The sequence below is a fragment of the Peribacillus huizhouensis genome (genome assembly GCF_014138605.1).
GTDB lineage: Bacteria > Bacillota > Bacilli > Bacillales > DSM-1321 > Peribacillus > Peribacillus huizhouensis.
Genome location: NZ_JACJHX010000009.1, coordinates 115,343 through 173,013, shown reverse-complemented (window position 1 = coordinate 173,013; position 57,671 = coordinate 115,343). Strand labels below are relative to the sequence as shown.

General features: G+C 37.7%; 57 protein-coding genes and 1 other RNA gene (1 of these 58 cut by a window edge). 54 read left to right on the top strand and 4 right to left on the bottom strand.

Annotation, left to right across the window (positions count from 1 at the left end; translation table 11 throughout):
* The 24 genes from hbs to HNP81_RS14870 form a co-directional block, all read left to right on the top strand.
* A protein-coding gene (gene hbs / locus HNP81_RS14985; RefSeq protein WP_028391560.1) for a non-specific DNA-binding protein Hbs crosses the window boundary here: on the top strand, nucleotides 1–107 show its 3' end. 166 nt of this gene lie to the left of the window's left edge; the window shows 107 of its 273 coding nt (coding positions 167–273); the start codon falls outside the window, past its left edge; it ends in the stop codon at nucleotides 105–107.
* A gap of 289 nt (nucleotides 108–396) precedes the next feature.
* Entirely contained in the window at nucleotides 397–963 is a 567-nt protein-coding gene (gene folE, locus HNP81_RS14980; RefSeq protein WP_182503158.1) for a GTP cyclohydrolase I FolE, read from the top strand.
* 21 nt (nucleotides 964–984) lie between these two features.
* Nucleotides 985–1,218 carry a trp RNA-binding attenuation protein MtrB gene (gene mtrB, locus HNP81_RS14975; RefSeq protein ID WP_028391558.1) on the top strand — a complete coding sequence of 78 codons (234 nt, stop codon included), beginning with the start codon at nucleotides 985–987 and terminating at the stop codon, nucleotides 1,216–1,218.
* Nucleotides 1,219–1,767: 549 nt separating this feature from the next.
* Nucleotides 1,768–2,598: a heptaprenyl diphosphate synthase component 1 gene (locus HNP81_RS14970; RefSeq protein ID WP_182503157.1), complete on the top strand. Its 831-nt coding sequence runs from the start codon at nucleotides 1,768–1,770 to the stop codon at nucleotides 2,596–2,598.
* A gap of 2 nt (nucleotides 2,599–2,600) precedes the next feature.
* The gene (locus HNP81_RS14965; RefSeq protein WP_028391556.1) at nucleotides 2,601–3,305 is read left to right on the top strand and encodes a demethylmenaquinone methyltransferase; all 705 of its coding nucleotides are present in this window, start codon (nucleotides 2,601–2,603) and stop codon (nucleotides 3,303–3,305) included.
* 34 nt (nucleotides 3,306–3,339) lie between these two features.
* Nucleotides 3,340–4,302: a heptaprenyl diphosphate synthase component II gene (hepT, locus tag HNP81_RS14960; protein WP_028391555.1), complete on the top strand. Its 963-nt coding sequence runs from the start codon at nucleotides 3,340–3,342 to the stop codon at nucleotides 4,300–4,302.
* A 282-nt stretch (nucleotides 4,303–4,584) separates the two neighbouring features.
* Entirely contained in the window at nucleotides 4,585–5,031 is a 447-nt protein-coding gene (gene ndk, locus HNP81_RS14955) for a nucleoside-diphosphate kinase (protein WP_028391554.1), read from the top strand.
* 641 nt (nucleotides 5,032–5,672) lie between these two features.
* Nucleotides 5,673–6,446 (top strand): CheR family methyltransferase, encoded by a 774-nt coding sequence (locus tag HNP81_RS14950; RefSeq protein ID WP_182503156.1) that lies wholly within the window; start codon nucleotides 5,673–5,675, stop codon nucleotides 6,444–6,446.
* A gap of 691 nt (nucleotides 6,447–7,137) precedes the next feature.
* Nucleotides 7,138–8,310, top strand: a complete 1,173-nt coding sequence (aroC, locus tag HNP81_RS14945) for a chorismate synthase (protein ID WP_182503155.1) — start codon at nucleotides 7,138–7,140, stop codon at nucleotides 8,308–8,310.
* Nucleotides 8,310–9,392, top strand: a complete 1,083-nt coding sequence (aroB, locus tag HNP81_RS14940) for a 3-dehydroquinate synthase (protein ID WP_312859690.1) — start codon at nucleotides 8,310–8,312, stop codon at nucleotides 9,390–9,392. Before aroC ends, aroB begins: the two co-directional genes overlap by 1 nt.
* A 40-nt stretch (nucleotides 9,393–9,432) precedes the next feature.
* Nucleotides 9,433–9,795, top strand: a complete 363-nt coding sequence (gene aroH / locus HNP81_RS14935; RefSeq protein ID WP_028391550.1) for a chorismate mutase — start codon at nucleotides 9,433–9,435, stop codon at nucleotides 9,793–9,795.
* Nucleotides 9,796–9,853: 58 nt separating this feature from the next.
* Nucleotides 9,854–10,966 (top strand): histidinol-phosphate transaminase, encoded by a 1,113-nt coding sequence (gene hisC / locus HNP81_RS14930; RefSeq protein ID WP_028391549.1) that lies wholly within the window; start codon nucleotides 9,854–9,856, stop codon nucleotides 10,964–10,966.
* A 133-nt stretch (nucleotides 10,967–11,099) separates the two neighbouring features.
* On the top strand, nucleotides 11,100–12,203 hold the full coding sequence (locus tag HNP81_RS14925; protein ID WP_182503154.1) for a prephenate dehydrogenase: 1,104 nt from the start codon (nucleotides 11,100–11,102) through the stop codon (nucleotides 12,201–12,203).
* Between the two features lie 29 nt (nucleotides 12,204–12,232).
* Nucleotides 12,233–13,519 (top strand): 3-phosphoshikimate 1-carboxyvinyltransferase, encoded by a 1,287-nt coding sequence (gene aroA, locus HNP81_RS14920; protein WP_182503153.1) that lies wholly within the window; start codon nucleotides 12,233–12,235, stop codon nucleotides 13,517–13,519.
* Between the two features lie 470 nt (nucleotides 13,520–13,989).
* Nucleotides 13,990–14,862: a hypothetical protein gene (locus HNP81_RS14915; protein WP_182503152.1), complete on the top strand. Its 873-nt coding sequence runs from the start codon at nucleotides 13,990–13,992 to the stop codon at nucleotides 14,860–14,862.
* A 30-nt stretch (nucleotides 14,863–14,892) separates the two neighbouring features.
* Nucleotides 14,893–16,152, top strand: a complete 1,260-nt coding sequence (locus HNP81_RS14910; RefSeq protein WP_028391545.1) for a tetratricopeptide repeat protein — start codon at nucleotides 14,893–14,895, stop codon at nucleotides 16,150–16,152.
* Nucleotides 16,153–16,206: 54 nt separating this feature from the next.
* Entirely contained in the window at nucleotides 16,207–16,743 is a 537-nt protein-coding gene (locus tag HNP81_RS14905) for a ReoY family proteolytic degradation factor (protein WP_028391544.1), read from the top strand.
* Nucleotides 16,744–17,304: 561 nt separating this feature from the next.
* A complete protein-coding gene (locus HNP81_RS14900; protein WP_182503151.1) occupies nucleotides 17,305–17,757 on the top strand; it encodes a YpiF family protein in 453 nt (150 codons plus the stop codon).
* A gap of 160 nt (nucleotides 17,758–17,917) precedes the next feature.
* Entirely contained in the window at nucleotides 17,918–18,424 is a 507-nt protein-coding gene (locus HNP81_RS14895; RefSeq protein WP_028391542.1) for a QcrA and Rieske domain-containing protein, read from the top strand.
* Between the two features lie 3 nt (nucleotides 18,425–18,427).
* Nucleotides 18,428–19,102 (top strand): menaquinol-cytochrome c reductase cytochrome b subunit, encoded by a 675-nt coding sequence (qcrB, locus tag HNP81_RS14890; protein ID WP_028391541.1) that lies wholly within the window; start codon nucleotides 18,428–18,430, stop codon nucleotides 19,100–19,102.
* Between the two features lie 130 nt (nucleotides 19,103–19,232).
* Nucleotides 19,233–19,997 carry a menaquinol-cytochrome c reductase cytochrome b/c subunit gene (locus HNP81_RS14885; protein ID WP_028391540.1) on the top strand — a complete coding sequence of 255 codons (765 nt, stop codon included), beginning with the start codon at nucleotides 19,233–19,235 and terminating at the stop codon, nucleotides 19,995–19,997.
* Between the two features lie 484 nt (nucleotides 19,998–20,481).
* Nucleotides 20,482–21,072: a lipoprotein heptaprenylglyceryl N-acetyltransferase LhaT gene (lhaT, locus tag HNP81_RS14880; RefSeq protein ID WP_182503150.1), complete on the top strand. Its 591-nt coding sequence runs from the start codon at nucleotides 20,482–20,484 to the stop codon at nucleotides 21,070–21,072.
* A gap of 77 nt (nucleotides 21,073–21,149) precedes the next feature.
* Nucleotides 21,150–21,944, top strand: coding sequence for a sporulation protein YpjB (gene ypjB / locus HNP81_RS14875; protein WP_182503149.1), 795 nt, complete (start codon nucleotides 21,150–21,152; stop codon nucleotides 21,942–21,944).
* Nucleotides 21,945–21,998: 54 nt separating this feature from the next.
* Nucleotides 21,999–22,676 carry a zinc metallopeptidase gene (locus HNP81_RS14870; protein WP_182503148.1) on the top strand — a complete coding sequence of 226 codons (678 nt, stop codon included), beginning with the start codon at nucleotides 21,999–22,001 and terminating at the stop codon, nucleotides 22,674–22,676.
* Nucleotides 22,677–22,846: 170 nt separating this feature from the next.
* On the opposite strand, the gene HNP81_RS14865 is transcribed toward HNP81_RS14870, so the two are convergent.
* Nucleotides 22,847–23,719: a YitT family protein gene (locus tag HNP81_RS14865; protein WP_028391536.1), complete on the bottom strand. Its 873-nt coding sequence runs from the start codon at nucleotides 23,717–23,719 to the stop codon at nucleotides 22,847–22,849.
* 763 nt (nucleotides 23,720–24,482) lie between these two features.
* Here HNP81_RS14865 and HNP81_RS14860 point away from each other — a divergent pair.
* The 18 genes from HNP81_RS14860 to HNP81_RS14775 all read left to right on the top strand — a co-directional run bounded on the left by HNP81_RS14860 (nucleotide 24,483) and on the right by HNP81_RS14775 (nucleotide 41,657).
* Nucleotides 24,483–24,830, top strand: a complete 348-nt coding sequence (locus HNP81_RS14860) for a nucleotide pyrophosphohydrolase (protein WP_028391535.1) — start codon at nucleotides 24,483–24,485, stop codon at nucleotides 24,828–24,830.
* A 5-nt stretch (nucleotides 24,831–24,835) separates the two neighbouring features.
* On the top strand, nucleotides 24,836–25,636 hold the full coding sequence (gene dapB / locus HNP81_RS14855) for a 4-hydroxy-tetrahydrodipicolinate reductase (RefSeq protein ID WP_028391534.1): 801 nt from the start codon (nucleotides 24,836–24,838) through the stop codon (nucleotides 25,634–25,636).
* A gap of 18 nt (nucleotides 25,637–25,654) precedes the next feature.
* Complete coding sequence (mgsA, locus tag HNP81_RS14850) at nucleotides 25,655–26,062, top strand: methylglyoxal synthase (protein WP_028391533.1); 408 nt, start codon at nucleotides 25,655–25,657, stop codon at nucleotides 26,060–26,062.
* 1 nt (nucleotide 26,063) lies between these two features.
* A complete protein-coding gene (gene bshB1, locus HNP81_RS14845; protein WP_182503147.1) occupies nucleotides 26,064–26,768 on the top strand; it encodes a bacillithiol biosynthesis deacetylase BshB1 in 705 nt (234 codons plus the stop codon).
* A 1-nt stretch (nucleotide 26,769) separates the two neighbouring features.
* Nucleotides 26,770–27,897 carry an N-acetyl-alpha-D-glucosaminyl L-malate synthase BshA gene (gene bshA, locus HNP81_RS14840; RefSeq protein WP_182503146.1) on the top strand — a complete coding sequence of 376 codons (1,128 nt, stop codon included), beginning with the start codon at nucleotides 26,770–26,772 and terminating at the stop codon, nucleotides 27,895–27,897.
* A 15-nt stretch (nucleotides 27,898–27,912) separates the two neighbouring features.
* A complete protein-coding gene (locus HNP81_RS14835; RefSeq protein ID WP_182503145.1) occupies nucleotides 27,913–29,112 on the top strand; it encodes a CCA tRNA nucleotidyltransferase in 1,200 nt (399 codons plus the stop codon).
* The gene (locus HNP81_RS14830; RefSeq protein WP_312859689.1) at nucleotides 29,097–30,083 is read left to right on the top strand and encodes a biotin--[acetyl-CoA-carboxylase] ligase; all 987 of its coding nucleotides are present in this window, start codon (nucleotides 29,097–29,099) and stop codon (nucleotides 30,081–30,083) included. The genes HNP81_RS14835 and HNP81_RS14830 overlap by 16 nt, the downstream gene beginning before the upstream one ends.
* Before the next feature lie 308 nt (nucleotides 30,084–30,391).
* The gene (panB, locus tag HNP81_RS14825) at nucleotides 30,392–31,228 is read left to right on the top strand and encodes a 3-methyl-2-oxobutanoate hydroxymethyltransferase (RefSeq protein WP_028391528.1); all 837 of its coding nucleotides are present in this window, start codon (nucleotides 30,392–30,394) and stop codon (nucleotides 31,226–31,228) included.
* A complete protein-coding gene (gene panC, locus HNP81_RS14820) occupies nucleotides 31,225–32,076 on the top strand; it encodes a pantoate--beta-alanine ligase (RefSeq protein ID WP_182503143.1) in 852 nt (283 codons plus the stop codon). Before panB ends, panC begins: the two co-directional genes overlap by 4 nt.
* A gap of 266 nt (nucleotides 32,077–32,342) precedes the next feature.
* Entirely contained in the window at nucleotides 32,343–32,726 is a 384-nt protein-coding gene (gene panD / locus HNP81_RS14815; protein ID WP_028391526.1) for an aspartate 1-decarboxylase, read from the top strand.
* A 227-nt stretch (nucleotides 32,727–32,953) separates the two neighbouring features.
* Nucleotides 32,954–35,731 (top strand): ATP-dependent DNA helicase DinG, 3'-5' exoribonuclease type, encoded by a 2,778-nt coding sequence (locus HNP81_RS14810; RefSeq protein ID WP_028391525.1) that lies wholly within the window; start codon nucleotides 32,954–32,956, stop codon nucleotides 35,729–35,731.
* Nucleotides 35,732–36,012: 281 nt separating this feature from the next.
* On the top strand, nucleotides 36,013–36,183 hold the full coding sequence (locus HNP81_RS14805; protein ID WP_084552317.1) for a YpmA family protein: 171 nt from the start codon (nucleotides 36,013–36,015) through the stop codon (nucleotides 36,181–36,183).
* Between the two features lie 15 nt (nucleotides 36,184–36,198).
* Nucleotides 36,199–36,675: a cell wall elongation regulator TseB-like domain-containing protein gene (locus tag HNP81_RS14800; protein ID WP_028391524.1), complete on the top strand. Its 477-nt coding sequence runs from the start codon at nucleotides 36,199–36,201 to the stop codon at nucleotides 36,673–36,675.
* Between the two features lie 21 nt (nucleotides 36,676–36,696).
* Nucleotides 36,697–37,884: a pyridoxal phosphate-dependent aminotransferase gene (locus HNP81_RS14795; protein WP_182503142.1), complete on the top strand. Its 1,188-nt coding sequence runs from the start codon at nucleotides 36,697–36,699 to the stop codon at nucleotides 37,882–37,884.
* A gap of 249 nt (nucleotides 37,885–38,133) precedes the next feature.
* Complete coding sequence (gene asnS / locus HNP81_RS14790; RefSeq protein ID WP_182503141.1) at nucleotides 38,134–39,426, top strand: asparagine--tRNA ligase; 1,293 nt, start codon at nucleotides 38,134–38,136, stop codon at nucleotides 39,424–39,426.
* A 331-nt stretch (nucleotides 39,427–39,757) separates the two neighbouring features.
* Nucleotides 39,758–40,450 carry a DnaD domain-containing protein gene (locus tag HNP81_RS14785; RefSeq protein WP_028391521.1) on the top strand — a complete coding sequence of 231 codons (693 nt, stop codon included), beginning with the start codon at nucleotides 39,758–39,760 and terminating at the stop codon, nucleotides 40,448–40,450.
* A 32-nt stretch (nucleotides 40,451–40,482) separates the two neighbouring features.
* Nucleotides 40,483–41,139, top strand: a complete 657-nt coding sequence (gene nth, locus HNP81_RS14780; protein WP_028391520.1) for an endonuclease III — start codon at nucleotides 40,483–40,485, stop codon at nucleotides 41,137–41,139.
* Nucleotides 41,136–41,657 carry a YpoC family protein gene (locus HNP81_RS14775; RefSeq protein WP_182503140.1) on the top strand — a complete coding sequence of 174 codons (522 nt, stop codon included), beginning with the start codon at nucleotides 41,136–41,138 and terminating at the stop codon, nucleotides 41,655–41,657. The genes nth and HNP81_RS14775 overlap by 4 nt, the downstream gene beginning before the upstream one ends.
* Before the next feature lie 42 nt (nucleotides 41,658–41,699).
* Here the strand turns inward: HNP81_RS14775 and HNP81_RS14770 are convergent, their stop codons facing one another.
* Together HNP81_RS14770 and recU are read right to left on the bottom strand one after the other, a co-directional pair.
* Nucleotides 41,700–44,420 (bottom strand): PBP1A family penicillin-binding protein, encoded by a 2,721-nt coding sequence (locus tag HNP81_RS14770; protein WP_182503139.1) that lies wholly within the window; start codon nucleotides 44,418–44,420, stop codon nucleotides 41,700–41,702.
* A gap of 38 nt (nucleotides 44,421–44,458) precedes the next feature.
* Complete coding sequence (gene recU / locus HNP81_RS14765) at nucleotides 44,459–45,061, bottom strand: Holliday junction resolvase RecU (protein WP_028391519.1); 603 nt, start codon at nucleotides 45,059–45,061, stop codon at nucleotides 44,459–44,461.
* A 1,185-nt stretch (nucleotides 45,062–46,246) separates the two neighbouring features.
* Between recU and HNP81_RS14760 the strand changes: the two genes are divergently transcribed.
* The 3 genes from HNP81_RS14760 (at nucleotide 46,247) to HNP81_RS14750 (ending at nucleotide 47,864) form a co-directional block, all read left to right on the top strand.
* Entirely contained in the window at nucleotides 46,247–46,522 is a 276-nt protein-coding gene (locus HNP81_RS14760; RefSeq protein ID WP_028391518.1) for a hypothetical protein, read from the top strand.
* A gap of 334 nt (nucleotides 46,523–46,856) precedes the next feature.
* The gene (locus HNP81_RS14755; RefSeq protein ID WP_028391517.1) at nucleotides 46,857–47,225 is read left to right on the top strand and encodes a YppE family protein; all 369 of its coding nucleotides are present in this window, start codon (nucleotides 46,857–46,859) and stop codon (nucleotides 47,223–47,225) included.
* A 78-nt stretch (nucleotides 47,226–47,303) separates the two neighbouring features.
* Complete coding sequence (locus HNP81_RS14750; protein WP_051404932.1) at nucleotides 47,304–47,864, top strand: YppG family protein; 561 nt, start codon at nucleotides 47,304–47,306, stop codon at nucleotides 47,862–47,864.
* Nucleotides 47,865–47,951: 87 nt separating this feature from the next.
* Here HNP81_RS14750 and HNP81_RS14745 read toward each other — a convergent pair whose 3' ends face one another.
* On the bottom strand, nucleotides 47,952–48,413 hold the full coding sequence (locus tag HNP81_RS14745) for an Hsp20/alpha crystallin family protein (protein ID WP_182503138.1): 462 nt from the start codon (nucleotides 48,411–48,413) through the stop codon (nucleotides 47,952–47,954).
* Between the two features lie 849 nt (nucleotides 48,414–49,262).
* On the opposite strand from HNP81_RS14745, the gene HNP81_RS14740 reads away from it, so the two are divergent.
* The 9 genes from HNP81_RS14740 (at nucleotide 49,263) to HNP81_RS14700 (ending at nucleotide 57,504) form a co-directional block, all read left to right on the top strand.
* A complete protein-coding gene (locus HNP81_RS14740; RefSeq protein ID WP_182503137.1) occupies nucleotides 49,263–51,527 on the top strand; it encodes a DEAD/DEAH box helicase in 2,265 nt (754 codons plus the stop codon).
* 30 nt (nucleotides 51,528–51,557) lie between these two features.
* Nucleotides 51,558–52,838 carry a ribonuclease H-like domain-containing protein gene (locus HNP81_RS14735; RefSeq protein ID WP_281384509.1) on the top strand — a complete coding sequence of 427 codons (1,281 nt, stop codon included), beginning with the start codon at nucleotides 51,558–51,560 and terminating at the stop codon, nucleotides 52,836–52,838.
* A gap of 311 nt (nucleotides 52,839–53,149) precedes the next feature.
* Nucleotides 53,150–53,686 (top strand): CotD family spore coat protein, encoded by a 537-nt coding sequence (locus HNP81_RS24705; RefSeq protein ID WP_281384508.1) that lies wholly within the window; start codon nucleotides 53,150–53,152, stop codon nucleotides 53,684–53,686.
* Between the two features lie 123 nt (nucleotides 53,687–53,809).
* Entirely contained in the window at nucleotides 53,810–54,355 is a 546-nt protein-coding gene (locus HNP81_RS14725) for an SLOG family protein (RefSeq protein ID WP_028391512.1), read from the top strand.
* A gap of 82 nt (nucleotides 54,356–54,437) precedes the next feature.
* Nucleotides 54,438–54,749, top strand: coding sequence for a cell division regulator GpsB (gene gpsB, locus HNP81_RS14720; RefSeq protein WP_182503135.1), 312 nt, complete (start codon nucleotides 54,438–54,440; stop codon nucleotides 54,747–54,749).
* A gap of 165 nt (nucleotides 54,750–54,914) precedes the next feature.
* Nucleotides 54,915–55,306: RNase P RNA component class B (rnpB, locus tag HNP81_RS14715), an RNA gene on the top strand.
* Nucleotides 55,307–55,631: 325 nt separating this feature from the next.
* Nucleotides 55,632–55,769, top strand: a complete 138-nt coding sequence (locus tag HNP81_RS14710) for a hypothetical protein (protein ID WP_154664004.1) — start codon at nucleotides 55,632–55,634, stop codon at nucleotides 55,767–55,769.
* Between the two features lie 179 nt (nucleotides 55,770–55,948).
* Nucleotides 55,949–57,100, top strand: a complete 1,152-nt coding sequence (locus HNP81_RS14705) for a THUMP domain-containing class I SAM-dependent RNA methyltransferase (protein WP_028391510.1) — start codon at nucleotides 55,949–55,951, stop codon at nucleotides 57,098–57,100.
* A 203-nt stretch (nucleotides 57,101–57,303) separates the two neighbouring features.
* Nucleotides 57,304–57,504 carry a cold-shock protein gene (locus HNP81_RS14700; RefSeq protein ID WP_028391509.1) on the top strand — a complete coding sequence of 67 codons (201 nt, stop codon included), beginning with the start codon at nucleotides 57,304–57,306 and terminating at the stop codon, nucleotides 57,502–57,504.
* Nucleotides 57,505–57,671 lie beyond the last annotated feature (167 nt).

The window sequence follows — 57,671 nt, the reverse complement described above, 5'->3', positions numbered from 1 at the left end:
CTGCTCGTAAAGGGCGCAACCCACAAACTGGCGAAGAAATCGAAATCGCAGCAAGCAAAGTACCAGCGTTTAAACCTGGTAAAGCTCTTAAAGACGCTGTTAAGTAATTACATAACGGTATTTGAGCATAAGAAGAGAGGATGTCCCATAAGTAAAGGGTCAGACCCTGAAACTACTATACAGTTTACATAAAGTGTACGTAACACTATTAACTGTGTGGTGAGTTCTGGATCAGGCACTTTGGGACATCCTCTTTTGCCTATTTTTTTCCGAGTATGTTACAATTGAAGAAGTTGTGCTTATCTTAAGTTATCTTTTCACAAATTTAATAATACGAAAAATGAAATATAATGACATACATAGAATGGATATTACTGAATCTTTGGAGGAAAAGAAATGACAAAAGTGAACCATGCAAAAATTGAAGAAGCAGTAAGGATGATTTTAGAAGCGGTTGGTGAAGATCCTGAGCGAGAAGGATTGTTGGATACACCGAAACGTGTGGCAAGAATGTATGAAGAGATATTTGCAGGGCTAAACCAGGACCCAAAAGAGTATTTCGAAACGGTTTTTGGAGAAGATCATGAAGAGCTTGTTTTAGTGAAGGATATCCCATTTTATTCAGTATGTGAGCATCATCTTGTCCCCTTCTACGGTAAGGCACACGTAGCTTATATTCCGAAGAATGGAAAAGTGACCGGTTTGAGTAAACTAGCACGAGCAGTAGAAACGATTTCAAAACGTCCTCAGCTTCAAGAGCGAATTACTTCTACAATTGCAAGTTCAATTATGGAGAAATTGGACCCGCATGGTGTGATGGTTATTTTGGAGGCAGAGCATATGTGTATGACGATGCGCGGAGTGAAGAACCCTGGCGCCATGACAGTTACGTCTGCAGTAAGAGGTGTGTTTGCTGAAAACCACAGTACAAGAGCAGAGGTATTATCGTTTATTAAAAATTGATAAAATGAGGCAGGGAATAGTATGGACGAGAAAACGTTTAAAGATTACATTGTAATAAAAGCAATTGAAGATAGTGTTAATGTAATTGGATTAACGAGAGGATCAGATACGAAATTTCACCATTCTGAAAAGCTCGATGCAGGAGAAGTGATGATTGCTCAGTTTACTGAACATACTTCAGCGATAAAGATCAGAGGTCATGCGATGGTTTATACGCCATACGGCGAAATCGAGAGCGAATCGAAAAAAGGATAAAGCGAAACTTAAATCAGTGGGGACTTCATCCCCATTGATTGGTAGTCCCGTTCTATTGTCGCTAATACCTCCGCGCAGCTTAGGTAATGCTACACTAAGAACCTGATTCAAAGAGAACTCAGACTATGTATGCTGGGTCTTGGGCAACGTCTGTGAGATCCAGATCTTGTGGGCCTGGAACTATACCGTGGAAAACCACGAAGCTGAGTTACACGTATCTTACCAATCGGGCTTTTACGCCAAGTTTCACCATCTTCGTTTCTTCGACTCCTCTAAACCCTGAGGTGAGGTCTTGACTGCCCGTTAATGCGGGATAAATAAAGCTCGTTTACACATTACATGAAAGAGCTTCATTCTAAAACAGCTCGTATACTACGATAGCTTGATTTTAGAAATTTTATAAACTAAATTTACGAGTATTGTAATAAAAATAAGGCGTACAAGGATATTTCCGATTATTTTTATGTTATAATAATTTGTGTTTCTAAACCGAGTCAAAATTGGAATAGAACGTCAATATTATCTTACGGGATACAAGGGTGATCTCAATTGTTAAACATAGACGATCTTTTGATTGAACTGAAAGAATCTACCGAGTCAACAGCTTATCATCCGTACTTGCTTAAGTATCTTGATAAGCCTAATATCGATTTTGATAAAATACTCTTGCTTTGGGGAATGTTTAATGAGCTTGAGATTCAGAAACAAGAACGAAATACGTATATTTTGGCTACATTGCTTGTTCAAAGTGCTTTGGATACACATGAATTAGTAACGAATACAAATGAAAATGATAATAGCAAAAACGGCAGAATGCTTAAGGATCGTCAGTTAACAGTGCTTGCGGGTGACTATTATAGTGGTCTCTATTATCAATTGTTGGCTAATTCGAATAATATTCAATTAATCAGTATTATATCGAATGCCATTAAAGAAATAAATGAACATAAAATTATGCTTTATCAAAAAACGATTACTAATGAAGCTGAATTAATGAGAAGCATACAAGTCATTGAATCTTCTTTAATTGGTAAAGTTGCTGATTATTTAAATATGCCTTTTTGGAAAGAAATTTCAGGAGCGTTACTTTTGTTAAAAAGGCTTCATTCAGAGAAGTTGAACTATCTAGAGAGTGGTGAATCTATCGTAGTTAGAGCGATTCAGTCAATAGACACACACAATAATCCTCTACCTACCAATCCTGGTGGAGAATCAAAGCGGATCGTCGATATAATTGATCAGCATATTTTACAAGTGCATCAGTCTGTAGAACGAACAGTCCAGCTGTTTAGTTCCCTAAATAAATCAGTTAACGATCGAATTCATCATATTCTCGAAGAAACAGCCGCCCATACAAATACATTTGTGGAAGAAGGGTGAACATGGAACAAACTAAAGAACAAAAAGTTCACCATGTTTTTGAAAAAATATATGGGAACTATGACAAGATGAATTCTGTCATTAGTTTTAAACAACATATCAAGTGGCGTAAAGTTACGATGGATCATATGAATGTAAAACGAGGTTCTAAGGCATTGGATATATGCTGTGGAACTGCAGACTGGACCATTGCTTTGGCTGAGGAGACAGGTAGTGAAGGGGAAGTAATTGGTCTCGATTTTAGCAAAAATATGTTGAAAATCGGAGAAGAAAAAGTAAAAAATATCAAGCAAATTACACTTCTTCACGGAAATGCCATGGAGTTACCGTTTGAAGACAATACCTTTGACTATGTGACAATCGGTTTTGGCCTTCGTAATGTTCCTGATTATATGCAAGTACTAAGAGAAATGCATCGTGTTTTGAAACCTGGGGGAATGGCGGTTTGTCTTGAGACGTCACACCCGACAATGTTTGGATTCAAACAAGGCTTTAATTTTTATTTTCGTTTTATTATGCCAATGTTTGGGAAAATATTTGCAAAAAGCTTTAAAGAATATTCTTGGCTTCAAGACTCGGCCCGTGATTTTCCAGGAATGAAAGAGCTTGAAAGAATGTTTAGTCAGGCTGGTTTCGCTAAAGTGAGCTATAAAGCACATACTGGTGGAGTAGCTGCCACACATTTTGGCTACAAGCTTGAACAATAGAAAGGGTTAGTGACTACAAAGCTGGGTGGAATGTATGAAATTTAAAATGTTGTATTCTTTTTTGAATACGGATCTTCAATTAATTGAGAAAGAATTGGAAGCTGCTATCCAGGCGGATTCCCCTGTACTTAGACAAGCATCACTGCACTTACTTCAATCTGGAGGGAAACGCATTCGCCCAGTCTTTGTATTATTGGCTTCTAAATTTGGCAATTATGATATTCATGTTATTAAACATGTAGCAGTAGCTCTTGAGCTTATTCATACAGCATCGCTTGTCCATGATGATGTTGTAGATGATGCAGATTTACGAAGAGGTTCGGCTACAATAAAATCAAAATGGGATAATCGTGTCGCCATGTATACAGGCGACTACATTTTTGCACGTGCACTTGAAGTCATGTCTAATATAAATAATCCGTCTGCTCATCAAATCCTTGCTAAGACAATGGTTGAACTATGCTTAGGGGAAATTGAACAAATTAAAGATAAGTTTAATTTTGAACAAAATTGGCGAACTTATTTCAGACGAATTAAACGAAAAACGGCTTTATTAATTGCTTCAAGTTGTCAATTAGGTGCAATTGCTTCCAGTGCTGATAAAGAAGTGTGCCTGAAGCTTTATAAGTTCGGATACTATGTTGGTATGTCTTATCAAATCACAGATGATATTCTAGATTTCACTGGTTCTGAAGCAGAATTAGGCAAGCCTGCAGGTGGAGATCTTCGCCAGGGCAATATTACATTACCTGTACTAATTGCAAGGGAAGATCCAAAACTTAGAATGTTAATCGAAACGGTCCATGAATCTATTTCAAAAGAAGAAATGAATATCATTATTAAAGCGATAAAAGCTTCAGGTTCGATTGAAAAAGCAGCAGAAGTAAGCAATATGTATCTAAAAAAAGCATTTGCTGAGCTTGAAGGACTTCCTTCTAACCAGGCGAGAAAAACTTTATCCCAAATTGCGAAAAATATCGGCAAGCGGAAATTCTAATAATTACATATTAAGCTGGGGGAGGATGATTCCCATAGTGGATGATCTAACTCAGCTATTAAAAAAGACAAATACCTACTTCAATGAGCCTTCTCTTTTCTAATTGTACAGGAATTAGAAAAGAGAGAGTTATCTGTAACTCCGTACATCTTTTTTTAATAGGACTTATTTTTCTAAAAAAATGTATGCGTTTGCAAAAAATAGTTGCTATATTATTGGAAAAGTGATAATATTTCGATGGATAGACAGACAAACAGATGATACATAGTGGGAGTGGGAGAAATGGAACAAACATTTTTAATGGTTAAGCCAGATGGGGTACAACGCAGTTTAATTGGTGAAATTGTTAGCCGCTTTGAAAGAAAGGGTTTTCAACTAGTTGGTGCTAAACTGATGGTAGTCACTCAAGAGCTTGCCGAACAGCATTATGGCGAACATAAAGAGCGTCCTTTTTTTGGTGAACTTGTAGATTTCATTACTTCAGGTCCTGTCTTTGCAATGGTTTGGGAAGGTGAAAACGTCATTGCAGCAGCGCGTCAAATGATGGGTACGACAAATCCTAAAGATGCAGCAGTTGCGACAATCCGCGGTGATTTTGCAATGACGGTTGGTAAGAATATTATTCATGGTTCTGACTCATTAGAAAGTGCAGAACGTGAAGTAGCATTATTCTTCAAAGATGAAGAATTGGTAGCTAGCAATAAAGTAATCAATGAGTGGGTTTATTAATTCTTTGCAAAATAAGTATTCGAAAAGCCTAGATGATGAGTGTATTCACTCTTCATCTAGGCTTTTTAACTATTAGTTTGACTTACTGTAATCCCACTTTTAAATTTCACCAACTAGTCAGAGTAAAGTATTAGAGAACAACATGATGGCAGTGACCATTTAATTATTAGAATCAGGTTGAAAAGTACCATTCTTTTCCGATAAGAATAAGAGATTGTATAAAGTAAAACATCAAATAGTTGGGATTTTTCTTCATCCCCAGGCTGATTGTTAGTCCAGTTCTACTGTCGCTAAGATCTTCGCTTACGCTTCGATCAATCGACAGTAAGAACCTATACAATGAATCGCAGTCTAAGTACGCCGCGTCCTTTTAGTCTTTCGTCTGTGTGACCCATATCCTGTGGGCAACGTAGACGCCATCACATCCTGTGATAGTCCGACAGCATAAAAATGGAATACTGGGTGGCGTGGTTTGCCCCAGAGTATTACAGCTTATGACCTTAAGTAGGGCTAGGAGCCGCAACTAGATTAGGCAGATGTCCCCCACGCACTTCTTTGATTCCTCTAAGCCTTGATGTGGAGGTCTTACTGCCCGTTAATGCGGATAAAAAATATTTAAATGTTACGGGGAGTCGTTAATAATGGTACAGGAATACGAACAATTTATTTTAAAGGTAAGAAAACTAACTGGGATAGATTTATCTTTATATAAAGAAGCGCAAATGAAACGGCGTTTGACTTCCCTTTATGAAAAAAAGGGGTATCGTTCATTCGATGCATATTTTCAAGCAATACAACAAGACACAAAGCAACGAGAAGAGTTCCTTGATCGGATGACGATTAATGTATCGGAATTTTATCGCAACGCAAAGCGTTGGGAAGTGTTAGCAGAGAAAATTTTACCTCGGTTGCTTACTGCTAATCAAAAACTGAAAATATGGAGTGCCGCCTGTTCGACCGGAGAAGAACCATATACGATTGCAATGGTGCTATCTTCTTTTCTACCTCTACATCAGATAAAAATATATGCCACTGATATTGATGAAAACGTCCTTGCACGAGCGAAGCTTGGAATCTATCCGGAGCGTTCATTAAATGAAGTGCCTGCCGAGGTGAAAAAGAAATTTTTCATTAAAGAAGGAAATTTTTATCATATAGCGGATGAAATTAAGAAAACAGTTACATATAAAAAACACAATTTATTATCTGAACCATTCGACAAAAACTATGATTTAATTATCTGTCGAAACGTGTTAATTTACTTTACTGAAGAAGCTAAACATCTTCTATACACAAAGTTTAGTCAAGCATTAAAAACCGACGGTGTGTTCTTCGTTGGAAGTACAGAACAGATTTTTAACGCAAACCAATATGACTTTGAGGCGGAAGATACTTTCTTTTATAAGAAAATATAAAGTGAAATTTTATTCAGTGGGGGTTTTCTTCATCCCCCACTGATTGTTAGTCCCCTACTACTGTCGCTCAGATCTTCGCTTTCGCCTCGATCAAGCGGACAGTACGTACCCGGTTCACTGAATCACAGACTAAGTGCGCTGCGTCCTGCGGCAACGTCTGTGTGACCCAACATCCTGTGGGCCTCAACTATACCACTGAAGATCACAGCAGTAAGTTTCACTGTATCTCACCAATCGGGCTTCTACGGGCAGTTAACTCCCACCTACGCTTCTTCGATATCTCTAACCTTTGAGTTGGGGTCTCACTGCCCGTTTATGCGGGATAAAGTTACTGTTATTTTAAAATTATTTTGAACTATAATAAAAAAATGTATCTCTATTAATTATGAATAAGAGGTTGTTCATAAAAGGGCCTGATTTTAACATCGGCCATAATATTCTATTCATATAATTAATTTGTAGATGAGGGGATGATGCCTCATAAGTAAAGGGGCAGGTTCTTTTGGATACTCACTCAAAAGATTTTTTTAGAATTCATTTGGCCAGTAGAATAGGCTGAAAAAAGATAGAAAAATGATGATGAGAAAAACATCTTTATTTTTCTAGAAATCAAATTCCCATTTTTCATAAAATTGTGGTATATTGTTACTTAAATCAAAATCCTTTAACGGTTTAAATGGGGGCAGAGAAAATGAGATATTTAACAGCAGGCGAATCGCATGGTCCACAATTAACGACAATTATTGAAGGACTTCCAGCAGGAATGCCGATTACAGCCGAAGATATTAATAATGAATTAGCTCGTCGACAAAAAGGTCATGGTCGCGGCAGAAGAATGCAAATTGAAAAAGATGAAGCATTTATCGCATCTGGAATCAGACATGGCAATACACTTGGTTCTCCAGTAGCTCTAATTGTTGAAAATAATGATTGGAAGCATTGGACAAAAATTATGGGTAGCGAACCTATTTCTGCAGAAGAAGCGGATGAGGTCAAACGAAAAATTACAAGACCACGGCCAGGACATGCAGATTTAAATGGTGGGATTAAATATGGTCATAGAGATCTGCGGAATGTTCTCGAGCGATCATCAGCAAGAGAAACGACAGTCAGAGTGGCCGCGGGAGCAGTTGCCAAAAAACTTCTTTCTTTGCTAGGGATTGAAGTTGCCTCACATGTGCTTGAAATTGGTGGAATTAAAGCAAAACCAACTCCGTATTCTTCAGTCAAAGAATTACAGCAAATCACAGAAGAATCCCCAGTTCGCTGTTTGGATAAAGAAGTGGAACAAAGCATGATGGATGCTATTGATCAAGCTAAGAAAAATGGCGATTCTATTGGTGGAATAGTCGAAGTAATTGTCGAAGGAATGCCTGCAGGGGTTGGCAGCTACGTTCATTACGATCGTAAATTGGATGCTAAATTAGCTGGAGCAATCGTAAGCATTAATGCCTTTAAAGGTGCAGAAATCGGAATTGGCTTTGAAGCAGCTCACCTATTTGGCAGTCAGGTTCACGATGAGATCGCATGGGATTCAGAACATGGATATTATAGAAAAACAAATCGTTTAGGTGGTTTTGAAGGCGGAATGACAACCGGAATGCCGATTGTCGTACGTGGTGTTATGAAGCCAATACCAACATTATATAAACCATTAAAAAGTGTGGATATTGATACTAAACAAGAGTTTGAGGCAAGTGTTGAGCGTTCGGACAGCTGTGCAGTTCCGGCAGCTGCTGTAGTTGCAGAAGCTGCAGTCGCATGGGAATTAGCATGTGCAATTGTAGAGCAGTTCCCTTCGGATCGTTTTAGTCAATTATCTGAATATATCGAGCGATACCGACAAGAAGTAAAGGAGTTTTAATGATGGAATCGATTGACATCAAAACACCATCCAAGCAGTACCCTGTTTTTTTAGGAACACAAGTAATTGAGCAACTACCATTTTTTATAGAAAAAAATTATTCGGATATTACGAAAATATTGATTATCAGTGATGAAAAAGTAGCAAGCATTCATTTGCATACAGTGAAGGAATTGGTAGAAAAAACAGGAAAACAAGTATTGGAATATATTGTTCCTGAAGGAGAACATGCTAAGACATTTGATGTCTTTTATCAATGCCAAAGCTTTGCGCTTGCGAATGGGTTAAATAGAAAATCGATGATACTAGCGTTGGGTGGCGGAGCTGTCGGTGATGTTGCTGGATTCGTTGCAGCGACATTTATGAGAGGGATTCCGTTTATCCAACTTCCTACGACATTGCTTGCTCATGATAGCGCAGTTGGTGGCAAAGTTGCGATCAATCATCCTGAAGGAAAGAATATGATTGGTGCTTTTTATCAGCCGGAAGCTGTTTTTTATGAATTATCTTTTTTACATACGTTACCAGAGAAGGAAATTCGATCAGGTTTCGCAGAGGTCATTAAACACGCACTGATTCAAGATCTGGATTTTTACAAATGGCTAATTTCTGAAATTCAAGATTTAACGGCAATCACAGATGAACAATATCTTTATATGATCAAAAGAGGCATTGAAATTAAAGCATCGATTGTCCAAGAAGATGAGAAGGAAACTGGAGTACGAGCTTATTTGAATTTCGGGCATACATTAGGCCATGCTGTGGAAGGATTACTAGGTTACGGAAATTTCACGCATGGTGAAGCTGTTTTAATTGGCTGTGTGTACGCTTTGAAACTCAGTCAACACCGTGTGAGATTAGACTTTGATGTAGTCGAATTTACGGAATGGGTCCAATCATTAGGCTACAAAACCTTCATTCCTAAGCAGCTGGATCATGCATCATTAATTCAGAAAATGAAAAAAGATAAAAAAACGATTTCCGATACGATAACATTTGTATTGTTAAACGAGGTAGGATCTCCAGTATTAGTAGAAATCGAAGACGGCCACATTATGAAGCAGATTGAAGAGATGATATAAAGAATAAACAGAAAAATAAACAACTGAGGAGTGAACGACCATGATAAGAGGGGTTAGGGGAGCTACGACAGTTCTACACGATGAAGAAAAAGAAATTATAGTAGCAGTGGAAACACTTCTAACTGAAATGATTCAGAAAAATGAGATTCATCCTGAAAAAGTAGCGTCCGTTTTCGTATCGGTTACAAAGGAGTTGCAGTCAACTTTTCCGTCAAAAGCGCTTAGAAATATTGAAGGGTGGAAATACGTTCCAGTTGTTTGCATGCAGGAAATACCAGTTGAAGGATCGCTTCCATACTGTATTAGAATAATGTTGCATCTAAATACTGATAAATCGCAGCAAGAAATTGAGCACGTATACCATGGTGAAGCTATTGCATTACGTCCTGATTTAAAGAATTAATATGCTCATATAAACGGAGGCATAAGAATTTCTATATAAAAAAATGAGGTGTAAGATTATGAAATGGAATCAATCGGTATTATCATTAAAACCATATCAACCGGGAAAATCAACTGATGCAGTAAGAAGAGAATATGGTCTGGATGAAATTGTGAAGCTTGCTTCTAATGAAAATCCATTTGGTTGTTCCAAAAGAGTAAAACAAGTATTGTCGGAATTCGCTTCATCATTAGCAATATATCCGGATGGCTATGCGACTGCGCTTAGAGAAGCAGTGGCTAAACACACAGGCGTTAACGAAACACAGCTGATTTTCGGGAATGGTTCAGATGAAAATATTCAAATCATTTCAAGGAGTTTGTTAAGTGAAGGAAAGAATACAGTAATGGCAACACCTACATTCTCCCAATACAAGCATAACGCTGTCTTGGAACATGCTGAAATTCGTGAAATTCCTTTAATAAACGGGGATCACGATTTAGAAGGCATGCTTAGTGCAATTGACGAAAATACGGCAGTTGTATGGCTGTGTACACCAAATAACCCAACAGGTACATATATTGGTGAAAAGCAGCTTCGTGAATTCATTGAGAAAGTTCCTGGAGATGTTCTTGTTGTCTTGGATGAAGCATATGCAGAATATGTTGTGGCAGAAGATTATCCGAAGACGAATGCATGGCCAAGTATATACAAAAACTTAATCATTTTACGTACATTTTCAAAGGCGTACGGAATAGCGAGTATGAGGATTGGTTATGGTATAGCAGATGAAGATATCATACAGAAGTTAGATCCTGCAAGACAACCTTTCAACGCAAACACATTAGGTCAAGCCGCTGCAATTGCCGCTCTTTCTGATCAAGACTTTATTTTGCACTGTAGCAAAGAAAATCGCAAAGGTCTTGCTCAATATATAAGCTTTTGTGAATCCGAAAACTTATCTTTTTACCCACCACAAGGGAATTTCATATTAATTGATTTTAAAGTGGATGCTGACCTACTTTTCCAACATTTATTAGAGCGCGGTTTTATCGTACGTTCTGGAAAATTCCTTGGTTTCCCTACTTGTCTGAGAATTACAGTCGGCACGCAAGAACAAAATGAGGGTATGATTGCTGTTCTAAAAGAATTTACTGCCTCACAAGCAGCCGTTCTAGGCAAGAATAATTAAGCGAATAATTGACATGAATGAATAGAAAAGGTGGGCACTGTGCCATAACGAAAAGATGGTAAGGCTCACCTTTTTTATAACATGCTTTTTGAAATGGAAGATTGGATTTTAAAGAATGAAGCAGGTGGTATGAATGAACGGAAATGTATGTGTTATCGGGCTTGGTTTAATAGGTGGATCGCTTTCGATGGCAATTAAACATGAACATCCGGAAGTAAATATTATTGGTTATGACCGTGATGATAACAACGCTCATTTGGCAAAGATTTTGGGAATTATTGATGAAATGACCCCATCAATTGAAATGGGCGTACAAGAAGCTGACCTAATAATTCTCGCCGTTCCCGTCAATGAAACGGAGCGTATTATTGCTGAATTGGCAAATATGAATTTGAAACAGGACTGTATTGTGACCGATGCTGGTAGCACTAAAGGTTCGGTTACAAAAGCGGCAAAAAAACTGCTTGATATGGGAATTACATTTATTGGGGGACATCCGATGGCCGGTTCCCATAAAAGTGGTGCTGGAGCTGCCAAGCTTCAATTATTCGAGAATGCCTTTTATTTATTAACACCGACGGAGGAGATTCTTGATGCGGATATTAATAGGCTCAAGATCTGGTTAAAAGGTACAAAAGCAAACTTCTTACTAGTAACACCGGAAAACCACGATTTATTAACAGGAGTTATCAGTCATTTTCCACATATTATTGCTTCAGGGCTTGTCAAACAAGCAGAACATTACAGTGAGAGAAATCCGCTAGTTTCACGTTTAGCGGCAGGGGGATTCAGGGATATCACTAGAATCGCGTCAAGCAGTCCGGAAATGTGGCGGGATATTCTTCTTCATAATAAAACCGTATTAATTGAATTAATGGATAACTGGATCGATGAAATGGTTCAAGTGAAAGACTTGATCGCTGCTGCCGATCGTGTAGGAATTTATCAATTTTTCCAGGAAGCCAAAGAGTTTCGCGATGAGCTCCCTGTCCATGGAAAAGGGGCGATCCCCGCTTATTATGACTTATATATTGATGTTCCAGACTACCCAGGTGTAATTTCAGAAATTACAGGATATTTTGCGAAAGAAGAGATAAGTATTACCAATATTCGTATTCTCGAAACAAGGGGAGATATTTTTGGTGTCTTGGTCGTTAGCTTCCAAACAGATACTGACCGAACAAAAGCAGCTGCATGTATAAAAAAATATACTAGTTTTGATACGATTCTTGTCTAATGTCAAATAATTACAAAGGAGACCTATTGATGGATACACAAACTTTACAAACAAACATTGCTTCGCTTAAAGGAACCATTTCTATACCTGGGGATAAATCCATTTCACATCGCTCGATCATGTTTGGGGCTTTGGCCGAAGGGGTTACCAAAATTGAAAACTTTCTCCCTGGTGCCGATTGTATTAGTACGATCGATTGCTTTTCTAAATTAGGTGTTAGCATTCAACAGCATGGTGACAAAGTTGAAGTAACCGGTAAAGGTTTTTCAGGATTAAAAGCACCAAACGAAGTGCTTGATGTTGGTAATTCCGGTACAACGATTCGACTAATGCTAGGGATATTGGCAGGTCAGTCATTTCAGGCTGAGTTAATTGGCGATGATTCAATTGGGAAGCGGCCCATGACTCGAGTGGTGAATCCCTTGAAACAAATGGGGGCAGATATTGAAGGGAGAAATAATGGAGAATTTACGCCACTTTCAGTTAACGGTAGTAAACTTAAAGGAATTAGATATGAGCTACCAGTAGCAAGCGCCCAGGTGAAGTCTGCAATCCTTTTAGCTGGCCTTCAAGCAGATGGAACGACAATCATTGTTGAACCTGAAAAAACACGTGATCACACTGAAAGAATGATTGTTCAGTTTGGCGGTAAGGTGGAGAGAAAGGGAAATGAGATAAGCGTTGAAGGCGGTCAAAGATTTCAAGGCACTTCGATTTATGTTCCTGGCGATATATCTTCTGCAGCCTTTTTCATGGTGGCCGCTGCTATTACACCTAATAGTGAAGTGAAGCTATTAAACGTAGGCTTAAATCCTACCCGTACCGGAATTATTGATGTGCTAGAAAGAATGGGTGCAGATATCGAGATTGAACGTGTAAATGAAAATGGAGAGCCGTATGGTCATATCACAGTACGATCATCTAAGCTTAACGCTATTACGATTGAAGGTGATTTAATCCCACGTTTGATCGATGAAATTCCTGTTATTACACTGTTAGCGATTAATGCTGAAGGAACAACTGTAATTAAGGACGCGGCCGAATTAAAAGTAAAAGAAACGAACAGAATTGATACAGTTGCAGACGAGCTATCTCGACTTGGAGCTGAAATCAAGCCAACGGAAGACGGCTTAGTTATTAAAGGAGGTACACCTTTACATGGTGGTCAAGTTTCGAGTCATGGAGACCACCGCATTGGCATGATGCTCGCTATCGCAGGTTTAATTGCAAGTGAAGAAATAATCCTCACTGATTCAAAAGCGATTGAAGTTTCATATCCACAGTTTTTTGACCATTTATCAGCACTAATAAAGTAAAACTTCAATTAGTGTAGTGCTTTACATCCAGTGCTAATTGTTAGTCCAGTTCTAGTGTCGTAAATACCTCCGAGAAGCGTAGGTAAAGCGACACTATGAACAAGGGTTCAAAGAATACAGACTATGTACGCTGCGTCTTTCGTCTGTGTGACCGACAACCTGTGGGCGCAAACTTACCTTTGAAAACCAAAAAGGTGAATTTTACTGTACCTTTTTCAATCGGCTTTTATGGCAAGTTTCACTATCTATGCTTCTGCGATTCCTCTAAGGTTAAAGTTGGGGGCTTGACTGTCCGTTCATGCTGGACAAAATAAGTAATCGTGATGATTCAACCTAATAGGCCTTCAAAATGAAGAAGGTCATAAAATTGGGGTGAATCATCTTTTTTTAAACCCATCTTTATTTCAACGAACATAACTCTAGCCTCCTATTCATAAGCTGATCATAAGACAAGACTTGGGAGGGGTTGCATGTCGAATTATATCATGGATCATGTAAAGCTGTTTCAAAATGACGAAATATCCATCAAGTCTATTGTAGTGAAAGGAAATAAAGTAGATTCTATTCATAACTCCGTCAATCAATTGCGTATGATGAAACAAAATCTTGATAATTTTATAATGAGCCCTATTACAACGACAGTCTTTAATGAGTTAAATTTGCCCGCAAAACTTTCACTTTATGAACAGCATGTGTTAAAAGGAATTGGGGTGATTTTGATTCCTGTAACGATTGCCTATGAATATCGTCTCACTTCTCGTCTAGAAGAAATACGCAAACTTATGAAAGTCTCACCTCTTGATTATCTACTTGCAATCAAAGTTTCCCAAAAAATAGTATCCCCTAAGCTAATGCAACGTTGTAAAAAAGAACGGATCCCCGCTGTATTTGTAGAAATTACGGATTTAGATGAATTAACGAAGCTTCCGTGGAGCTGGATCCGTCAATATTCATTTCCATTCAATCCAACTTTTATCCCCATATTCAGATTAGAAACTGCAATTGAAAAAGCAAAAGAAATTTGGAGTAAAATTATGATCAATGCTAAACTTTCACATAGTAAAGAGTCGCTTATTGAAGGTGCTCCAATTGCAAACCAGACATTAAAAAAAATAGGTCTGTACCCGATTAAAGGATATTTACGTAATAATGGAGAATTAAGTTATAACCTATTCCACTCTTCGCACATTGCAAGTGACTTCAATGGAATTTCTGAAGGGGAATATGATAAACTGATTGTCACCATGTTAAAAGGAAAGGTTGTTAGGGCAGGGACAAGAATATCCCTTTCCGAGACAGAAGGATCTGAAATAAAAATCAAGATTCCTGGATTTTTAATTTGAAGAAATTGTTTGCAGGGGGAAATCTTAATTATGAACACAATTGAAAAAGTGCTCAGTAATCTAAAAAAAGGCGAATTAGAAGAAGCATTTCTACATATAAATCGAATAAAATCATCTGAAGCAATTGAAGAGATGCTCCTTTTAGCGGAGGAATTATTACAACTAGGTTTTATGGAGCAAGCAAAGGATTTATACGAACATTTACTTAAGCTGTTCCCTAATGAAGGAGAGCTACTCGTTACACTCGCTGAAATTCTCGTTGATATGGACCGAGAAGAAGAGGCATTCCTGCTGCTTGAAAAAATAAGCGAGTCAGATGACATGTATCCGAGTGCCCTGCTCCTTTTAGCGGATTTATATCAAATGCAGGGAATGGATGAGGTCAGTGAACAAAAGCTTAAACAAGCAAAGGAACTGCTACCGACAGAACCATTAATTGATTATGCTTTAGGAGAACTGTATTACCAGCAAGGGAAGGATCATGCTGCTATAGGGAAGTTCAAAGAGGTGCTTATGCAGCAGAAGGAAATTGGTGGGGTTAATATTAACCAGCGCCTAGCACAGTCTTTAAGTAATTTGGGTGAGTTTGAAGAAGCCATTCCTTTTTTTGAGAAGGCGTTGGAAGACAAACTCGAAATCAACACATTATTTGAATATGCATTAACTGCCTACCAAGCACAAATGTTCGAAACGGCAATTCAAAGATTTACTGAGCTCAAAGAATTAGACCCAGAGTATCATTCCCTATATTTGTATCTGGCCAAGTCTTATGAAAGTCTTGAACGTCTGGATGAAGCCTTAGAAACGGTAAGGGAGGGGATTCATAAGGATGAATTTAACAAAGAGCTGAATCTTTTCGGGGGTAAAATTGCATTGAAAAAAAATCTGACTGATGAGGCAGAATTGTTTTTCAGAGAAGCTCTTGCCATTGATCCGGGTTATTTAGAGGCCACACTTACATTAATTAAGTTGTTGATGCATGAAGAGAAGTATGAGGATATTATTGAAACAATTGAAAGCGTTAGGAAATATGGTGAGGATGATCCGCAATTTGAATGGATGCTTGCTGTGAGTCTACAAAAAAACGAACGTTATAATGAAGCATTAGCAAGTTTCAAAAAGTCGTATGAATTTTTTGCAAATAACCAAGATTTTTTAGAAGATTACGGATTCTTTTTAATTGAAGAAGGAGACAGAGCTACCTCTAGAGAAATATTTAATAAGCTTCTCGAGCTGGATCCGGCAAATGATGAATATGTGCTGATTTTGGATCGATTAGCTGAGGAATAAAATAGGTATAGGATGCTGATTGATACAATATCTGTACAGAGGAGGGAACTTATGGTGGCAGCCCCTGTATCTGTTAACGAAAAGAAAGACTTTATTCGCTGGTTCTTAAATCATTATCAGTTGAAGCGCAGGGAATGTGTATGGATTTTAAATTATTTAATGAGCCATGATCAATTAATGAAAAAGGTTCATTTTGTGGAAAGTGCTCAATATTGCCCACGAGGTTTAATTATGTCAACGCATTGTGTGGATGAGGCACCATTCCGATTTTATAAATCCAATATCATGACAACTGACGCAGAGAAGTCGTTTCATGATATTCGCCTGAATCGGGATGAAGATATCTATATCCAATTAAATTTTAAATCAGCTTACTCATCCTACCACTATGCTGCGGTTTTAGAAGAAAATCCATTTATGCCAAAAAGTACAGGAAGTAATGAGAGAGATAAACTCATGGCAGAGAGGTTTCTAGAAAATTCGTTGGCGACATTCCAGAAAGAGCGGATCTTGAAAGCGATCGATAAGGCACTAGACCAAAATGATAAAGAATCTTTTTATTCTTTAACAGAAGAACTGAATAAGCTGTAATGCGATGTTTCAATTAAGTTATGTTTATCATTAATTGTGTTTAGCTATTTAAAATAACTTTTCAAGTTAATTGAGGGACATGTGAAATCACTTTCCACACTAATTAGTTTAAATCCTTTTTAGCATCAATTATGTATAACATAGCCTTCAACTAAAAAGAAAGAAGTTCTCTAAAAAAAGGGCCTGACCTTACAATCTATATATCGTTTATTGTGTCAAGTACACGCTGATAGACGAGATATAGAAGTTGTGTGGTCTGGCCTTTTTAATATGGGACAGCCTATTTTTCTTTGAAAACGCTAAAAACTTTAAATTGGGATTGTGTAATATGATAATTACCAACTCCGGCTGATGTGAGATTTCGAGCATGCCATCATTTATAATTCGAGACAGTTTAAATATGCCAAGATAGGATTAGATGTTCTAAAGTCAAATTTATATCAAAATCTAATTAATGAATATTTTGTTAAAAAGAAGGATTACTGGTAATGATATATGAAACAAGACTTAATCATGATAAAATAATAAGGAGTTGATTGATAATTGTAAGGAGTGAGTAAGTTGAAATGGACTTTTAAAGAAACTGGGATGTATGAAGAGTCGAAGGAATATGTCGACAGTTTAATCATTCCTATGAATCCGATTACATTCGGAGCGCAGATGAAACAATTTTCATCCATGCATGAATTTATGACAATTTTAACGATGGAAGTAGAGAAGCAATTGAAAGGAAGACTTCTATTAATGCCAGCGTTAACATACTGGTCAGAAGGTCAAGAGAAAGCGGGTCTTATAGATATTTGGAAAGTAAAATTGGCGGAAGCGGAATTCAAACATATTTTTTGGATTACATCGGACAGTGAGTGGAAAAGATATGAAGATAAGCTTCCAGGTACACTTTTATGGATACCCGCAATTGGGCTCGAATATTTGGAAGAAGGTCAAGCAAGGCAGATGATGAATGATCAAGTGCGCCAAATTATTGATATGCTTACCCAAAGCTGGAATAAATAGCATTGGTTACATAGGTAATATACCACATTGTTGCCATCATTTAGGACCATCATATATTGACCTTGACGGAATATTGAGATATCATTGTAATGTCCTAGTTTTATAGTGTTGCTATTTATTGGTTAATTGGTTCAGAATAGTAATAGAGGGGGGGAAAAGCATGAGTAAGCGTAATGTTTCACGACGTCAATTCCTTAATTACACTCTTACAGGTGTAGGCGGTTTCATGGCTGCAGGAATATTAATGCCAATGGTTCGATTCGCGATTGATCCAGTGTTAAAAGCGAGTGCATCGGGGGGGTATGTAGCAACAAGTCAGAAAGTTTCGGAATTGACAGCGGAACCAATCCGAGTTGATTACACATTCGATCAAATCGATGGTTGGTATGAGTCTCAGGTGACGAATACGGCATGGGTATATAAAGCAGATGATGGTAAAATCGTTGCTTTATCACCTGTATGTAAGCATTTAGGATGTACTGTTGCCTGGAATACAGACAAAGAACATCCGGAACAATTTTTCTGCCCTTGTCACATGGGTAGATATACAAAAGACGGGGTAAACGTACCAGGTACTCCACCGATCAAACCGCTTGATGTTTATGAAACGCAGGAAAAAGACGGAATCCTTTATTTAGGGCTATTAAAACCGCATGAGGGGGCGTAATCATTGTTTAACAAGATTTATGATTGGGTTGACGAACGTTTAGACATTGCGCCCATTTGGCGGGATATTGCCGACCATGAGGTTCCTGAACACGTAAACCCTGCACACCATTTTTCAGCTTTTGTATATTGTTTTGGGGGATTAACTTTCTTCATTACTGTTATCCAAATTCTTTCAGGTATGTTCTTAACCATGTACTATGTACCTGATATTGTAAATGCATGGGAGTCTGTTTACTACTTACAAAATGAAGTGGCATTTGGACAAATTGTACGAGGAATGCATCACTGGGGAGCAAGTCTAGTTATCGTAATGATGTTTTTACATACTCTACGGGTCTTCTTTCAGGGAGCTTATAAAAAACCGCGTGAGCTTAACTGGGTTGTAGGAGTACTAATTTTCTTTGTCATGTTAGCTTTGGGCTTGACTGGTTATTTATTACCTTGGGATATGAAAGCGGTTTTTGCTACAAAAGTTACATTAACAATCGCCGACTCTGTTCCATTGATTGGTCCGGCTATTAAAACGTTAATTGCTGGAGATCCGACGATTATTGGTGCACAGACATTAACTCGTTTCTTTGCAATTCATGTTTTCTTCTTACCAGCTGCACTTTTGGGGTTAATCGCAGCTCACTTTATAATGATCAGAAAACAAGGAATTTCAGGTCCGTTGTAAGAAATCTGGAAGTACTATATCTAGTTGCTTTAACTGGACAAGCTTCTGATTCAAAGAAGTAGAAGGACATAGAAACATTTTATCCAGTAACCTAAATAATAACCTTTTCATAAAGGAGGGGGATTGTTCAATGCATCGTGGAAAAGGTATGAAATTCGTAGGTGATTCTCGAATCTCAGCGAATAGTAAACCGTTTATTCCGAAAGATTATTCGGAATATCCAGGTAAAACTGAAGCGTTTTGGCCGAATTTCTTATTAAAAGAATGGCTAGTTGGAGCAGTATTCCTTGTTGGGTTCCTTTGCTTGACAGCAGCACATCCATCGCCGCTTGAAAGAATTGCCGACCCAACAGATACTGCATATATTCCGCTTCCTGACTGGTATTTCTTATTTCTTTACCAGTTACTGAAGTATACGTATGCGTCAGGTCCGTATAATATTGTTGGATCAATCATTATTCCAACACTTGCATTTGGAGGACTATTGCTTGCACCGTTCCTTGATCGTGGTCCAGAGCGTCGTCCCATGAAACGTCCATTTGCAACTGGCTTCATGCTACTAGCAATCGCGGGAGTTGTCTTCTTGACTTGGCAATCTGTTTATTATCATGACTGGGATAAGCAAGCTCAACAAGGGAAGATTGTTGAAGGCGTGGCAATTGATAAAGAGGATGCTGGATACAAAGCCCTTGAGGCAAACACTTGTCTTTCATGCCATGGTGCTGAATTAACAGGTGGAGCAGGTCCGGCTCTTATCGATACAGGACATACTGCTGATGAAATTAAAGATATTGCCAAAAATGGTACTGGTGGAATGCCTGCTGGTATTTTTAAAGGTTCTGATGAAGAACTTGATGCTCTTGCTGAATTTCTTGTGAAATTATCAGCTAAATAATGTATGAAGAAAGAGGATATCCCATAAGTTAAGGGTAGGTCCAGCAACCATTACATACAGTTTAGTATAAGTGTAAGTAGCACAGTAAACTGTATGGTGGTAGCTCGGCCAGACCCTTATCAGGGACATCCTCTTTTTTCTATTTCATTTTTAATCTTATAATATTATCCCCCATATACGGAAGGTCAAGACCCCCACTTGAAGAAAGGTAAGTATAAATTACCTGTAAAACCAGATTTGTGAGATACTGTGAAACATACCATTGTGGTTTTTTAAGGTTGCGTTCACCGGATGTGGGTCACAATGACGGAAGACTAAAGGATACGCGTATTTAGTCTTTGTTTCATTGAAACTTATCCTCGTAATATCGCTTTATCTATGCGGAGTGAAAGTATTGGCGATACTTGAATGGGAATAACAATAAGTGAGGGCGAGGAGCACTTCACTGATTGAAGTTTTACTTTATTAAGAAAGAGGTACAAATATGAACATGTTCTATCCGTATTTGGCAAATAGAAAGTTTATCTTACTTTTACTAATCATTAATATATTCGGAACCATATATGGTTATTTATGGTATGGAAGTCAACTTGCGGTTACTCCAGTCATTTTTCTTCCTTTCGTTCCGGATAGTCCAACTGCTTCTTTGTTTTTTGTCTTCGTTTTACTCGCATTTTTACTGAAAAAAAACTGGGGACTTGTAGAAGCACTTGCGATTATGACGCTTTTTAAATATGGAATGTGGGCAGTGGTAATGAATATACTGACATTATTTACGACAGGAGAACTTGCTTGGCAAGGTTATATGCTAATAGCGTCTCATTTAGGAATGGCGATTCAAGGGATTTTGTATTCTCCATTTTATCGAATCAAGCCATGGCAGTTCATTATCGCAGCAATTTGGACTTTACATAATGATATTATTGATTATGTTTTTAATATGATGCCGGTTTATCGAGACTTGCTTGTATATATGCATGAAATAGGCTATTTTACTTTCTGGCTCAGTTTGATATCTATAAGTATTGCCTACTATTTTGGATATAGAGAAAAAAGATTTACGTTATCCCTTTGAAATTTTTATGAAACATTGGTCTACTCCAACTTTCCTTCTCATATTGATTAGTAGAGAAATAAGGAGGGACAAGGAGTATGGTGAAAAAAATCCTGGTGCTTGCACTACTGCTAATAATCACCGTTTCTTTTTATCAAGTTCGTGCTGAGCCTTCTGAAAGTATGAGGCAGTTGGATTCCATCTCCGACGAGGCACTCAGACTTGTGGAAATGAAACGATATCAAGAAACAGATAAAGTTCTTCAAAAATTTTCAGAACTTTATCTACTTTCATCTAAAGAAAAAGAAATCTTTAATATGGCTGAATTAAGAGTCGTTACCGTCGCTTATAATGATGCATTAGAGGTAGTTCAAACAATAGAAAAAACAGATTCTGAAAAAATAAATGCAGTAACAAAATTTCGCTTAGTGCTGGATGCTGTCAGTTCGAATAATCAGCCTTTATGGATGGCTTTAGAAGATCCAATCATGGATGCTTTTTATGAAGCCAAAGAAGCGGTCAAAATTGGTGATTCAGAACGATTTAATCAAAAGTTGAATGATTTGTTATTACATTACAATATCATCTATCCGAGTTTAAAAGTTTCGGTGCCTTCTGAGAAACTGCAACAGCTTGATGCTCGTGTAACTTATATGGATCAATATCGTCCAGCAATGTTAACTATGAAGACTAACGAACAAGAATGGGTTGCAATGGAACAAGATTTAAAGTCTTTATTTGATGAACCCAATGAGGATGAAGCAGATCCATCATTATGGTGGGTAATTATATCAACAGGAAGCATTATTATCTTGACATTATCTTATGTAGGCTGGAGAAAATACAAAGGAAATGAGAAGGCAGAAAAACCACGGAAAGATCACAATGTTTGACAGAGATGATTGCTACTTTTACAATTGAAATAATCAATCTTTTAGGAGGAAACAATGTTTTTACTTTACTTTGCGATTATCATCTTAGTCCCGTTATTTGCTCAAATGAAAGTAAAAAGTGCATACAAAAAATATTCTAAAGTATCTGCTTCATCTAGAATGTCGGGAGCAGAAGCTGCTAGAAGGATATTGGATTCAAATGGTTTGTATAACGTTACGGTAGAAGAAACTCGAGGGGTTCTTAGTGATCACTATGATCCACGTTCTAAAACAGTTCGACTATCCTCTGATAATTATCACGGTCATTCTGTGGCAGGAGTTGCCATTGCAGCTCATGAGGTTGGTCATGCCATTCAGGATCAGCAGAATTATTCACCGCTTCGTTTACGTCACACATTAGTACCAGTTGCCAATATTGGTTCGAATTTTTCATGGATTTTAATCATTATCGGAATGTTAGCAGGTTTGAGCAACTTCGTCTTACTAGGAATTCTTTTCATGGCAGCGGCTGTTGTATTCCAGATTGTAACACTCCCTGTAGAATATAATGCATCATCTCGTGCGATGGATCAAGTTGTTTCTCTTGGAGTTATCCGTAATGATGAGGAACGAGAAACGAAGAAAGTCTTAAATGCAGCTGCATTAACATATGTTGCAGCCGCCCTCGTAGCTGTACTTGAATTACTGCGACTAGTTCTAATATATACAGGAATGGCTAGAAATGATGAATAGAAAGTGGATATCACAAAAGGGTCAGACCTCGCACACTATACACAAGTATAGAGTAATTGCGGGGTCTGACCCTTTTGCAAAGGGACAGCACCTTTCTTAATTTATAAAATGCAATTATGTATGGTTGTATTATTAATACCCAATCATTGCATTAAAATGAATAATTTGAATTACCGATGGATTGGATTTTTATTCTCATCTAATGTAAATCCTTCGCCAAGTACATCGTGAACTTCGCTGACTGATACGAATGCATGTGGATCTACAGAAGTAATAATGTTCTTTAAACGAACAATTTCCGTTTTTCCAACGACACAATACAGTACTTCTCGATCTTCTTTTGTAAATGAACCATACCCCTTTAGGACGGTAATCCCCCGCTCCATTTCCAACATAATTTTTTCGGCAATTGCTTCATTATTGCTACTTATGATCATCGCGCCTCGAGCAGAATATGCGCCTTCCTGCATAAAGTCTATGACACGAGCAGCAATAAAGACTGCAACGAGAGTGTACATCGCTTCACGATATTCAAGATAGGTTAAAATGGATAGCAGGATAACAACTGCATCAAATAGAAACATCGTTCTGCCCATATTTTGCCCCCAATAGCGATTGGCAAGCCTTGCGATTATATCAACACCTCCAGTTGTTCCTCCATAACGAAAGATGATGCCAAGACCTACACCGATAAAAACACCGGCAAATAAAGCAACAAGCATTAAATCATTTCCGAGAGTTAGTTTAATTTCATTTCTTTCAAAAAACCAAAGCCAGAAGGATACGCCAACTGTGCCAATAATTGTATACAGAAACGTGGTTCGACCGAGAAATTTCCAGCCAATGAAAAATAATGGTACATTTAAAATTAGGTTTGTATAGGCTGGGTTAATATTGGCTAATTGATATATAATCAATGTAAGTCCTGTGAAACCGCCTTCAGCTAAGTTATTTTGCATATTAAAGTGTACGAGACCAAAACCAAAAATAGCCGCGCCTAATAGTATGAACAAAATATTTTTAAATCTCAAACCGTATATCAAGCGTTTGCCCTCCAATATCAATTATAATAAAGTGAACCCGATTCAATTAATCACAGACTAAGTACGCCAGGTCCTTTTAGTATTTCGTCTGTGTGACCCACATCCTGTGGGCGCAAACTATACCTCTGCGTAAGATAAGTTTTACTGTATCTCACCAATCGGGCTTATACGTCAAAAAGTGAGGCGACTGCTTTAAGGATCGTCTACTAAGATCGCTCACTTCCTGTGGGCAAGGTAGACGCCATCACATCCTGTGATAATCAATGAGCATAGACGGGATACGGCATGGCGTAGTTTGCCACAGAGTATTACAGCTTATGACCTTGAACAGGGCTAGGAGCCGCAACTAGAATAGGCAGTTATACCCCATCTACGATTCTTCGGTTCCTCTAAGCCTAAGGTAGGGGGACTGCCCGTAAATGAGGGTTAAAGTGAATCTTACTCAGAATATGCTTTGAATCCTCTTAAACTAGATTAGTTTGTTTAAGAGTGCTCTTTATTATATCGAATTCTTATGTTAGTTACAAACATTGGAAAATTATCGAAAATCTTGTCATATAAGTGACTTTTGGCTAACATGGATAGAGAATACTGATAAAGTTGTTAAAACTCCAAAAAATTTCAGCGTAAAAGAAAAATATTTTCTTTAGGCATTAGTAAGCACAGAAGATTTTGAACATGTCAAATTTGACGATTGTTTATGCAAGATACTACTGCCACTCTGAACTGAGATTGATGAGATTAGTTAGAAATAGGTGAGAAAATGGAACAGAAAAAAACAATGCTAGATCTTCAAAACGAAGTAGATCAATACATAAGTCAATTTAAGGAAGGCTATTTTAGCCCTTTAGCCATGTTAGCCAGATTGACAGAGGAACTTGGTGAGCTTTCTCGAGAGGTCAATCATTACTATGGTGAAAAGCCTAAGAAAACGACTGAAAAGGAAAATACTGTAGAAGAAGAAATAGGAGATCTCCTATTTGTCATCATTTGTTTTGCTAATTCATTGAACATTGATTTAGCAAAAGCTCATGATCTTGTCATGCATAAATTTAAAACGCGAGATAAAGACAGATGGACGAAAATTGACGAAGAGGAAAGAGGAGAATAATAGTTATGGAAACAACTCGAATCATTGTGGCAGGACCTCGTGGAAGAATGGGAAGTGAAGCAGTCAAGCTCGTTTTAGAAACAGCGGGCTTTGAATTGGTAGCAGTAATCGACCGAAAACATGATGGGGATAATTTAGGAAATCTTGATGGTTTCCAAGGGATAGATGTACCGATATTCTCAGATATTGAGCATTGTTTTTCCACAATCAAAGCAGATGTATTAATTGATCTAACTACTCCTGAGGTAGGTATGTTACATACAGTTGCCGCTTTAAACCATGGAATTCGTCCAGTAGTTGGAACGACTGGTTTTAGCACAGAAGATTTAGCGAAATTGGAAGAACTAACAGCAGAAAAAGGTCTAGGCTGTATTATTGCTCCGAACTTTGCTGTAGGTGCAGTATTAATGATGAAGTTTTCCCAAATGGCTGCGAAATACTTCTCAGATGTGGAAATTATTGAAATGCATCACGACCGCAAACTCGATGCTCCATCAGGTACAGGGGTAAAAACAGCAGAGATGATTAAAAGTGTTCGTGAACCAAAAATCCAAGGTCATCCTGAAGAGAAGGAAACGTTGAATGGAGCTCGGGGTGCAAACATAGATGGCATGCGTATCCATAGCGTCCGTTTGCCAGGATTGGTTGCTCATCAACAAGTGATGTTCGGTGAAAAAGGTCAAATGTTGACTATTCGCCATGATTCATTCGACCGAGTGTCTTTCATGTCGGGTGTAAAGCTTGCTGTTGAATCTGTTATGAAGTTAGATGTTCTTGTATATGGATTAGAGAATATTATCGAATAATTGAAGGGGAGAATACCGATGAGAATTGCATTAATTGCCCATGATAACAAGAAGGAAGATATGATACGCTTTACAACAGCATATAGAGACATTTTTGAGCAACATGAGTTATACGCTACTGGAACAACTGGTAGCAGAATTAACCAGGAAGTATCACTTCCTGTTCATTGCTTTAATTCGGGACCGCTTGGGGGAGATCAAGAAATCGGCGCACTCGTATCACGTAATGAAATGGATATGATAATCTTCTTTCGTGATCCGCTTACTTCTCAGCCTCATGAACCTGATGTGAATGCCTTAATTAGACTTTGTGATGTATATCAAGTGCCACTGGCAACGAATATGGGAACTGCAGAAGTAATTATTAGAGGGCTAAAAGACGGCTATTTAGACTGGAGAAAACTAGACGAAACAAAAGGTGAGTAAAATGGAAAACAATATAGATATATTAGCTTTTGGCGCCCATGCTGATGATGTTGAAATTGGCATGGGAGGTACGCTAGCTAAATTCGCAATGCTTGGAAAAAAGATTGTCATTTGCGATTTAACAAAAGCGGAATTGTCTTCAAATGGGACAGTAGAGTTACGTCAGCAAGAAGCGAAGAAAGCAGCGAAAATCCTCGGAGTTAAGCGAATTTCGCTAGACTTACCAGATCGAGGCTTACAGATGAAAGAAGAATACATACAAGAAATTACGAGTATGATTCGTAAATACCGACCTAGTTTGGTATTTGCGCCCTATTTAGAAGATCGTCATCCTGACCATGGCAATTGCGCACGACTAGTAGAAGAAGCCGCTTTTTCAGCAGGTATCAGAAAATATATGGAAGAAAAAGGTCAGTCTGCCCATAAGATTGCTTCTCTTTATTTTTATATGATTAATGGCTTTCATAAGCCGGATTTTGTCGTTGATGTAACTGCAACGATGGATACAAAGCTTGAAAGTTTACGGGCATATGCAAGTCAATTTCAACAAACGGATACAGCTTTTGAAACACCACTTGTAAATGGTTACATCGAAACGGTCGAGGCAAGAGAGCGTCTCTTTGGAAAAGAAGTAGGTGTTACGTATGCGGAAGGGTTTCTCTCGAAAAAACCATTATTACTTTCGGCAGACCTTATAGGAGGATAACATGAAGTTGAAAATTGGTATTACATGTTACCCAACGGTCGGTGGGTCTGGAGTCGTAGCTACTGAACTTGGGAAACTGCTAGCTGAGAAAGGGCATGAAATTCATTTTATTTCATCGAGTCTTCCTTTCCGGTTAAATAGAATGTATCACAATATTTATTATCATCAAGTTGAAGTGAATTCATATTCTGTTTTTCAATATCCACCATATGATTTAGCTTTGGCAAGTAAGATGGCAGAAGTCATCACTCGAGAAAAGTTAGATGTTTTACACGTCCATTATGCAATACCTCATGCCGTCTGTGCGATACTTGCTAAACAAATGGCGTGTCATGATGTAAAAATTGTTACAACATTGCATGGAACAGACATAACAGTCCTAGGGAATGATTCATCCTTAGCTGAGCTTATTAAATTCGGAATCGAAAAATCAGATGTAGTAACGGCCGTATCAGACTCATTATCACAACAAACGAAGGAATTATTAGCTCCAGATAAAGAAATAAGCACGGTTTACAACTTTATTGATGAACGAGTGTACCATAAAACAGATTCTTCTAATCTACGTCATGAATATGAAATAAAAGATGACGAAAAAGTAATAATACATGTGTCGAATTTTAGGGCAGTAAAACGGGTAAAAGATGTGATCCATGCATTTGCTCAAATTAGAAAACAGATTCCTTCTAAGCTCATGCTTGTAGGGGACGGTCCTGAAATGTCAGAAATCATCAAATTGATTAATTGTTTAGGACTAGAAAAAGATGTACTTTTGCTCGGTAAGCAGGATAATCTTAACGAGTTGTATTCGATTAGCGATCTCAACTTATTACTTTCAGAAAAAGAGAGCTTTGGTCTTGTTCTACTGGAAGGAATGGCTTGCGGGGTTCCTGCCATTGGAACGAATGTAGGGGGCATTCCTGAAGTAATCATAGATGGAGAGACAGGCTTTATCTGTCAGGTTGGTGATATTGAAGCGGTTGCGAAAAAGGCGGTTTTACTATTACAAGATGACAAGCTTCACAATCAATTTAGTAAAGCTGGAATAAAGGCAGTAGAAACGAAATTCCACTCCAATACGATCACTAAACAATATGAAGCGATATACACTAAACTGTTAAATCGGTAGGGGGTGACAATCAACTTGGATCAATTATTCACAGAGGCGCTGCCAATTATCACTGCGATTGAAGATGCAGGATATGAAGCTTATTTTGTAGGGGGATCTGTCCGTGATTCCCTAACAGGAAGAATGATTAATGATGTAGATATTGCAACATCGGCTACTCCCGAAGAAGTAAAAGCGATTTTCCCCAAAACGGTAGATGTAGGAATTGCACATGGGACGATTCTTGTCTTGCATGATTCAGGAAATTACGAAGTGACAACTTTTAGAACAGAAAGTGGGTATTCTGATTTCCGTCGACCTGATGAGGTAAACTTTGTTCGTTCATTACGAGAGGATTTACAACGGCGAGATTTTACAATGAATGCGATTGCGATGGACCGTAACGGAAAGTTAATCGACCCCTTTTATGGCAAAGAAGCGATTCAAAAAAAAGAAATCGTGACGGTCGGGAATCCTGATGAACGTTTTACCGAAGATGGACTTAGAATGATGAGAGCACTTCGATTTGTAAGTCAGCTTCGCTTTGAATTAAATCCTGATACATATGCTTCATTAAAGCGACATGTTCGGTTAATGGAACATATATCAGTGGAACGAATTCTTGGTGAATTTGAAAAGCTATTATTAGGAATGAATCGAAAGAAAAGTATGGAGTTGGTCATTGATTCTGCTTTGTATTACTATCTTCCAGGCTTTAAAACATATAAAAGCCAATTAGCGCAAGTTAAGGCATATGATATCGAGCAGCTTAATGCGAAAGAGGAATTATGGGGAATTCTCCTAGTTCTATTAGATATAGAAAACATTGAGTCTTTTTTAAGAAACTGGAAGATGCCAATGAAAAATATTCGTTTTATTCTATCTGTAGTCAGATTGGTAAAACAGGAGCCCTATTTTCTGCAAGATAAGCTCCTCCTTTTTAAAGAAGGCGAAAAGACGGCCATATCGGCGGCTTCTGTAAGAGCAGTCTTGGAAAATACCGATGTACAAGATGCGATACGTACTGTGAATGAAGCTTATAAAGACTTGAAAATTAAATCGATGTCTGAGCTTGCTTTGACAGGGCATGATTTGCTCGCATTTGCATCTGACCGAAAACCTGGACCATGGGTAAAGGAAGCGATGGACAGTACTTTGCAAGCGGTATTGATGGGAAAAGTGAAGAACGATAAAGCAGCAATAAAGGAGTGGCTAAGCACGTGCAATCTGATGTGAGGAAAAAAATAATTGATGCTTTCTCAAATGCATTTGGCAGCTTTGTTTCTGGTCAAGAAATTGCGGATTATGTCGGCTGTTCCCGGACAGCCGTTTGGAAGCATATTGAAGAATTAAGAAATGAAGGCTATGTAGTTGAAGCGATTCGGAATAAAGGTTATCGAATTATTTCAGCACCTGGAAATGTAACGAGCAACGAAATTCAAATCGGCTTACAAACAACTGCGTTTGGTCAAAACATTCACTATGAAGAGAGCGTAGATTCTACCCAAAAAATCGCTAATCGTCTTGCTAATGAGGATGCAGCCGAAGGAACGATCGTAATTGCTGAAGAACAAACATTGGGTAAAGGACGGTTATCCCGCAATTGGCATTCGCCGAAATTCACAGGAATCTGGATGAGTTTAATTCTAAGGCCAAATATCCCCTTCCATGAAGCTCCACAATTGACCCTACTTGCGGCAGTTGCTGTGGCTCAAGCAATCGAGGATGTTACCGATCTTACCCCAGAGATCAAGTGGCCGAATGATTTATTGATTAAAGGAAAAAAGGTAACAGGAATATTAACAGAACTTCAGGCGGAATCGGATCGAATTCATTCTGTAATTGTTGGTATGGGAATAAATGTTAATCAGAAGCTAAGTGATTTTCCTGAGGAACTACAGAATACTGCGACTTCATTGTTCATTGAATCAGGAAAAAATATCTCGCGATCAGCTTTAATTCAACAAATCCTTCTTAATATGGAAAAACTGTATCATACATATTTGCAACATGGATTTAATCCGGTAAAACTTCTATGGGAAAGCTACGCAGTGTCACTTGGGAAAGAACTAAAAGCGACAACTGTAAATGAAACGATTATCGGTAAAGCGCTCGGTATTACGGATAGTGGTGTTTTACTTTTAGAAGACAAATTGGGGAAAGTTCACCATATTTATTCAGCAGATGTTACGATTCCGTATAAATAGGGAGAAGCACGTTACTATAGAATATATTTAACAAAGTTGATATAATCCTAATGGGCAGTATCATTCGAACTGCACCTGCACGACCCAATTAATAAACTAAAATTTCTGCCTTGATCCAGTAATGGACGGGGACGGAGGGATGAATTTTCTGATGAATTTAAAGAGACGAACTTTTATATAGGGAAAAAGGCTATTTGAAAACTTGGCTGGGACAATGGGTCCTATTTCCTTTAAAGCTCGTCTCTTTTTTTGTTATATGCCTATCAAGAAAGATTTTTCATCTCCTCTAACATAAGGAGGATATTTGAATGAAACTTTCCGGACAGTTTTTGAAAATGAAAAAAAATGATGAGAAAATTGTTATGCTTACTGCGTATGATTATCCAAGCGCTAAGCTAGCAGAACTTGCTAATGTGGACATGATACTTGTCGGGGACTCCCTTGGCATGGTTGTTCTAGGTTATGAATCGACAATCCGAGTAACAGTTGATGATATGATTCACCATACAAAAGCAGTGAAACGCGGAGCACCTAATACGTTCGTTGTTACTGACATGCCATTCATGAGCTATCATCTTTCATTGGACGAAACACTTAAAACCGCTGCACGCATGATTCAAGAAGGTCGAGCTGATGCTTTAAAACTTGAAGGAGCTGGTCAAGTAGCTGATAAGATTGCTGCCTTAACAAAAGCTGGAGTTCCCGTTATTGCTCACTTAGGATTAACACCGCAGTCAGTAGGTGTGCTTGGAGGGTATAAGGTTCAAGGGAAAAGCGCAAATGATGCTGAGCAGCTATTAGATGAGGCAAAGCAATGTGAAGCTGCAGGTGCGATAGCTGTTGTACTTGAATGTGTGCCATACCAAGTAGCAGAAGTGATTACTGAAAACCTTAGCATTCCAACAATCGGTATTGGCGCAGGGAAAGCTGTAGACGGCCAAGTACTTGTCTATCATGATGTAGTGACTTATGGAGTCGATCGCGTCGCTAAATTTGTAAAAACATATGCAAATGCTAATGAATTAATAAGCGGAGCGCTATCACAATACGTGAGTGAAGTAAAAGAAAAGCAATTCCCAACATTAGAGCATAGCTTTACGATGAAAGAAGAAGAAGTAGCAGCGTTATACGGGGGTAAAGCATGAAAATCCTTACAATTGCAAAAGAGATACAGCAACAAATAGCAGTAGAAAAGAAGAATGGAAAAACGATAGGATATGTCCCGACAATGGGGTTTTTACATGAAGGTCACGTAAGTTTATTGGAAAAAGCACGCCAAGAAAATGACATTGTTGTATTGACGATTTTTGTAAACCCGCTTCAATTCGGACTAAATGAAGACTTTGACAGTTATCCACGGGATATCGAACATGATGAAAAAGTCGCACAATCGGCGTTAGTAGACTATTTATTTTATCCATCCATTGAAGAAATGTACCCGGATGAAGTATCCGTTAAAGTAACTGTTCAACAACGAACGGATGTTCTTTGTGGTAGGAAAAGACCTGGTCATTTTGACGGAGTAGCTACAGTCCTAACGAAGTTTTTCAATATTATTAACCCAGATAAAGTATATTTTGGCTTGAAAGATGCTCAGCAAGTAGCTGTGGTGGATGGGTTAATTACGGACTTTAATTTTGATATTGATATTGTACCGGTCGAAACGGTTCGTGAAGAAGACGGTTTGGCAAAAAGCTCGAGGAATGTTTATTTACTTGAAGAAGAGCGTGCCTGCGCCCATGAATTGTATAAAAGTTTAAACCTTGCACGAGAGGCAGCGCAACACGGCGTAGACAATCCAGAAAAATTAGTCTCGCTCATTTCTAATCATATTAAGAACTATACAACTGGCACGATCGACTATATTGAAGTATATTCTTATCCTGATTTAAAACCAATCGAAAAAGTGTCAGGAAGCGTCATTATTGCATTGGCTGTTCAGTTCTCAACAGCCAGATTAATTGACAATGTAACATTTTTGGTTCATAAATAAAGGCTCTTTTCGTAAAGATTGTTGTTTTTAGCAAGAAACCAATTCGAACAGATGTTGATTGTAGTGGAAGGTGCGAGACTCCTGCGGGAAAAGCGTGTTGAGGGAGACCCCGCAAGTGCAAAGCACTGAGGAGGCTTCCGAGACCGCCCGCGGAAAGCGAGTACCTGCAACGGAAATCAACCCGGGTTATTAGTGTAAAAATGATTGAAAAGCAACAAAGTATGTGAAAACAGCCTAAATAAACGAACTAACAAGGAGGAGCTTGTATGTTTCGAACAATGATGAATGGGAAGATTCATAGAGCCACTGTAACAGAAGCAAACTTAAACTATGTAGGTAGTGTAACAATAGATGAAGATATTCTGGATGCAGTTGGAATCCTTCCAAATGAGAAAGTAGCTATTGTTAATAATAATAATGGCGCAAGACTTGAAACGTATACAATTGCAGGTGAAAGAGGAAGCGGTGTTGTTTGTTTAAACGGAGCTGCAGCAAGACTCGTACAGCCTGGAGATATTGTCATTATTATTTCGTATATCATGATTGCAGAAGAATCTGTATACAGTCATAAGCCCAAAGTTGCTCTTATGAATGAAAATAACGAAATCATTGAAATGATTTCTCATGAACCAGAGGCAACAGTTTATTAAAAAAACAAGATTTCTGCAACCTAAAAATCTCACTTAATCCTATAAAGCTACTCATCAGTGAAAATGAAGTTCCACTTTAGGAACGACTATTTCTCTAAATGAGTGGCTTTTTCTTTAAATAACTTAGAACTACGTTCATTTTCCTTATTGGTTTAAATGTGGTATAAACAAGGAAGAACAACAAACGAACATACTTGTGTGAACGGGATTTAGAGGTGTTTTAAATAATGGCGCAACGCTATGTAGTAGTCGATTTAGAAACAACAGGAAATTCCCCTAAAAAAGGGGAGCGTATTATTCAATTTGCAGCAGTTGTGATAGAAGAAGATCAAATCATTGCTGAATATTCTACTTTTATTCATCCTGAACAGGAAATCTCGATATTTATCGAAGAGCTTACAGGTATTGATAATGATATGGTAAAAGATGCTCCTATATTTGAAGAAGTGGCTGAACATATTTCTGCTTTATTAAAGGATGCGGTCTTTGTAGCGCATAATGTATTATTTGATTTAAATTTTTTAAAAGAAGAATTAGAACGATGTGGAATGGAAGCTTTCTACGGCTCTACGATTGATACTGTCGAACTTGCTAAAATCATGAAACCAACCTCAGATGGTTATAAATTAAATCAGCTTGCCAAAGCAGAGAAGCTTGATCACTCTATGCCACATCGTGCTGATAGTGATGCATTTGTCACGGCCCAACTTTTTCTTGAACTAAAAAAGAAACTTTATAAGCTACCACTTCTTACCATGAAACATCTATACCGACTTTCATACTCTTTAAAAAGTGAAATTTCGGAGCTTATTCAAGAATGTATAGCAAAAAAACTTTCTCGACCAAGTGAGTATGATGCAACGATTGAAGCATTTCAAGGCTTAGCTTTTAAGAAAATGAGCACAAAACATGCTCAAGCTACGTGGAAAATGGCTTATCCAAGCGATAGACAAGAGAAATTGGAACTTATTCGTGAATCATTGCCCCATTTTGAAAGCAGAGAAGGCCAGCTTGAGATGATGGATAAGGTATATGATTCGTTTGAAAATGAAAACCATACGATTATTGAAGCTGGTACAGGTATTGGTAAGAGCTTGGCTTATTTACTACCGGCAGCCTATTTTTCTGTGAAGCAAGGAAAACCAGTGGTCATATCAACGTATACACTTCAACTTCAAGAGCAGCTACTTCAGTCAGAAGTGCCAAAATTAAAGAAGATGCTTCATTTTCCACTTTCAGTTGTTCTATTAAAAGGACGAAGCAACTACCTTAGTCTTGCAAAATTTGAGCGAGCAATCAGGGAAAAAGAAGACAATTATGAAACTGCACTTACGAAAATGCAAATATTAGTTTGGTTAACAGAAACGGATACTGGTGATAAGGATGAATTGAACTTAACAAGCGGAGGTGAGTTATTCTGGGAAAGGCTACAAAGTAATTCATTTACTAAAAAGGGGTTACAAAAGCCTTGGCAAGTAGTCGATTTTTATGAAAGAGCCAAAGCTGTTGCACTTAAAGCAGACATCATTATTACCAACCACGCGTTTTTAATGGCTGATTTAGTATCTTCTGATCCTTTAATTCCAAATGACGGTTTTTTAATACTTGATGAAGCGCATCACCTTGAACGGGCTGCAAGCAAGCATCTTGGACGAAGACTTGATTATGTTTCAGTAAAAACTCTTTTAAATCGTTTAGGCCATTCGGATCAAAAACAATTACTATTTCGGTTGGAAAAGATGCTCCTCCAATATTCTTTAGAAGCAACAACTAGACAATCGAATATAGATCGAACTTTGCTTGATTTTTTCTATGAATTTGACCAATTATTTTTTCAATTAGGGGCAATTGCAAATCAGCATGAAAGGTCTGGTAGTCCAAAGCGAATATCGATTTGTTTAAAAGATGAAAAATGGAAAAAAATCTCTATGGTTGCAGAAAGATTGGTTGATCAGCTACAAACGATTTTGTCAGGACTAACAGAAAGAATTTCGTTACTAACAAGCATTGAAACTTTAAGTAAAAATGCCCAATTTTATTTGAATGATTTTGAACTGATTTGTTATCAAATTAATGAACTTAAGAAGACTCTTACTGATTTCTTTATCACTCAAAATACCGATTTTATCTATTGGATGGACTATACAAAAGCAAATCCACAACAAGGAATCTCATTAGCTTCTCAGCCCATTACAGGAAGCAAATTGTTATGGTATACATTCTTTTCGAGACAAAAAAGCATCGTTATGACATCGGCAACACTTTCTGTAAAAAAGTCATTTCACTTTTTTATGAATCAGATCGGGATGCAGGATATACCAGTGAAAACGTTTAGCTACCCTTCACCATTCAGCTATCGTGAACAAGTGCGAGTACTTGTACCAAAGGATATTCCAGATATTCAGAGCGTATCAAAAGAAGAATTTGTCTTTCACGCAGCACAACATATTATTCATACTGCAGAAGCTGCCAAAGGGAGGATGATGATATTATTTACCTCTCATGAGATGTTAAGAGCTACCTATCATGTAATAAAAGAGCTTCAAGCGTTACAAGAGTTTACATTGTTTGGTCAAGGGATAACAAGTGGCAGTAAAACAAGGCTTCTAAAAAACTTTCAAAGCTTCGATAAAGCCATCCTATTTGGAACGACTAGTTTCTGGGAAGGGGTTGATGTGCCAGGAGAAGATCTGTCCTGTCTTGTTATTGTTAGACTGCCTTTTTCGCCCCCTGATGATCCGATAACGGAAGCAAGATGCAACATCATCAGAAATCAAGGCAAGAATCCATTTTCAGCCTATTCACTTCCTGAGGCAATTTTGAGATTTAGGCAAGGATTTGGCCGATTAATTCGAACAAGCACAGATAGAGGTGTGCTCGTTGTACTTGATCGAAGAATTATGACGACTATATATGGCGAAGCTTTCAGGCAAGCGATACCTCCAGTTGATTGGCTGCAAGTATCAAAAAATGAACTTGTCAAAGCGATTGAAGAATGGATTTAAGTTAACTGATTAAGTTAAGTTTAAATAAGATAAACACCGTGTTAAATCGTCTCGCCAGTTTGTGGAATAATCTGGTATCAACGGGTGAATAGACTCAAAAAATTTTGGTTATAGGGCTTATCTCTTAGTTTATTCCTGTAAATGAATTAATTCGAAGAATAGCAAAAAATTGATATGGAAATGTTCAACAAACTGGTATAATGTGAAAAGAAGTCAAACATATAAAACCTTGTTATCCCAAGGTTTTTATATAAAAATTATTGTTAAGGGGGTGCTTGGAAATGGAAAGCAAAATAGAAGTGATTTCAACTGTAAAACTTGCGCATTCCCCTGATTTGTATAAAATAGTTGATTCTTTAAACCGTAATCTAAAGGAAAGAAATCTTATGTTTGGGCTTGCGCTAGATTCAGAAGATCAGGAAAAAGCGATATTCACGATTTATCGTACATAGAAAGAGTGACTGTATTTGAAAAAGTGGCTGATTATTACTTCGGTTTTCGTACTTTGCTTCATTGTTCTTGTAGCGGGGGCTTATATTAAAGCGATGTCGCCAAGACAAGATGCATCTGATATCGCTTTTGCCAAGGCGAAGCAGGAAAGAGACCTAGTTACACTTGATGAATTTTATCTTTACCATGGACTTGAATCTTATTCTGTTGTTGTCGGAAAAAATGTGGCTGGTGAGAAACTAGTTGTTTGGATTCCTGAGAACAAAGATTTAGATATTGTAACAGCTCAATATAAAAATGGTAAGACAAAGAAAGAAATCATTCAGATTGCCAAGGAACATCTGAAATCTCATGAAATTATTTCAGTAAAACTCGGGATGGAAAACAATGTTCCACTCTGGGAAGTAACTTCTCTGGATGCTACAAAACATTATAATTATGAATATTATGAGTTTAAGTCAGGCGAAATGATTGATTACTATCGAGGTATTTAGACAGATAATGGAGGGTTTATTATGACAAAGTTAGCAAATCGCGTACAAGCATTAACACCATCATCTACATTAGCAATTACTGCTAAGGCAAAAGAGCTTAAAGCTCAAGGACAAGATGTTATTGGTCTTGGAGCAGGCGAACCAGACTTTAATACTCCGCAGCATATTATCGATGCAGCTTTTAAATCTATGAATGAAGGTCATACAAAATATACCCCTTCAGCCGGTTTGCCAAAGTTGAAAGAGGAAATTATTAACAAGCTTTCAAAAGATAATGGTCTCTTATATCAACCAAATGAAATTATTGTTGGCTCAGGTGCGAAACATGTGCTTTACACATTATTTCAAGCGATTTTGGATGAAGGGGATGAAGTGATTATCCCTATTCCATATTGGGTCAGCTACCCTGAACAAGTTAAATTAGCTGGCGGAACTCCAGTATATGTGAATGGTACAGAAGAACAGTCGTTCAAAATTACAAAAGAGCAGCTTAAAGAAGCGATTACAGATAAAACGAAAGCATTTCTTATCAATTCACCTAGCAACCCAACAGGTATGTTATATACAGAAGAAGAGTTGCGCGAGCTTGGGCAAGTTTGTTTAGATCATGATATATTAATTGTTTCAGATGAAATATATGAAAAACTTATTTATGATGGAGCGAAGCATGTTTCAATCGCATCTATATCAGAAGAATTGAAACAACAAACAATTGTCGTCAACGGTGTATCAAAATCTTATTCAATGACCGGTTGGAGAATTGGCTATGCAGCTGGAAATGCTGAGATTGTAAAAGCGATGACGAATTTAGCAAGTCACAGTACTTCAAATCCAACAACAACAGCTCAATATGGTGCAATCGCTGCTTTATCAGGACCGCAGGACAAAGTAGAAGAGATGCGAGTCGCATTTGAGGAGCGGTTGAATATCATTTACGATAAACTTACAGCTATTCCTGGAATCACTTGTTTGAAACCTCAAGGGGCATTTTACCTGTTCCCTAATGCAAAGAAAGCGGCAGACCTTACTGGTTTTGATAATGTAGATGCATTTGCTGGTGCCCTGCTTGAGGAAGCACTAGTAGCAGTTATCCCAGGATCGGGATTCGGAGCTGATGATTTTATTCGCTTATCTTATGCAACATCATTAGATCAATTGGAAAAAGCTGTTGAACGCATTCATTCATTCGTTTTATCAAAAATGGTCTGACTTGCTAACTTACACTGTTGAGTAACCAGATAAAATACATTTATTTGTATCGTGTTTGCCACTACAATGAAGTACATGTATAATGAAAATGTTATGCACGTATAATATTTTTTATAAGTTTTATTGTTTAGCGCTAGTAGTCTACCTCCTCTAAAGTATTGTGGTTCATGTTATCTAGAGAGATAATTGCTTTCGGGCTTAATGGGGTGGGTAGGTGCTTGCGCTTTATGATTTGGAGGGAAATGTATCGTGAAAATTACGATATCACAAGTAAGTGAATATGTAGATCAAGAAGTGACGATTGGCGGTTGGTTAGCTAATAAACGTTCAAGCGGAAAGATTGCATTTTTACAATTACGCGATGGATCAGGGTATATACAAGGTGTTGTTGTGAAAGAAGATGTTGGGGAAGAGATTTTTGCCCGTGCGAAATCGATTACACAAGAGTCTTCCTTATATGTTACAGGTATTGTACAAACAGATGAGCGTTCTCCATTTGGCTATGAGCTGCAAGTGAAGAATGTTGAAATCATTCATGAATCAGTGGACTACCCAATTACACCTAAATCACACGGAACAGACTTCTTGATGGATCACCGCCATTTATGGTTACGTTCGAAAAGACAGCATGCTGTTATGAAAATCCGTAACGAAATCATTCGTGCTACATATGAATTTTTTAATAATCAAGGTTTTGTTAAGATAGATCCACCAATTTTGACTGGAAGTGCTCCGGAAGGCACAACGGAATTATTTTCGACTAAATACTTTGATGAAGATGCATTTCTATCACAAAGTGGACAGTTATATATGGAAGCTTGCGCAATGGCGCTTGGAAAAGTATTCTCTTTCGGTCCAACATTTCGTGCTGAGAAGTCAAAAACTCGTCGTCACTTGATTGAGTTTTGGATGATTGAACCAGAAATGGCGTTTTACGATTTTGAAGACAGTTTAAAAGTACAAGAAGATTATGTTTCTTATATCGTTCAATCTGTATTGCAAAACTGTAAGTTGGAATTGAACACGCTAGGACGAGATGTCGAGAAGCTTGAAAAAATTAAAGCACCATTTCCAAGGATTACGTATGATGAAGCACTTAAATTCCTTCATAAACAAGGTTTTTCAGATATACAGTGGGGAGATGATTTTGGTGCGCCACATGAAACAGCAATTGCCGAAAGTTATGAAAAACCTGTTTTCATTACGCATTACCCAACTTCATTAAAACCATTTTATATGCAGCCAGACCCAGAGCGTGAAGAAGTTGTATTATGTGCCGATTTAATCGCGCCAGAAGGATATGGTGAAATTATTGGTGGATCAGAACGTATCCATGATTTCGAATTGCTTGAAAAACGAATTGAAGAACATAAATTAAGCAAAGATACGTATAATTGGTATCTCGAATTACGGAAATACGGTTCGGTTCCTCACTCTGGTTTCGGACTTGGGCTTGAGCGTACTGTAGCGTGGATCAGTGGAGTAGAGCATGTACGTGAAACGATTCCATTCCCACGTTTATTAAATAGACTATACCCATAATTACATGAGAATATCATAATAAGGGACTGACCTCGTCTTCTACAACGGTAGCAAAGTGTTGTGTACACTTCTAAACTTTATGTTGTGATTACGGGGACAGTCCCTTTTTTATCGTGCATTAACGGGTAGTAGGCCTAGCGACGCTAGTACGGAACTAACCATTTGAGAGAAGTCAGAAAAAAACCACTGATTAAAGTTTCGCTTTATAAGGCTATATAGAAAAAGCTTTTAAAATATATTTATTTTTATTTTTGGTAAGTATTTTCCAAAATGTTTTATAGTTAATGTCGAACCTTGTTTCATGTTATACTTATAATGAGGTGTCAAAGATATGAAAAATAACTTATATGCATGGTTTAAAGAAGGATCGATGACGATTCCTTCATTTTTATTTACTCATTATAAAAAGATAGGCTTAAATGAGCAAGATGTTATGCTACTGCTTCAACTTCAACATTTTATTGAAACGGGAAATGATTTTCCCGCGCCATCCCAGCTAGCAGAGCGAATGACTCTACAGGAAACAGAGTGTTTGTTTTTAATACAGCGATTAATTCAAAGAGGGTATATTAAATTAGAAGAAGATCAAGGACAAGCAATTGGAGATGAAAGGTATTCACTAGATCCATTGTATGAGAGATTAATTGATTGCTTCTTACAGGCTCAGAAACAAGAGAAAGCGGAGCAGGCATTAAATGAGGGAGAAAGCCTCTATACAGTATTTGAACAGGAATTTGGCCGGCCGTTGTCGCCGTATGAGTGTGAAACACTAGCACTATGGATGGACGATGATCATTCACCTTCAATCATAAAAGCGGCGTTGCGTGAAGCTGTTATCTCTGGTAAATTAAATTTTCGCTATGTTGATCGTATTTTATTTGAATGGAAGAAGAATGGCATTAAGACAATTGATCAGGCAAAGGATCGTGGTCAGCAATTCAGAATGCATCAAAAGCGAGAAAAGAAGCAGGTTACACAAACTCCAATTAAAGATGTGCCTTTTTATAATTGGTTGGAGCAATAGTTATAAATAGTTCTAGGTAAAAGGAGTCTATTATGCTGAATAAAACGCAGATTCGTTATTGTTTGGATACGATGGGTGAGATGTTTCCAGATGCACATTGTGAATTGAATCATTCTAATCCATTTGAACTCGTCATCGCGGTTGCACTGTCTGCTCAATGTACAGATGTTCTTGTAAACAAAGTCACAAAAACATTATTTCAAAAATACAAAACTCCTGAGGATTACATAAATGTTCCCATCGAGGAGCTTGAACAGGATATTCGCTCAATTGGATTGTACCGAAATAAAGCTAAAAACATCCAAAAGCTTTCCAAAATGCTGATTGAAGAATATGGTAAAGAAGTTCCGAGAGACCGGGATGAATTAACGAATTTGCCAGGTGTCGGTAGAAAGACGGCAAATGTTGTTGTTTCCGTTGCATATGGTATTCCGGCCATTGCGGTGGATACTCATGTTGAAAGAGTGAGTAAACGCCTTGGAATATGCAAGTGGAAAGACAGTGTTCTAGAGGTGGAAAAAACTTTAATGAACAAAGTTCCAAAAGAAGAATGGTCCGTTACCCATCATCGCATGATTTTCTTCGGTAGATACCATTGTAAAGCTCAAAATCCACAATGCCCTGTTTGTCCACTTCTTGATGTATGTCGCGAAGGGAAGAAGCGAATGAAAAGAGAAGCAGTTAGATGATTGTAAAATTACCACAAAAACTTTTACATGAAAAGTTCTTTTTTAGTGATATGATTGAAATCGATCATTCTAGCTTTGATAAATGGGATCCGAGTTTTAATCCAGCCCTTTTTGTGTATGATATGCTGTATTGGAGTGGGGGACAAGGATTTCAACCTTGGCAGCAGGGACACTTGACTATACCAGTTCTTTTTGAAAAATGGAAAGAGATAGCTAATACTTGCAAGATCATCATTGATGAGCGCAGGCAAAAAGATACTGAACTGTTCATGAAAAAGGGGATGGCTCTTTTTTTTCAAGCTTTGTTTTGGATCAATGAGCAACCTGTAGTGCTCTATAATTGGTATGAGTCTGTTGACAAGCTTTCATTAAAACCGATTAATGTTGTTGAAAGACTTTCGTTTGTCGAATTGCGTATGACTCATTATGCTTCTTTTATCCAACTATCAGAATTATTTCTTGAGGCCGAAAAACAATATTATAAAACGATAGCAATGAAAAAAAGATATCAAAAATAAGAAGAGGCATCCATATGGATGCCTCTTACTTTATTTGAGAAGTTAAGGATTGGTACCTTCAGCTGGTGGTACCGTGTTTTCGGCATCAATTGGAGGTTCTGGTGGTTCAGTAGTTCCGCTATTGCCGCCAGTGCCTCCAGTGCCGCCAGTGCCTCCAGTGCCGCCAGTGCTGTTTTCAGCACCATTACTGTTTCCATTACCTGGATTTTTATTGCCGTTATTATTCCCTTTGCCAGGATTGTTATTATCACTATTGTTACCATTACCAGGATTATTATTGTTTCCATTGTTATTGCCGTCATTGCTATTGTTATCATTTGAATTATCTTGCCCTTGTTCATTCTGTCCAGTGTCATCTGTCACATCAGGGTTATTTAAGTCAGGTTCAGGTGCGATCGGTTCTTCCTGAAGTGCAGTGACTTTAACACTGGCTGAAGCTGATGCACTTTTCTGGCCGTTAATAATCGCTGTGACAGTGAATATATAAGTTGAACCAGGGTTAGGTTGTTGGAGTGTTAATCCCATCGTACTCGAACGTGCGAGTACTTGAGAGGCGCCCCCATCAATCGATACTTTAACCTCAAATTCTGGTGTCTTACTACCTGTTTGAGGGTAGTTCCATTGAAGATTAATGGAATTGCTCGCTTCATCATAGCTTGCGTTTACTCCAATAGGAGCAGATGTCTTATCATATTGCTTGGTTACTTTTGTTGGTTCATGTCCTCTTATGAAATATTCATAAACAATCTGGTCTTTAGGTGTGTACTCACTTGCTTTTACAGCAGGGTTCGATCCTTTAAGAATGCCAATCTTTACAACGTTTTTCGGCTGTTTAAAGTCTTCTGTTTTACCTTTATGAACATGTTGCATTAATTCTTTAACCATCTTTTTCGGAATCGTTTGCGATTCTTTTCCAAGGTATTCGCTTTTTTTATCATATCCAATCCAAGCAGCGACCGTATACTTGGTCGTATAAGCTGTCATCCAACTGTCTGGAATCCCTTCAGAAGGGATGTTATATTTCTTCTTATCTGCAGCAGTGAAATTGGAGGAGCCGGTTTTACCAGCCATTTCTAGACCTGAGACTCTCGCTCGTTGTCCAGTTCCATGGCTTTTATCAATAACTCCTTTTAACATGTCAGAAATCATAAAGGCTGTTGATTCTTTCATAACAGCTTTTGATGTATATTTATTTTCAATAGTTGTCTTATCTCGTAAAACAATTTTTGTGACGGTATGTGGTTGATTATAAATTCCGCCGTTTCCAAAAGCACTATACGCGCCAGCAATTTGCATGGACGATACCGATTGTGTTCCGCCAATAGCACCAGACTCATAATTAGCTTTAGGGATCGGAATTCCTAATTCTTGCGCAAAAGCGTAACCTTCTTCAACGCCAACCTCTTGAAGTGCCTTAAGTGCTGGGATATTTAGGGATCGCTCTAAAGCCTCACGCATACTCACATCACCGCGATAACGACCACCTGCATTTTTAATTGGTGTACCATTTGAATATTCATATGGTTCATCGGTTAGTTGATGATAAGTAGACCAATTTAATTTGTCAATTGCAGGAGCATAATCCATGATCGGCTTAATCGTAGACCCTGGTGAACGCTTTGCTTCAGTTGCGTAGTTAAATACCCGTTTACCTTGAATATTTCTACCTCCACCGATTGCTCGTATTTCACCGTTTTGTGTATCAATCAGGGAAATTCCGGCTTGCAAGGATTTACTCGGATATTGGATGATCTTCTCGGTATTTAACATGTCATAAACATATTTTTGTGCATCTGTATCGATGGTTGTATAGATTTCGAGTCCATCTGTATACGGATTGTAATCGCCCATACTTTGAACTTCTTCAATTACTTGATCAATAAAAGCATCGTATGGTGTTGTATCAATTTTACTCGTATCCTGTGATTTTAACGTTTTAGTTACTGGAATGCTTTGGGCTGCTTTCATTTCTGCTTCGGTAATAAATCCGTGACGATTCATTAAGTGAAGCACTAAATTTCGTCTTTTTTCTGCCCGGTCTGGATGTTTAAAAGGATTATATCTGCTCGGACTTTGCGGTAGCCCAACAAGCATCGCTACTTCATCGAGTGTAAGATCTTTAAGCTCTTTTCCATAATAGGTATCTGCAGCAGTGGCAATTCCAAATGCATGGTTAGCATACCAAATCTTATTCACATACATTTCAAAAATTTCTTCTTTCGTATATCTTTGTTCAAGTTTAATGGCTAACCAAGCTTCTTGAACTTTACGCTTAATAGTCTTTTCATCGGTTAAAAATGTCCGCTTAACGACTTGTTGAGTTAAAGTACTAGCACCTTGTGAACCAAAGCCGTTGGTTACATTTCCGATCACAGCACTCCCTAGGCGGAGAAAATCGACTCCACCATGCTTAAAGAACCGGACATCTTCCGTTGCTAATACAGCATTTTTAATAACTTCAGGAATATCCGCATAAGCTACATATTCTCGCTTTTCAACGCCTTCCTCGGTAAGTAGTTTACCATCTTTATCATAAAATTTTGAGGAAAGGGGGTCTTTTAAGAGCGACTCGTCAATCTGTGGTGCATCGCTGATGAAATAGGCTACTGTTGCACCACCCGCAACGACTCCAATAATACAGAGCGTTACGAGAACAAGAAAAATCTTTTTAAATAACCCTCTTGGTTTTTTGTGACCCTTTCCTTTTTTATTAGAGTTCGCCTGCTTTCGGCGTTCCTCTCTTGTATTATATTTTTCAGCCAAAATAGCTTACCTGCCTTTCATAATGATCCAATTGGAAATTATCCTAAGATGGAATCTATTACTTTAATATAATCAATCCTTGGTTGAAAACCTAGTGGAATTCGTTTTGAAAAAGATTCCACTTCTTTTTTTGTAATTGATTTTCTTCCGCCTTCTTTCATACGGTTCCAGAATTTTGTTAAATGCCCTGACTCCATTAAGTAAATTTCATCAGTTGCAGAAAATCGGATGATGACAAAAGCGATCCCGCCTTGCTGATCGATGCTTTTCATATGCTGGATTTGGTGTTCGTGAAAATTATTTAGTGGAAACGAAGTTGGATTTTGTGTTTCCTTTGCTTCGAAATCTAAATGCTTACCCTTATACACACCATTATAATCTGTAGTAGACGCTTGCTTGAAATATGCTTCTTTTATTACTGCTGCACTTCGTTTTGGATAATGTACATCTACAATTTGAATAGGAGTAGGCTTCTTATGGACGACAGCTATACCATTTGCTACATAATATTCGTTCGAATCGTTTAAATCATCCTCCAACGTTTTCCCTCGATTACTGAAGCTGTTTTTTTTCATGGGACGTTGTATGGCTTCCGAGCTTTTAGAAACATATTTACGCCCATTGGGGTAATGAAAAGCCAAGTGAATCCCCCCTTATTTTCACTTATCATATAATAGCAAAAAAACAAGTGAAGTAGTGAATAAAATGATCTTTTTCTTTTCAATCTAACTATGTATTTTATCATATTTAGATTGAATTGGGTAATAGGATTGACATAGTACACGGATAAGTGTTGTTCTGTATTAATTTTTTGCATTTATATACTTTAAAACAGAAATCAGGAAAAGCAAATAAGGAAAATATCACAATAATAAAAAGTAGATAAGATTTCTAATAGTACCTTTTAATTCAATTCTACTATTTAAATAGCCAACAATAATCTTGAAAAAATGAGTTTTTCCCGCAATAACGGGCAGTAAGACCCCCACCTCAATGCTTAGGAGAATGGAAGAAGCGAAGGTGGGGGACTGCCCGTAAAAGCCTGATTGGTGAGATACAGTGAAACTTACCGTTATAGTCTTCAAAGGTTTAGTTGATGCCCACATTATGTGGGTCACTCAGACGTTGCCGCAGGTTCATAGTTTCACTTTATTCGACTAGTGAATGGGGCTAGTTCTTCCTCAACTAATACTAAGCAAGTGATGTGAATAGAACATTATTCTCCATATATTTCACTCTAAAGTTTAAAAGCAAGAGCCGTTATTACTCGAAATGTCACAATTTTGTCTGGAAATTAAGTAATTAATTTGAAGAAGATATTGAAGTTGTAAGTAAGCAACAATGGTTGGGTGAAGTTCGGCTGCTTATATTGATATAAAAAAAAGTAGCTGTCCCACACAAAAGAGTCAGCACCTATCACTTTATATCGTTCATAATGAGTGTTTTTTCATTATAAACCCTGAATTAGTGTTAGGATCAGCTCAGTTTGTGGGACAGCCGTTTTTTACAAGTATATTTGGCTTGTTTAAGTAGAAGGTCGATCAGGTCCAGTTAATTTCGGGTTACCAATTGCAGCTTTAGTACTAACGCTCTTTTCATTTTTCTTTTTTTGCTGTTCTTTACTCTCGTTTGTCGTCATGATTTACCACCTCCTAATAATAGTTTTATCTCAATTTTTCCGCTCATTCATAAGAATTGTCGAAAGTTTGAAAAATCCCCATTTATTCCACTTTCTTTGCCGATTTACTTCTAGTTTTGTCAGACGTGAAGGGCTTTTGGCAAAAACAAAGAATAATACAGGTTAAAGAAATAAGGAGGGATTTTTTATGGGAATCAAACTTGTGGATGTAGAAGAAATTCTAGGGTTGATGGAAGAAATCAATGAGCGTTTGGAAAGTTTAGAAACATCATTATCTGTTTCCTTTGCCACGGAACGCAACAAGCTATGGACTAACCAGCATCACATGGTCGATTCCGCGAGTATGAAAATTAACGAAACTGACTTTAGATGGTTGATGATGCAACATCAAAATCCAGAGTTACGCGATATCGATAAGAATCGAAATACCATTCTTTCGATGAAGCCAAAACTTGGCTATTAATTTGTGAAGGAAGTTTACAAATCCGGCAGTCAAGCTGTACGGGTTTTTTTTAGCATTGATATCATGATTGAGGTATTAGAGACAGCAATTTCATATGAATGTACCATAATTTGTTTTTTTAAGACAAGCTTGTTTACCATTCCTTTTTTATATAAATGATTTATAATTTGGTTATTAAGGATGTTCAAATAGTCCGAGAAAACATAACCGTCGAATGTAGCAAAACCCTGTCTCCTCGTTTTTCACGTATTAACTGTGTAGACTATTAAGCTAATCAACTAAATTTCTCGGTCATTTTGAATACACATTCATACATAAATAAATGGGGGATTAGATGCTGGATAAGAAATATATGGAAACACTTACTGTCCAATTATTACAGTTTACTGAAAAAGCGGATGAAGTATATGAAGCAGTTAGGGAAGAAGGTAAAGATAGAGATTTTTATCTTGAAGTGAAACCATTTGTTGAAGAAGTGGACGCTGTCTTACAATTATGGACACCTAACATGAGAGATTGGATGAAAGAAGAAGACTTTACTCACTTGTTTCCACAACAAATTGAGCAAACTGCAAACAATCTTGCCGATGTGGTTGTACAGGCATTCTTTCATAAAACAAGTTATAAACGATTTAAAAGTCACATTCAATCCGTACGATTTATTTTGCAAAATGTGTTAACAGAAATTCAACTTAAAATATAACCGTTTTCTCAGATTCTCACCAAATATACTTCTGCCACATATAATAAATCAGCTAATGACTTTATGGGGGGAGTATACATGAACACGTGGGGGTCCTACTATGAATGGGATCACAGAAACAACGGAGCCTACTTTAATGAGATGAGCGGGTTTGTGAATGGGTATCATATGCAGCAACCGTCTTATCAGGCTCATCCTCAATACGTACAAATACAAGGGCAGCAAGCGATTGGGCCTATACCTCAACATGGTCAGCACCCTTATCAAATGGGTGCCTATCATCCTTTTATGCACCAACCCCAGCCAAGCGAGCCGGTATCCGGATATTACGGGCAACACCCGATGCAATATTACCAACAGCCGGTGCAGGGGATTAATCCATTTGAAAATCCATTGTCTAAAGCAAAAAACAAGAAAGGGCAAATGAATAATCTTCAAATTGGCTCCAATCCGTATCCAAAGCAGCAATTTATGCAAAAGCAACAGCCAACAGGTGTTCAATCGATGCTCAATCAATTTAAAACACAAGATGGATCGATGGATTTAAATAAAATGGTGAACACAGCCGGACAGATGATGAATACGGTGAATCAAGTGTCTTCGATGATTAAAGGGGTGGGGGGAATTTTCAAAGCGTAAATAATAAGGGTCAGATTCTACCGAATAACGACAGGACGGTAAAATCTGACCTTTTAATATGATTAATTAAAAAGAATATGACATGATTTAATCATCGACAATAATTGTTTTCCCTTTGATTTTTGGAATGGTCAGTCGGAGGATTCCATCACGGTGGTGAGCTGTTACTTTTTGTTCATCGATAGGTTTGGACAAACTAATGGTTCTTGTAAGAGAGGTTGATTTCTTTTTTCGTGTTGAATAAAAATCTTTGTTTGCAACAGTTTGCTGTTTGTCTCTGAGAATCCGGATTGTGACAGCTTGAGGGAGGATTTCTATATCAATATTTTTTCTACGGATTCCTGGCAAGGAAGCACTAATGAAATAATCACTTTCCGTCTCTGATACATCAACTGGAAAGCTTCCAGAAGAAACAGAGCCGAAAAATTCATTCATTGATTGGAGCATTCCTTTTGCTGGTTTGTCAGCAAAAAGACGATCCATTTTATTGAAGAAATCGTAAACACCTTCATGACGAAATGGTTTTTTCCTTTTTTCAGAGTCAGACATGGTTCATACTCCTTTCGAATTCATTCATGGAACAACCAATCACTGTTCTTAATTGGAGGAAAGTAACGTTTATAAAAATGATTCATCGTAGCCAACCATAAGCTTGCTTCATCATTATTTTTTTGTAAGGCTCTTTTCGTAAAGATTGTTGTTTTTAGCAAGAAACCAATTCGAACAGATGTTGATCTTCGTTACAGGTGCGAGACTCCTGCGGGAAAAGCGTGTTGAGGGAGACCCCGCAAGTGTAAAGCACTGAGGAGGCTTCTGAGACCGCCCGCGGAAAGCGAGTACCTGCAACGGAAATCAACCCGGGTTATTAGTGTAAAAATGATTGAAAAGCAACAAAGTATGTGAAAACAGCCTTTTGTAAAGAATCTGTTTTGTATTAGCCTATGTATTTCTGTCTAATTATGTGACAAAAATGGTGTTTGATTATTTAAGATAAACTAAACAAGAAAGAAAAAAGGATGACGATCGTAAGCAATTGTCCAATTGGAATAATTGCCCAATCAATCAGTTGATTGAATTGATCATCATTTCCAATGATAGTTAGAGAATACACAGACTAAGTGCGCCGCACCCTATAGTCTTTCGTCTGTGTGACTCACATCCTGTGGGTGCACATACCTTTTGAAAACCACAAAGGCAAGTTTCACTTTATCTCACCAACAGGGCATATAGGGACAGTTCGTCCACTTACGCTTCTTCGATTCATCTAAGCCTTGAGGTAAGGGGACTACCAGTTAATAGAGGATAAAGGAGTCGGGAATCTCATTCCATTTAAAGGGAATGAGATTTTCCTTTTGTATAGAACGCTTATTCGGTAATATAAAGAGATGAGGTGGTTTTATGAGACTGAGAAAGAATTTACAAGAAATCATGGCTGAATTAAAAAGCAGCGAAGAATATAAATTTAATATTGCTCACTGGCATACAATTGAGGAGAAATTAGCAAAAACAGCACCTTTTCCAGCTCGTATGCATGAGAAGCTTCAGGCTGCGTTAAAAAGACGTGGAATTAGTGAACTGTATACACATCAATCAACAGCTTTTGATACAGCAGCTGAAGGTCGAAGTTTAGTTGCTGTTACTCCCACAGCTTCTGGAAAAACACTTTGTTACAATCTTCCAGTATTGCAATCTATTCTTGAAAATGAAAAAACACGAGCTTTGTATATATTTCCAACGAAAGCACTTAGTTACGATCAAAAGAGTGAATTACATGAAATGATTGACGAAATGGATGCTTCCATTAATAGTTATACGTATGATGGAGATACACCTTCAAACATCCGACAAAAAATTAGGCAAGCAGGGCATATTGTTATTACGAATCCTGATATGCTCCATTCTGGAATATTGCCTCATCATACAAAGTGGGTTTCTTTGTTTGAAAATTTAAAATATATCATCATTGATGAATTGCATATATACCGTGGAGTTTTTGGTAGTCATATGGCAAATGTGATTCGAAGGTTAAAGCGAATCTGTGCATTTTATGGCAGTGACCCTTTGTTTATTTGCACATCAGCAACGATTGCCAACCCTCTTGAACTTGCTGAGGAATTAACAGAAAAAGAAATGGTGCTCGTTGATAATAATGGCGCTCCAAGCGGAAGGAAGCATTTTGTTTTTTATAATCCTCCGATTGTGAATAAACCACTAAATATTAGAAGAAGTGCAGTACTTGAAGCAAGAAAGCTTGCTCTTGAGTTCCTAGCTAACAAAATTCAAACAATTGTGTTTGCAAAAAGCCGCGTCCGAGTGGAGATTTTATTAACTTATTTACAGGAGCTAGTGGCAAAACAGCTAGGACCAAAATCGATTCGAGGCTATCGTGGCGGATATCTACCAAAGCAGCGCCGAGAGATTGAAAAAGGGTTACGAGACGGTTCTATTTACGGAGTGGTTAGCACGAATGCACTAGAACTGGGAGTGGATATTGGACAATTACAAGTTTGTATAATGACGGGATATCCTGGTTCGATTGCAAGTGCTTGGCAGCAAGCGGGAAGAGCAGGGAGACGGCATGGTGAAGCGCTAATTATTATGGTAGGTAGTTCAAATGCCCTTGATCAGTATATCGTTTTACATCCCGAGTACTTTTTCACGAGAAATCCCGAAACGGCACGCATTAATCCTGATAATCTCGTCATTCTAGTCGATCATTTGAAATGTGCCGCGTATGAGCTACCATTTAAAAAGGGAGACTTATTTGGTCAAACTGAGATTATGGATGTGTTAGAATTTTTAACCGAGGAGAGAGTACTTCATCAAAACGGCGATAAATGGTATTGGATGAATGATGCTTTTCCGGCACACAATATTAGTTTACGATCGGCTTCACAGGAAAATGTTGTCATCATTGATCAAACAGAATCGCCTAATCATCAAGTTATTGGTGAAATGGATACGTTTAGTGCTATGACATTGCTTCATGATGAAGCGATTTATTTGCACCAAGGCACCCAATATCAAGTGGAGAGGCTTGATTGGGAGGAAAAGAAGGCATATGTACGCGAAGTAAATGTTGATTATTATACAGATGCTAATCTCGCTGTACAGCTTTCTGTATTGGAAATAGATAAACAAAAAGTGTTTGCACAAACAGAAGCGACCTTTGGTGATGTATCAGTCAGGGCGATGGCAACTATTTTTAAAAAAATTAAATTTGAAACGCATGAAAACATTGGCTCAGGGCCGATTACGCTGCCAGAATCTGAACTGCACACAAACGGTGCGATGCTATCAATAAATCATAATGCATTTGACTGGGATGAAAATCGAATGGAGCAAGGCCTGATTGGAGCATCACATGCATTAAATTACATGGTACCACTATTCGTCATGTGCGACCCGAATGATATTCACGTATATCCTCAAGTGAAAGCAGCCCATAATGAAAAACCGACCATTTTTATCTATGATAAATATCCAGGTGGTGTCGGATTAAGTGAAAAAGTTTACCAAAATGCTGAGAATATTCTAAAAGAAACGCAAGAAATGATTGAACGCTGCCTTTGTGAAAATGGCTGCCCTTCTTGTATCGGAACAGACACAGCTTCAACGACTGCCAAAATAGATGCTGTGAATGTGTTAAAAATATTCCGCTAAACGTTGTAAATAGAGGTGCTTGAATTGTCATTGAAGAATAAATTAAATCGCATGAAAACACATATGGATTTGCCTGATTCAGAGAAAAAGGAAAGTGTAGTAGAAATCATAAAAAAGGAGCTTCATGAAAAAGTTGATGGCCATCGAGAACTTCCATTTGCAGAAAAATGGCAGCAATTCGATACACAACCATATAGGTTTGATGACTCCTATTGTTGGATTAGGGAAGTACGTTATCCCATCGAGATGAAACATGGTGATTATTCGTTTGCAGAATTGCAAACTGTTATGGATGTGTGGCAGAAAAGCGGATTAAATCACCCATTAACTGCTGCAGGAATTGGTACACAGGATTTGTTTTTCTTTGATACAGAAACAACCGGTCTTGGCGGAGGAGTTGGGAATACCATTTTTATCCTCGGTTATGCAAGCTTTGAAAAAGATGAAGTTGTTGTCAGACAGCATATTTTGCCCCAGCCTGGGGCTGAGGTCCCGTTATATCAGAGTTTCTTAGAAAAAGTGAACTATGAAACGCTTGTTACCTATAATGGCAAATCATTTGATTGGCCTCAATTAAAAACAAGACATAAACTTATCCAACAACATGTACCGAACTTACCAGAATTCGGGCATTTTGACTTATATCATGCCTCCCGAAGACTCTGGAAAAATAAATTAGAAAGAGTGAAACTATCGATTGTTGAAACTGAAATTCTCGGATTTAAGCGAGAAAATGATATACCAGGCTACTTAGCACCGATGATTTATTTTGATTTTGTCGAGCGGCAGGATCCAGAAGTATTATTTGGTGTCCTCAAGCATAATGAATGGGATGTCCTTTCATTAATTACCTTGTATATTCATCTTTCTCGGCAAATTCTCCAAGTAGATGGATATGGGGATGAGTCACTTGAAGTCGCACGCTGGCTACATGATCTTGGCACAAAAGAGGAGGCATATAAAACGTACGAACGTGTGGTCAAAGAAGGATCAGCAGATGAAGTCCTCCTTGCCAAAAAGGCACTAGGCTTTGCAAAAAAGAAAAATAAACACTTTATTGAAGCATATTCTATCTGGAAAGAGGTTTTTGAAAAGGGGAATGGCATGTTAAAAGTTGAAGCGGGTATTGAATGTGCAAAACTGCTAGAACACCAATTCAAGGATTATGAACAGGCAAAGAAATATACGGAAGAAGCGCTGACTATACTTTCCGGTATATCTAAATATAATGATTCATTGAAAGAAAATGAGTTGACAAAACGTCTATTACGACTGCAAAGGAAATTAAAGGTTGATATGCATATCCTTTAATATGGAAAAATGATAAAAAATTCCTATTTTTACATGATAAGAAATGATTGTGACAGCCCGTGAAAGCGTGTAATATTGAATGCGGATGAAATGTCCTAAAATATGATAAATGAGGTCGTACGGGAGATGTACAAAGCAATTTTAGTTTTGTTTTTCGTTGTCTTATGTTTAACTGCATTTTTGTTTTCTGCTTTTGGGGATACATTCTATACCTTTTTATGATAAATTAGGTTTTTGACTAGTACATGAACTCCCCCTTTGTCATAGTCTGTAATTGAAAGCGATACTTTGATGAAAGGGGACAAAATGCGATGGAATTTACAAAGAAAAATGTCGACTATCATAAAAACGTTGACTATCATAAAACTGTGTTAGGTGCGAAACATGGTTATGGTCATAAAGTAATGGGTGCACAAACAGGTCCAGGTTACTCACCTGCAGTTATGGGTGCACAAACAGGTCCAGGTTACGCTCCTGCAGTTATGGGTGCTGCAGTAGGTCCAGCACCAACACCTTATCCTTATGTTGGAGGCGCACAGATGGGGCCGGGGTATCCAGCACCTGGATATGGCGTAAGTCCAGTAATGCCGACAAGTGTTGCACCATCTCAAGTATCACCAACGACAAATACGGTCAATGCTAATGTTATGAAGACGATTGTACCTCATATTCACCCGTCTCATAACACAACGGTTAATCAGCATGTATTCCAGCATCAACACTATTTTCCACATACTAATTCAGTAGTCAACGAATGCTTTAACCAACACTTAGTTTGCACTGGGCCGCCACCAATGCCGGCATATAATCCGTGCTGTGGACCAAGACCAAGACCATTCGGTTATTAACAGATAGAACAAGGGCTAATACATGCCCTTGTTTCTTTTTAATTGATTTTTATAACAAGAATAAGAGTTTAGAGTAGGAAAGATGTTATACTAAATAATAGTATCAATGATGGAGAGAATAAGATGAAAGTTCTATACATAACAGGCTATAAGGCCTATGAATATGGTATTTTCAAAAAGGATCACCCAGGTATAAAATATATTAAGAAGGTTCTTAAACAAAGATTAACATCATTCATAGAAGATGGGTTAGAATGGATCATAATTTCTGGGCAACTAGGGACAGAACTCTGGGCTGCGGAAGTCGTTTTTGAATGTAAAAAAGAATATGATGTAAAGCTTGCGGTGATTACGCCATACTTAAACCAAGAAGAGTCATGGAATGATGAAAATCGTGAGTTTTATCAATCAATTATAGCTAAAGCTGATTTAGTAGAATCTATTTACAAAAGCCCATACGAAAGCCCGAGTCAATTGAAAATGAAAAATATGTTTATGATTCATAAAAGTGATGGTATGATGATTATTTATGATGAAGAAAAAGAGGGTTCGCCTAAATTTGCTATGGCTGAAGCGAAGAAGTATAGGCTAGAACATGATTATTTGATCTTTCCTCTAACATTTGATGATCTCGAAGCGGCTGCACAAGAAGAACAGTGGTCTGATTAATAAAGATTCATTGACAAATCAAGGTTTTTTTGAAAAAATAAATGAAAAGTCGATGTATGGAGAAAGTGTAGAGGTGAGTCTTATGCTATCTGACAAGATAAAATTGACTGGAAAAGACATATTGGAAAAAGATTTCAAAACTGCAATGCGTGGATACAAACCTGAAGATGTGGACCAGTTCTTAGATATTGTTATTAAGGATTATGAAGCATTCTATCAGGAAATTGAAGATTTAAAACAAGAAAATCTAAAACTGCGCAAACATTCTGAAGAGCAAGTTAAGCGCCAAAGCCAAACGAATACTGGGCCATTGCCTGGAACGACGAACTTCGATATTCTTAAAAGGTTATCGAACTTGGAAAAGCATGTATTTGGCAGCAAACTATATGACTGATGTGTTTGATTTACGGATCTCATATCGTTGCAGAGTGCTGAAAATTGCTTAACTAACAACAGAAAATCAACATAATACTTCAATTTTGTATTGCTATCCAAAAATAATAATAATTACTTCTTGCTTTATAGTGAAAAACAATGTAGAATGATTTCTTGTGTAATGACGTTTGGGTAATTGCTGCAGTTGCTTAACTGTAGAGGAAAGTCCATGCTCGCACAGACTGAGATGTTTGTAGTGTTCGTGCCTGGCGAAAAAATAAGCCACGGCAGCAGAATTCATTCTGCTGACGGCCGGGAAAGTGCCTAAGTCCATTAGGATATGGCATGAATACCTATAAAAGTGCCACAGTGACGTAGCCTTTTCAGAAATGAAAAGGGTGGAACGCGGTAAACCCCACGAGCGAGAAACCCAAATTAATGGTAGGGGCGCTTTCTTCCTTGGAAATGAACGAGGAGAAGGACAGAGGCTATTGCCTCTGTAGATAGATGATTACCACCTAAGTACGAGATGAAAAATCGCTTGCAGTACTACGGTACAAAACATGGCTTACAGAACGTCATTATACAAAACAAAACTCTCCTTATTCAAATAAGGGGAGTTTTGTTTTGTATATAGATTTGTCAATTACTATTGGTATGGTGTAAACATTTAAAATGAAACGTAATGGTAAGGGTAATTCGGTCTTTGTGAAGTCAAATATATAACCTTTTGAAGGATTTTGTATACTTTGTAAGATAATTGATAAAAGTGGTAACATACCTTTTTTGCTGATTGAAGTTTCACTTTATTAATCAATTCCACAACGACAGTGTAGGTAGCCAGTTGGTAGAACTGTAAGAGCGATCATGACAATGCTTAAGAGACTGAGACACTAAAGAAATGATGCGTAAATTAGTGACAATGAATCAATTAGGCATTACACTATCTATTGATGACTTTCAAAACCTAAGTTATTTATATCGTTTGCTGACTGATATCGGACCGAAGTCTGATCTGACATTTACATATGCATCGTAATGGGGCTACTGTAATAAACACGATAATCATAATGACCAAGACTATTTATGTGATATGGTTGAAAAACGTGTGAGAAATACCAAGATTGTACGAAAACTAATAAGATATAATATCACAAGAACAAATCTTTAATAGGAAGATGGGTTCTTGAGTTGTTAATAGGGAAGCTGGTGTAAAGGTTGAAACAATTTGATATTATTGCCACTTCGGCAATGGGGCTTGAAGCTGTTGTTGCAAAAGAAGTGCGCGCACTCGGTTATGAGTGTGAAGTAGAGAATGGAAAAATCATGTATAAAGGCGATGCTTCTGCCATTGCTAGATCTAATTTATGGCTTCGAAGTGCCGATCGAATTAAAATTAAAATCGGTGAATTCAAGGCGACTACATTTGACCAATTATTTGAAAAAACGAAAGCGTTGAATTGGGAAGATTATCTCCCGGAGAATGCAGAATTTCCTGTGAGTGGAAAATCTGTTAAATCTACTCTGTTTAGCGTATCGGATTGTCAAGCGATTGTAAAAAAAGCAATTGTCGATCGAATGAAGAAGTATTATAAAAAAACATCATGGTTTGAGGAGAATGGTGCGCTATTTAAAATTGAAGTATCAATCTTGAAAGATATTGTAACTCTTAGTTTAGATACGAGCGGACCGGGCCTTCATCGTCGAGGGTATCGGACAGATCAAGGTGAAGCGCCTTTGAAAGAAACACTTGCTGCGGCACTAGTGATGCTGACCAATTGGTATCCTGATAAGCCGTTTATTGATCCGTTTTGTGGTTCAGGGACGATACCAATTGAGGCGGCATTAATCGGTCAAAATATTGCCCCAGGCTTCAATCGCGACTTTGTTTCAGAAACTTGGGATTGGTTTGATCAAAAAGTGTGGGATGCAGCAAGAGTGGAAGCAGAGGATCTTGCAAAATATGATCAACCACTTGATATTGAAGGCTATGATATTGATCACCGGATGATTGAAATTGCAAAAGCGAATAGCTTTGAAGCTGGTTTTGGTGATCTCATTACTTTTAAGCAGATGCAGGTAAGTGACCTAACTACTCGTAAAGAATATGGGGTAATAGTCGGGAATCCCCCATATGGAGAACGACTAGGTGAAAAAGAGCAGGTTGAAGACATTTATAGAGGAATGGGTCAAGCGTTTAAAAAGCTTGATACATGGTCTATCTATATGATTACTTCGCATCCTGAATTTGAAACTTATTATGGAAAGCAAGCAACGAAAAAACGCAAGCTGTTCAATGGATTTATTCGAACTGATTATTATCAATACTGGGGGAAACGTCCACCTAAGCAACCTAGAACAGAAGAATAAGCTTGAAATAATAATAGTTGATTTGTGAACATTATACTTATTTTCTGGTTAAGCTTGCTTTTACCAGGACTATCTGTTATTCTGATAAAGAATTATTTTTGTTCGATATGAAAGAAATAGCTGTTGTATGACGCGTTATTTTCATTATCACCAGGGCAAGGATAGTAATACACTGTGTGCTATCACATTAGGAGGCAACAACAATGGAACAAGGTAAAGTAAAATGGTTTAACGCAGAAAAAGGTTTTGGATTTATCGAACGTGAAGGCGGAGACGACGTATTCGTACATTTCTCAGCTATTCAAGGTGAAGGTTTCAAATCTCTTGATGAAGGTCAAGAAGTTACTTTTGAAGTAGAACAAGGTCAACGTGGACCACAAGCTACTAACGTAAATAAAGCATAATAAGATTGATCATATATAAACAGGCTCCCTTTTTTGGGGGCCTGTTTTCATCTGGGATGAACCGACTTCAGTAAAATCATACCTTGTAGCCATAATAATTTCTTGACGGTCAACGAGAAATAAAGGATAATGTAGTTTTGTTGATAATATGAATTTGAACGTGCGGT

Coding starts and splice junctions, on each gene's coding strand:
- HNP81_RS14870 (WP_182503148.1), top strand. CDS start 21,999: ATGTTTTTACTTTACTTTGCGATTATCATCTTAGTCCCGTTATTTGCT.
- HNP81_RS14755 (WP_028391517.1), top strand. CDS start 46,857: ATGCTGGATAAGAAATATATGGAAACACTTACTGTCCAATTATTACAG.
- HNP81_RS14775 (WP_182503140.1), top strand. CDS start 41,136: ATGATTGTAAAATTACCACAAAAACTTTTACATGAAAAGTTCTTTTTT.
- nth (WP_028391520.1), top strand. CDS start 40,483: ATGCTGAATAAAACGCAGATTCGTTATTGTTTGGATACGATGGGTGAG.
- gpsB (WP_182503135.1), top strand. CDS start 54,438: ATGCTATCTGACAAGATAAAATTGACTGGAAAAGACATATTGGAAAAA.
- hisC (WP_028391549.1), top strand. CDS start 9,854: ATGAAATGGAATCAATCGGTATTATCATTAAAACCATATCAACCGGGA.
- panB (WP_028391528.1), top strand. CDS start 30,392: ATGAAACTTTCCGGACAGTTTTTGAAAATGAAAAAAAATGATGAGAAA.
- aroB (WP_312859690.1), top strand. CDS start 8,310: ATGATGGAATCGATTGACATCAAAACACCATCCAAGCAGTACCCTGTT.
- aroC (WP_182503155.1), top strand. CDS start 7,138: ATGAGATATTTAACAGCAGGCGAATCGCATGGTCCACAATTAACGACA.
- HNP81_RS14805 (WP_084552317.1), top strand. CDS start 36,013: ATGGAAAGCAAAATAGAAGTGATTTCAACTGTAAAACTTGCGCATTCC.
- HNP81_RS14895 (WP_028391542.1), top strand. CDS start 17,918: ATGAGTAAGCGTAATGTTTCACGACGTCAATTCCTTAATTACACTCTT.
- HNP81_RS14950 (WP_182503156.1), top strand. CDS start 5,673: ATGGTACAGGAATACGAACAATTTATTTTAAAGGTAAGAAAACTAACT.
- bshA (WP_182503146.1), top strand. CDS start 26,770: ATGAAGTTGAAAATTGGTATTACATGTTACCCAACGGTCGGTGGGTCT.
- HNP81_RS14885 (WP_028391540.1), top strand. CDS start 19,233: ATGCATCGTGGAAAAGGTATGAAATTCGTAGGTGATTCTCGAATCTCA.
- HNP81_RS14810 (WP_028391525.1), top strand. CDS start 32,954: ATGGCGCAACGCTATGTAGTAGTCGATTTAGAAACAACAGGAAATTCC.
- HNP81_RS14740 (WP_182503137.1), top strand. CDS start 49,263: ATGAGACTGAGAAAGAATTTACAAGAAATCATGGCTGAATTAAAAAGC.
- HNP81_RS14710 (WP_154664004.1), top strand. CDS start 55,632: ATGATGCGTAAATTAGTGACAATGAATCAATTAGGCATTACACTATCT.
- aroA (WP_182503153.1), top strand. CDS start 12,233: ATGGATACACAAACTTTACAAACAAACATTGCTTCGCTTAAAGGAACC.
- HNP81_RS14725 (WP_028391512.1), top strand. CDS start 53,810: ATGAAAGTTCTATACATAACAGGCTATAAGGCCTATGAATATGGTATT.
- HNP81_RS14785 (WP_028391521.1), top strand. CDS start 39,758: ATGAAAAATAACTTATATGCATGGTTTAAAGAAGGATCGATGACGATT.
- HNP81_RS14745 (WP_182503138.1), bottom strand. CDS start 48,413: ATGTCTGACTCTGAAAAAAGGAAAAAACCATTTCGTCATGAAGGTGTT.
- HNP81_RS14910 (WP_028391545.1), top strand. CDS start 14,893: ATGAACACAATTGAAAAAGTGCTCAGTAATCTAAAAAAAGGCGAATTA.
- HNP81_RS14795 (WP_182503142.1), top strand. CDS start 36,697: ATGACAAAGTTAGCAAATCGCGTACAAGCATTAACACCATCATCTACA.
- bshB1 (WP_182503147.1), top strand. CDS start 26,064: ATGGAAAACAATATAGATATATTAGCTTTTGGCGCCCATGCTGATGAT.
- HNP81_RS14860 (WP_028391535.1), top strand. CDS start 24,483: ATGGAACAGAAAAAAACAATGCTAGATCTTCAAAACGAAGTAGATCAA.
- HNP81_RS24705 (WP_281384508.1), top strand. CDS start 53,150: ATGGAATTTACAAAGAAAAATGTCGACTATCATAAAAACGTTGACTAT.
- HNP81_RS14925 (WP_182503154.1), top strand. CDS start 11,100: ATGAACGGAAATGTATGTGTTATCGGGCTTGGTTTAATAGGTGGATCG.
- HNP81_RS14965 (WP_028391556.1), top strand. CDS start 2,601: ATGGAACAAACTAAAGAACAAAAAGTTCACCATGTTTTTGAAAAAATA.
- ypjB (WP_182503149.1), top strand. CDS start 21,150: ATGGTGAAAAAAATCCTGGTGCTTGCACTACTGCTAATAATCACCGTT.
- HNP81_RS14915 (WP_182503152.1), top strand. CDS start 13,990: ATGTCGAATTATATCATGGATCATGTAAAGCTGTTTCAAAATGACGAA.
- panD (WP_028391526.1), top strand. CDS start 32,343: ATGTTTCGAACAATGATGAATGGGAAGATTCATAGAGCCACTGTAACA.
- HNP81_RS14700 (WP_028391509.1), top strand. CDS start 57,304: ATGGAACAAGGTAAAGTAAAATGGTTTAACGCAGAAAAAGGTTTTGGA.
- HNP81_RS14760 (WP_028391518.1), top strand. CDS start 46,247: ATGGGAATCAAACTTGTGGATGTAGAAGAAATTCTAGGGTTGATGGAA.
- panC (WP_182503143.1), top strand. CDS start 31,225: ATGAAAATCCTTACAATTGCAAAAGAGATACAGCAACAAATAGCAGTA.
- dapB (WP_028391534.1), top strand. CDS start 24,836: ATGGAAACAACTCGAATCATTGTGGCAGGACCTCGTGGAAGAATGGGA.
- ndk (WP_028391554.1), top strand. CDS start 4,585: ATGGAACAAACATTTTTAATGGTTAAGCCAGATGGGGTACAACGCAGT.
- HNP81_RS14750 (WP_051404932.1), top strand. CDS start 47,304: ATGAACACGTGGGGGTCCTACTATGAATGGGATCACAGAAACAACGGA.
- hepT (WP_028391555.1), top strand. CDS start 3,340: ATGAAATTTAAAATGTTGTATTCTTTTTTGAATACGGATCTTCAATTA.
- folE (WP_182503158.1), top strand. CDS start 397: ATGACAAAAGTGAACCATGCAAAAATTGAAGAAGCAGTAAGGATGATT.
- mtrB (WP_028391558.1), top strand. CDS start 985: ATGGACGAGAAAACGTTTAAAGATTACATTGTAATAAAAGCAATTGAA.
- mgsA (WP_028391533.1), top strand. CDS start 25,655: ATGAGAATTGCATTAATTGCCCATGATAACAAGAAGGAAGATATGATA.
- lhaT (WP_182503150.1), top strand. CDS start 20,482: ATGAACATGTTCTATCCGTATTTGGCAAATAGAAAGTTTATCTTACTT.
- aroH (WP_028391550.1), top strand. CDS start 9,433: ATGATAAGAGGGGTTAGGGGAGCTACGACAGTTCTACACGATGAAGAA.